The organism is Paeniglutamicibacter gangotriensis Lz1y (assembly GCF_000348945.1).
GTDB classification, from domain to species: domain Bacteria; phylum Actinomycetota; class Actinomycetes; order Actinomycetales; family Micrococcaceae; genus Paeniglutamicibacter; species Paeniglutamicibacter gangotriensis.
Window position 1 is genome coordinate 57672 of the sequence record NZ_AOCK01000002.1, and the last position, 56071, is coordinate 113742.

General features: G+C 63.7%; 56 protein-coding genes and 1 pseudogene (2 of these 57 only partly in view). 36 read left to right on the plus strand and 21 right to left on the minus strand.

The genetic code is table 11. The features are described from left to right. A protein-coding gene (locus ADIAG_RS03285; RefSeq protein WP_043473223.1) for a glycosyltransferase family 2 protein crosses the window boundary here: on the minus strand, positions 1 to 1056 show its 5' end (the start). It extends 1221 nt beyond the left edge of the window; only the first 1056 of its 2277 coding nucleotides appear in the window; its start codon is at positions 1054 to 1056; its stop codon lies off the left edge, out of view. Between the two features lie 390 nt (positions 1057 to 1446). Here ADIAG_RS03285 and ADIAG_RS03290 point away from each other — a divergent pair, with 390 nt between their 5' ends. Further along, positions 1447 to 2955, plus strand: a complete 1509-nt coding sequence (locus ADIAG_RS03290) for a chitinase (RefSeq protein ID WP_235045819.1) — start codon at positions 1447 to 1449, stop codon at positions 2953 to 2955. Here ADIAG_RS03290 and ADIAG_RS19885 read toward each other — a convergent pair. After that, positions 2930 to 3961, minus strand: a complete 1032-nt coding sequence (locus ADIAG_RS19885) for a hypothetical protein (protein WP_051059810.1) — start codon at positions 3959 to 3961, stop codon at positions 2930 to 2932. The two genes, ADIAG_RS03290 and ADIAG_RS19885, sit on opposite strands and share 26 nt — an antisense overlap. A gap of 232 nt (positions 3962 to 4193) precedes the next feature. Between ADIAG_RS19885 and ADIAG_RS03300 the strand changes: the two genes are divergently transcribed. Continuing rightward, entirely contained in the window at positions 4194 to 4409 is a 216-nt protein-coding gene (locus ADIAG_RS03300) for a hypothetical protein (RefSeq protein ID WP_007269886.1), read from the plus strand. Between the two features lie 849 nt (positions 4410 to 5258). Here ADIAG_RS03300 and ADIAG_RS03305 read toward each other — a convergent pair. Next, complete coding sequence (locus ADIAG_RS03305) at positions 5259 to 5840, minus strand: VanZ family protein (RefSeq protein WP_007269887.1); 582 nt, start codon at positions 5838 to 5840, stop codon at positions 5259 to 5261. A 633-nt stretch (positions 5841 to 6473) separates the two neighbouring features. Further along, a complete protein-coding gene (locus ADIAG_RS03315) occupies positions 6474 to 7277 on the minus strand; it encodes a DUF427 domain-containing protein (RefSeq protein WP_043473394.1) in 804 nt (267 codons plus the stop codon). Between the two features lie 313 nt (positions 7278 to 7590). Here ADIAG_RS03315 and ADIAG_RS21295 point away from each other — a divergent pair, with 313 nt between their 5' ends. Further along, a complete protein-coding gene (locus ADIAG_RS21295) occupies positions 7591 to 7827 on the plus strand; it encodes a hypothetical protein (RefSeq protein WP_152426035.1) in 237 nt (78 codons plus the stop codon). A 185-nt stretch (positions 7828 to 8012) separates the two neighbouring features. On the opposite strand, the gene ADIAG_RS03325 is transcribed toward ADIAG_RS21295, so the two are convergent. Both ADIAG_RS03325 and ADIAG_RS03330 read right to left on the minus strand, forming a co-directional pair. Then, positions 8013 to 8195: a hypothetical protein gene (locus ADIAG_RS03325; RefSeq protein WP_043473229.1), complete on the minus strand. Its 183-nt coding sequence runs from the start codon at positions 8193 to 8195 to the stop codon at positions 8013 to 8015. After that, complete coding sequence (locus ADIAG_RS03330) at positions 8192 to 8575, minus strand: hypothetical protein (protein ID WP_007269891.1); 384 nt, start codon at positions 8573 to 8575, stop codon at positions 8192 to 8194. The genes ADIAG_RS03325 and ADIAG_RS03330 overlap by 4 nt, the downstream gene beginning before the upstream one ends. A 1448-nt stretch (positions 8576 to 10023) precedes the next feature. On the opposite strand from ADIAG_RS03330, the gene ADIAG_RS03335 reads away from it, so the two are divergent. The 11 genes from ADIAG_RS03335 to ADIAG_RS21300 all read left to right on the plus strand — a co-directional run bounded on the left by ADIAG_RS03335 (position 10024) and on the right by ADIAG_RS21300 (position 24380). Next, positions 10024 to 10833, plus strand: a complete 810-nt coding sequence (locus ADIAG_RS03335; RefSeq protein WP_007269892.1) for a class I SAM-dependent methyltransferase — start codon at positions 10024 to 10026, stop codon at positions 10831 to 10833. A gap of 98 nt (positions 10834 to 10931) precedes the next feature. Continuing rightward, complete coding sequence (locus tag ADIAG_RS03340; protein WP_007269893.1) at positions 10932 to 12176, plus strand: BtrH N-terminal domain-containing protein; 1245 nt, start codon at positions 10932 to 10934, stop codon at positions 12174 to 12176. Positions 12177 to 12272: 96 nt separating this feature from the next. Further along, complete coding sequence (locus ADIAG_RS03345; RefSeq protein WP_007269894.1) at positions 12273 to 13418, plus strand: GuaB3 family IMP dehydrogenase-related protein; 1146 nt, start codon at positions 12273 to 12275, stop codon at positions 13416 to 13418. A gap of 243 nt (positions 13419 to 13661) precedes the next feature. Beyond that, positions 13662 to 14162, plus strand: a complete 501-nt coding sequence (locus ADIAG_RS03350; protein ID WP_007269895.1) for a PTS sugar transporter subunit IIA — start codon at positions 13662 to 13664, stop codon at positions 14160 to 14162. Between the two features lie 141 nt (positions 14163 to 14303). Continuing rightward, positions 14304 to 15149, plus strand: a complete 846-nt coding sequence (locus ADIAG_RS03355; protein WP_161623929.1) for an SURF1 family protein — start codon at positions 14304 to 14306, stop codon at positions 15147 to 15149. Positions 15150 to 15151: 2 nt separating this feature from the next. Beyond that, positions 15152 to 15616 carry a DUF3817 domain-containing protein gene (locus ADIAG_RS03360; RefSeq protein ID WP_007269897.1) on the plus strand — a complete coding sequence of 155 codons (465 nt, stop codon included), beginning with the start codon at positions 15152 to 15154 and terminating at the stop codon, positions 15614 to 15616. Positions 15617 to 15872: 256 nt separating this feature from the next. Next, entirely contained in the window at positions 15873 to 17639 is a 1767-nt protein-coding gene (locus tag ADIAG_RS19890; RefSeq protein WP_051059811.1) for an HNH endonuclease signature motif containing protein, read from the plus strand. A gap of 34 nt (positions 17640 to 17673) precedes the next feature. After that, entirely contained in the window at positions 17674 to 18021 is a 348-nt protein-coding gene (locus ADIAG_RS03370; protein WP_007269899.1) for a DUF6176 family protein, read from the plus strand. 94 nt (positions 18022 to 18115) lie between these two features. Beyond that, complete coding sequence (gene guaA / locus ADIAG_RS03375) at positions 18116 to 19735, plus strand: glutamine-hydrolyzing GMP synthase (RefSeq protein ID WP_007269900.1); 1620 nt, start codon at positions 18116 to 18118, stop codon at positions 19733 to 19735. Between the two features lie 356 nt (positions 19736 to 20091). Beyond that, complete coding sequence (locus ADIAG_RS03380; RefSeq protein WP_007269901.1) at positions 20092 to 23976, plus strand: putative DNA helicase; 3885 nt, start codon at positions 20092 to 20094, stop codon at positions 23974 to 23976. A gap of 2 nt (positions 23977 to 23978) precedes the next feature. After that, entirely contained in the window at positions 23979 to 24380 is a 402-nt protein-coding gene (locus ADIAG_RS21300) for a hypothetical protein (RefSeq protein WP_007269902.1), read from the plus strand. A gap of 87 nt (positions 24381 to 24467) precedes the next feature. Here ADIAG_RS21300 and cpaB read toward each other — a convergent pair whose 3' ends face one another. From cpaB to ADIAG_RS03400, 3 genes are all read right to left on the minus strand, one after another. Next, positions 24468 to 25172 (minus strand): Flp pilus assembly protein CpaB, encoded by a 705-nt coding sequence (gene cpaB, locus ADIAG_RS03390; RefSeq protein WP_007269903.1) that lies wholly within the window; start codon positions 25170 to 25172, stop codon positions 24468 to 24470. A 150-nt stretch (positions 25173 to 25322) separates the two neighbouring features. Beyond that, entirely contained in the window at positions 25323 to 25604 is a 282-nt protein-coding gene (locus tag ADIAG_RS03395) for an FmdB family zinc ribbon protein (protein WP_007269904.1), read from the minus strand. 161 nt (positions 25605 to 25765) lie between these two features. Further along, entirely contained in the window at positions 25766 to 26365 is a 600-nt protein-coding gene (locus ADIAG_RS03400; RefSeq protein ID WP_007269905.1) for a 5-formyltetrahydrofolate cyclo-ligase, read from the minus strand. A gap of 99 nt (positions 26366 to 26464) precedes the next feature. Here ADIAG_RS03400 and ADIAG_RS03405 point away from each other — a divergent pair, with 99 nt between their 5' ends. From ADIAG_RS03405 to ADIAG_RS03415, 3 genes are all read left to right on the plus strand, one after another. Continuing rightward, the gene (locus tag ADIAG_RS03405; RefSeq protein WP_007269906.1) at positions 26465 to 27085 is read left to right on the plus strand and encodes a GNAT family N-acetyltransferase; all 621 of its coding nucleotides are present in this window, start codon (positions 26465 to 26467) and stop codon (positions 27083 to 27085) included. A 268-nt stretch (positions 27086 to 27353) separates the two neighbouring features. After that, the gene (locus ADIAG_RS03410) at positions 27354 to 28139 is read left to right on the plus strand and encodes a hypothetical protein (protein ID WP_007269907.1); all 786 of its coding nucleotides are present in this window, start codon (positions 27354 to 27356) and stop codon (positions 28137 to 28139) included. 21 nt (positions 28140 to 28160) lie between these two features. Then, positions 28161 to 29615, plus strand: coding sequence for a phosphotransferase (locus tag ADIAG_RS03415; RefSeq protein ID WP_007269908.1), 1455 nt, complete (start codon positions 28161 to 28163; stop codon positions 29613 to 29615). A gap of 8 nt (positions 29616 to 29623) precedes the next feature. Here ADIAG_RS03415 and ADIAG_RS03420 read toward each other — a convergent pair whose 3' ends face one another. After that, positions 29624 to 30142 carry an Lrp/AsnC family transcriptional regulator gene (locus tag ADIAG_RS03420; RefSeq protein ID WP_007269909.1) on the minus strand — a complete coding sequence of 173 codons (519 nt, stop codon included), beginning with the start codon at positions 30140 to 30142 and terminating at the stop codon, positions 29624 to 29626. Positions 30143 to 30222: 80 nt separating this feature from the next. On the opposite strand from ADIAG_RS03420, the gene ADIAG_RS03425 reads away from it, so the two are divergent. From ADIAG_RS03425 to ADIAG_RS03440, 4 genes are all read left to right on the plus strand, one after another. After that, positions 30223 to 30702 (plus strand): NUDIX hydrolase, encoded by a 480-nt coding sequence (locus tag ADIAG_RS03425; RefSeq protein ID WP_007269910.1) that lies wholly within the window; start codon positions 30223 to 30225, stop codon positions 30700 to 30702. A gap of 13 nt (positions 30703 to 30715) precedes the next feature. Continuing rightward, positions 30716 to 31711, plus strand: coding sequence for a glycine betaine ABC transporter substrate-binding protein (locus ADIAG_RS03430; protein ID WP_007269911.1), 996 nt, complete (start codon positions 30716 to 30718; stop codon positions 31709 to 31711). Between the two features lie 91 nt (positions 31712 to 31802). After that, the gene (locus tag ADIAG_RS03435) at positions 31803 to 33032 is read left to right on the plus strand and encodes a pyridoxal phosphate-dependent aminotransferase (RefSeq protein WP_007269912.1); all 1230 of its coding nucleotides are present in this window, start codon (positions 31803 to 31805) and stop codon (positions 33030 to 33032) included. 199 nt (positions 33033 to 33231) lie between these two features. Further along, positions 33232 to 34104, plus strand: a complete 873-nt coding sequence (locus tag ADIAG_RS03440) for a PPK2 family polyphosphate kinase (RefSeq protein ID WP_152426036.1) — start codon at positions 33232 to 33234, stop codon at positions 34102 to 34104. Positions 34105 to 34154: 50 nt separating this feature from the next. On the opposite strand, the gene ADIAG_RS03445 is transcribed toward ADIAG_RS03440, so the two are convergent. The 3 genes from ADIAG_RS03445 to xseA all read right to left on the minus strand — a co-directional run bounded on the left by ADIAG_RS03445 (position 34155) and on the right by xseA (position 36951). Next, the gene (locus ADIAG_RS03445; RefSeq protein ID WP_007269914.1) at positions 34155 to 35150 is read right to left on the minus strand and encodes an arsenic resistance protein; all 996 of its coding nucleotides are present in this window, start codon (positions 35148 to 35150) and stop codon (positions 34155 to 34157) included. Positions 35151 to 35461: 311 nt separating this feature from the next. Beyond that, entirely contained in the window at positions 35462 to 35683 is a 222-nt protein-coding gene (locus ADIAG_RS03450) for an exodeoxyribonuclease VII small subunit (RefSeq protein WP_007269915.1), read from the minus strand. Continuing rightward, positions 35680 to 36951 (minus strand): exodeoxyribonuclease VII large subunit, encoded by a 1272-nt coding sequence (xseA, locus tag ADIAG_RS03455; protein ID WP_007269916.1) that lies wholly within the window; start codon positions 36949 to 36951, stop codon positions 35680 to 35682. The genes ADIAG_RS03450 and xseA overlap by 4 nt, the downstream gene beginning before the upstream one ends. Positions 36952 to 37150: 199 nt before the next feature. Between xseA and ADIAG_RS03460 the strand changes: the two genes are divergently transcribed. The 5 genes from ADIAG_RS03460 to ADIAG_RS03480 all read left to right on the plus strand — a co-directional run bounded on the left by ADIAG_RS03460 (position 37151) and on the right by ADIAG_RS03480 (position 41589). Next, positions 37151 to 38086: a hypothetical protein gene (locus ADIAG_RS03460; RefSeq protein ID WP_007269917.1), complete on the plus strand. Its 936-nt coding sequence runs from the start codon at positions 37151 to 37153 to the stop codon at positions 38084 to 38086. Positions 38087 to 38139: 53 nt separating this feature from the next. Then, positions 38140 to 39240, plus strand: coding sequence for a 4-hydroxy-3-methylbut-2-enyl diphosphate reductase (locus tag ADIAG_RS03465; protein ID WP_007269918.1), 1101 nt, complete (start codon positions 38140 to 38142; stop codon positions 39238 to 39240). Between the two features lie 336 nt (positions 39241 to 39576). Beyond that, complete coding sequence (gene ychF / locus ADIAG_RS03470; RefSeq protein ID WP_007269919.1) at positions 39577 to 40662, plus strand: redox-regulated ATPase YchF; 1086 nt, start codon at positions 39577 to 39579, stop codon at positions 40660 to 40662. Positions 40663 to 40810: 148 nt separating this feature from the next. Further along, a complete protein-coding gene (locus tag ADIAG_RS03475) occupies positions 40811 to 41254 on the plus strand; it encodes a helix-turn-helix domain-containing protein (protein ID WP_083873894.1) in 444 nt (147 codons plus the stop codon). Next, a complete protein-coding gene (locus tag ADIAG_RS03480; protein WP_007269921.1) occupies positions 41251 to 41589 on the plus strand; it encodes a HepT-like ribonuclease domain-containing protein in 339 nt (112 codons plus the stop codon). The genes ADIAG_RS03475 and ADIAG_RS03480 overlap by 4 nt, the downstream gene beginning before the upstream one ends. A 332-nt stretch (positions 41590 to 41921) precedes the next feature. On the opposite strand, the gene ADIAG_RS03485 is transcribed toward ADIAG_RS03480, so the two are convergent. The 4 genes from ADIAG_RS03485 to ADIAG_RS03500 all read right to left on the minus strand — a co-directional run bounded on the left by ADIAG_RS03485 (position 41922) and on the right by ADIAG_RS03500 (position 45366). Then, positions 41922 to 42689: an SCO1664 family protein gene (locus ADIAG_RS03485; RefSeq protein ID WP_007269922.1), complete on the minus strand. Its 768-nt coding sequence runs from the start codon at positions 42687 to 42689 to the stop codon at positions 41922 to 41924. After that, positions 42689 to 43261, minus strand: a complete 573-nt coding sequence (locus ADIAG_RS03490) for a DUF3090 domain-containing protein (RefSeq protein ID WP_007269923.1) — start codon at positions 43259 to 43261, stop codon at positions 42689 to 42691. Before ADIAG_RS03490 ends, ADIAG_RS03485 begins: the two co-directional genes overlap by 1 nt. A 24-nt stretch (positions 43262 to 43285) precedes the next feature. Beyond that, positions 43286 to 43978: a histidine phosphatase family protein gene (locus tag ADIAG_RS03495; RefSeq protein ID WP_007269924.1), complete on the minus strand. Its 693-nt coding sequence runs from the start codon at positions 43976 to 43978 to the stop codon at positions 43286 to 43288. A 296-nt stretch (positions 43979 to 44274) separates the two neighbouring features. Further along, on the minus strand, positions 44275 to 45366 hold the full coding sequence (locus tag ADIAG_RS03500) for a glycine cleavage T C-terminal barrel domain-containing protein (protein ID WP_235045821.1): 1092 nt from the start codon (positions 45364 to 45366) through the stop codon (positions 44275 to 44277). Positions 45367 to 45820: 454 nt separating this feature from the next. On the opposite strand from ADIAG_RS03500, the pseudogene ADIAG_RS22605 reads away from it, so the two are divergent. After that, positions 45821 to 45991: pseudogene (locus ADIAG_RS22605) on the plus strand (hypothetical protein); the annotation flags it as partial. Positions 45992 to 46296: 305 nt separating this feature from the next. Here the strand turns inward: ADIAG_RS22605 and ADIAG_RS19895 are convergent. Then, positions 46297 to 46518, minus strand: coding sequence for a barstar family protein (locus ADIAG_RS19895; RefSeq protein WP_007269926.1), 222 nt, complete (start codon positions 46516 to 46518; stop codon positions 46297 to 46299). Positions 46519 to 47031: 513 nt separating this feature from the next. Here ADIAG_RS19895 and ADIAG_RS03510 point away from each other — a divergent pair. From ADIAG_RS03510 to ADIAG_RS20715, 3 genes are all read left to right on the plus strand, one after another. Continuing rightward, complete coding sequence (locus ADIAG_RS03510; RefSeq protein WP_007269927.1) at positions 47032 to 47727, plus strand: hypothetical protein; 696 nt, start codon at positions 47032 to 47034, stop codon at positions 47725 to 47727. A 68-nt stretch (positions 47728 to 47795) separates the two neighbouring features. After that, the gene (locus tag ADIAG_RS21800; protein ID WP_200859370.1) at positions 47796 to 48287 is read left to right on the plus strand and encodes a hypothetical protein; all 492 of its coding nucleotides are present in this window, start codon (positions 47796 to 47798) and stop codon (positions 48285 to 48287) included. Continuing rightward, a complete protein-coding gene (locus ADIAG_RS20715; RefSeq protein WP_407636048.1) occupies positions 48184 to 48489 on the plus strand; it encodes a lysoplasmalogenase family protein in 306 nt (101 codons plus the stop codon). The genes ADIAG_RS21800 and ADIAG_RS20715 overlap by 104 nt, the downstream gene beginning before the upstream one ends. On the opposite strand, the gene ADIAG_RS22610 is transcribed toward ADIAG_RS20715, so the two are convergent. Then, the gene (locus ADIAG_RS22610; protein ID WP_007269930.1) at positions 48396 to 48926 is read right to left on the minus strand and encodes an ATP-binding cassette domain-containing protein; all 531 of its coding nucleotides are present in this window, start codon (positions 48924 to 48926) and stop codon (positions 48396 to 48398) included. The two genes, ADIAG_RS20715 and ADIAG_RS22610, sit on opposite strands and share 94 nt — an antisense overlap. Positions 48927 to 49119: 193 nt before the next feature. Between ADIAG_RS22610 and typA the strand changes: the two genes are divergently transcribed. Further along, entirely contained in the window at positions 49120 to 51030 is a 1911-nt protein-coding gene (typA, locus tag ADIAG_RS03520; protein ID WP_007269931.1) for a translational GTPase TypA, read from the plus strand. Beyond that, entirely contained in the window at positions 51011 to 51451 is a 441-nt protein-coding gene (locus ADIAG_RS03525; RefSeq protein ID WP_007269932.1) for a hypothetical protein, read from the plus strand. The genes typA and ADIAG_RS03525 overlap by 20 nt, the downstream gene beginning before the upstream one ends. A 117-nt stretch (positions 51452 to 51568) precedes the next feature. On the opposite strand, the gene ADIAG_RS03530 is transcribed toward ADIAG_RS03525, so the two are convergent. Both ADIAG_RS03530 and ADIAG_RS03535 read right to left on the minus strand, forming a co-directional pair. Further along, entirely contained in the window at positions 51569 to 52075 is a 507-nt protein-coding gene (locus ADIAG_RS03530) for a helix-turn-helix domain-containing protein (protein WP_007269933.1), read from the minus strand. Positions 52076 to 52115: 40 nt separating this feature from the next. Beyond that, positions 52116 to 52394 (minus strand): putative acetyltransferase, encoded by a 279-nt coding sequence (locus tag ADIAG_RS03535; protein WP_043473240.1) that lies wholly within the window; start codon positions 52392 to 52394, stop codon positions 52116 to 52118. 189 nt (positions 52395 to 52583) lie between these two features. Here ADIAG_RS03535 and fdxA point away from each other — a divergent pair, with 189 nt between their 5' ends. The 4 genes from fdxA to ADIAG_RS03555 form a co-directional block, all read left to right on the plus strand. Beyond that, positions 52584 to 52907 carry a ferredoxin gene (gene fdxA, locus ADIAG_RS03540; RefSeq protein ID WP_007269935.1) on the plus strand — a complete coding sequence of 108 codons (324 nt, stop codon included), beginning with the start codon at positions 52584 to 52586 and terminating at the stop codon, positions 52905 to 52907. Positions 52908 to 52918: 11 nt separating this feature from the next. Beyond that, positions 52919 to 54028, plus strand: coding sequence for a succinyldiaminopimelate transaminase (dapC, locus tag ADIAG_RS03545; RefSeq protein ID WP_007269936.1), 1110 nt, complete (start codon positions 52919 to 52921; stop codon positions 54026 to 54028). A 103-nt stretch (positions 54029 to 54131) separates the two neighbouring features. After that, positions 54132 to 55415: a citrate synthase gene (locus ADIAG_RS03550; protein ID WP_007269937.1), complete on the plus strand. Its 1284-nt coding sequence runs from the start codon at positions 54132 to 54134 to the stop codon at positions 55413 to 55415. A gap of 230 nt (positions 55416 to 55645) precedes the next feature. Further along, positions 55646 to 56071 carry the 5' portion of a hypothetical protein gene (locus ADIAG_RS03555; protein WP_007269938.1) on the plus strand. 174 nt of this gene lie beyond the right edge of the window, so only the first 426 of its 600 coding nucleotides appear in the window; it begins with the start codon at positions 55646 to 55648; its stop codon lies off the right edge, out of view.

Here is a 56071-nt window from a genome sequence, read left to right on the forward strand (position 1 = left end):
GTCCGGGATATCCAGGATCTTGACCGCTTCTGCGGTTTTTTGCGCTGGATCCAGGGCACGCAGGACCTCGATGTCCCCCCGCTGCTCAACCAGCCACTTTTGACCCATGAGGGAGATGTAGGCGTTGAGGTTCATGGCTTTGTTCACTTCTTGGGAGAGGTTCGCGTATTTCTTGCGTTCAAACGTGTGCATCTGTACGGAGAAAATGCGCACCAACCGCAGATGAAATTCTTCGAGCCGGTAGCTGTCCGGTGAATCGTTTTGTGCGGCGGCCGCTTTAAGCGCCAACAACGTCAGGCGCAGCTCACGTGCCAGGCCCATGATGACCGAATCGACGAAGAACTCGTCTACATGGTCCTCGACCTTTTCGTTGGCAGCCATGTCCTCGAGCCAGGTCGCGGCCGCCTCATAGGCAACGATCGTGGTGGCCAGCATTTGCGGGGACGAAGCTCCGGCCTCGCGTTGTTGGCTGAAGAGGGTGTGCGAGGCCTGGGCAGCGTTGAGGGCAGGCTCCAAGTCTCTTTGGATATTCGAGGCCAGATCGCGGGTTTCCTGTAGTTTTGCCAGGACCTCGGGATCTTGGGGGTAGGGATTGTCGTCCACGAGCAAAACCACATGCAGGTTCGTGAATTCCTGCAAGGCGACTGACCAGAGCGTCTTTCTGACCACTGACGGTTCCTCGGCATAGCTGGGGACCAACGTCGTGATCGACTTGTCATAGGAACGGAAGTGCCGGTCCAGCTCGCCGCGGGGCACACGGCGGTGCTGGGAAAAGCGCAGAAGCGCTCCCTGCCTGGCGATGAGGTACATCAACGCAGAGAAGGTCAGCAAGGTGACCACGGCAAGATACATGGCGGCCTCGAAACGGAACCGGAAGCCGGCATCCGGATTGTCTGCCAGTTGTCGCATGATCGTGCTGATCACGTAGCCAACCCAAGCCAGGATGGTTGTCACAATCGCAATGCGTCCCCATGCCATTTTTCGGCGCGAAGGAATCGGGTGAACTATCGATAGTGGTTCGGATCGCTTCTCAGCTCCCCATTGCCGCTTCCGCATTTCCAGGTTCCCGACCCGGCCGTCACTATCAGTTTTATTCAAGACTGTTCTGCTCCCCAGCAAGTCAACGTGCGCGCTAGGCGGTCTGATTGCCCCCAATGCACTTGTGATCCTGATCCTAGCGTATGATCCTTGCGTGATCAGTATTGTGAAATCGAAAGTTGCACTCAAGGTTTGCTCAAGTTTTGCCTAAGATTCACGCAAGTTTATTATGTAAATGAATCTATATATTAATTATTTCTATTTATTTTTATGGTAGTTTAAAATCTATATTGTGTCTTGCTGTGGGATGTGTTGGCAGGGGGCGGAAACTGATTAAGAATTGAGTTTAATGTGTCTAACTTGACCGGCGGCAGGCGCCTTTCACTGATCCGCGTCTTCATTGTTGCTGTGGTGATCGCCGGATTAGTGGGGGGCGGAATGTACCTGTGGAATACGAACCGCGATTCGGCTACAGCTGCCGACACGGGGCGCTGGTATGGCTCCTATGTGGACGCGACTTCGACGCCGTTCTATCCAATTGCGGAAAATGTCGCGCAAGGGCAAAGAGTGGTCCTGGGGTTCGCCGTGGCGGATCCCAAGGACGCATGCGTGAATTCATGGGGCGGCTACTACTCCATGGACAGTGCCAACGAGACGTTCGACCTGGATCGCAAAGTGGCTCGCGTGCGAGAACAAGGCGGGGAGATCGTCATTTCTTCCGGCGGGCTGAATAACGACGAACTCTCCACCGCCTGCACCGACGAACAGAAGATCATTGCCGGATATGAGTCGTTCCTTCAACGATACGATTCCACCACGCTCGATCTGGATGTCGAAGGAAACGACCTTGAGGATTCTGCAGCTTCCCTGCGGCGTGCCTCTGCGGTGGCTGCTCTTCAAACCCGTGCCAAGGATGCAGGGAAGCCCTTGGAAGTCTGGGTTACCCTTCCTGTCGATACCAGGGGTCTGACCGAGTCCGGCCTGGGCGAAGTCAAGCGGCTCCTTGAAGGCGGTGTGGACCTGGCGGGAGTGAACCTGATGACGATGAACTTCGGGGCTACGCGCGCCGCGGGCGACAGCATGGCAGCGGCGTCGGAGCAGGGGGCACGCAGCGCCCACGCGCAGCTCAAGGCGCTGTACGGCCAGTTGGGACGAGAGATGGGGGACCAGACACTGTGGACGAAGATCGGTCTCACTCCCATGATCGGCCAGAATGACCTGATGGGCGAGGTGTTCACGTTGGATGATGCCAAGGCCTTGAAGGATTTTGCCGTGACCACTGGCGTAGGCCGGATCTCGATGTGGTCGGCGAACAGGGATGTGGACTGCGGGCCCAACTTCCCGGATCTGCAACGGGTATCGAACAACTGCAGCGGAACCAGTCAGGAAGACGGTGCTTTCGCCAGCCTGCTCGCGGCCGACCTGGACTCCTCCGGCGTCCCGGCGAAGGCAAACCCCTCACCAGTTGAGGCCCCCGTGGAGACGGCCATCGTCGATGACCCCGCGAAGAGCCCTTACCCGGTATGGAACGCCGAAGCTGCATACCCGAAGTCGGAGCGTATCGTATGGCGCGGCAACGTTTACGAAGCAAAGTGGTGGACTCAGGGAGAATCCCCGGATCTTCCGGTCAGCGATGTGCGCGCGGCGGCTTGGAAGCTGATCGGCCCGGTGCTTCCCGGCGACAAGCCCGAGGAGCCGGTCAAGGTGCCGGCAGGAACGTATCCGGCCTGGACGGGCGGAAAGGTCTATGAGAAGGGCGATCGGATCGTGTTCGACGGCCGGATTTTTGAGGCCAAGTGGTGGAACGAGTCGCAGAATCCCGACGCCGCGGTGCAAGGCGCCGTCGATTCACCGTGGTCTCGCCTAAGCAACGAGCAGGTCAAGAACATCCTCAAGGAGACCAAGAAGACGTCGTAAGCCGAGCCGGCAACGCGTAAGTCGCGCCTTCCACTGTCTTTTTAATACGGGTGGCGTGGTCGCGTTCCCGTTCAGCCGCTTCGGTACGCCCCAAAGCGTCGAGGACCTGTGACCACAACAGGTGCACCGAGGCATCCTCCGGCGCACCACCGGCATCGGCATCAACCAGCGCCTTTTCCAACAAGGAGGAAGCCTGCTCGAGATCGCCGTTGGCCACATGCCATCGTGCCCGGGTTCCGGCCAGTCCCAGGAGCTCCACTGCGTTGCCTCCGATGATGTCGTAGGCCAGCCGGGCACGCAGAATACAGTCGTCGGTGCTCTGGTTGGCAACGCCGGCCTGCAACTGCACATCGGCGCTCGCATTGTTGAACCGCGCCCACATATGTATGTCGTTGATTTGCTGTAATTTGTCGGCCGCCCGCTGATGATAGGAAAAGCCGTCGGTCACATGGCCTTTCGCAAAGGCGAGATTGCCCAACGTCCAAAAACCCTGCCCGGCCACCAAGGTGTCCTCAACATGTTCCAAGGTGCGGGACAAAGGGTGGTGGATGGCCCAGGCCTCGTCGGTCTTGTCCGCCTCGACCAAGCACGCAATTATTCCTTGGTAGGCCTCGGCGCGGGCGTGATGGCTGTCCTGGATGGTTTCCATAACGGCCAGGGCCGTGCGTGCGGTGTCCACTGCTTCGTCGTGCCGAGACTGGTTTCGCAGGGCAGCTGCACGCAGGATCAAGACCTGGACCTTGAACAACAGGTCGCCTTGCATTCGGGGGAAGTCGAGGATTGTTTCGGCGGTTTGAAACGCGACGGCATACGCACCGGTCAGGATCTGGCTTTTTCCCATGTCGTAAAGGAAGTCGGATTCCTTGGCTTGATCACCCAGTGCCCCGTAGAGGCGGGCACACTCCGCGGCTGCTTCCAACACCTGCTGCTGATCCCCTGCGTTGCGGATACTGCGGTGGTGTGCTTCCGCTTTGGCGGCGAGGAATTGAAGTGAACGGTGGGGCATGACCTCAATTATGCTCCATGTGGCCCCGGGCGCTTCCACCGCTTCCTTTCTCCGGGAGTCGTGGAACGGACGAGATAACAGGCGACACCAAAATTTTGCTGGTGAATCCATCTCTCATAAGTGCAAGTGAGACGTATAATAGGCCCTTGGGGTTGCCGACCTGTTTGAGGGTGCGGGCATTACGGGCACCGCCCCGATCACTCGCCCGAATACCGATTGAGATGGAGAATACATGAAGAAGATCCTGGGTTCGGCCCTTGCCGCAATGCTTCTTGCCGGTGCAGTGGTCGTTGGCGGAGCCTCCGACATTGTGCAGCCCGACAGCAATTCGGCGCAGAGCGTTGGCATCGTCAAGCCCTTGGGCGGAAACAACAACTGGCCCTTGCGCGAAGTGTCGCCGGCGGGCGGCATCAGCACCATCGCGGGAAACAACAACTGGCCGCTGTAGGTTCCACACGCTTCGGTCAAGGCCGATGCTACTTCGGTTAGCTCTGATTTCTTCATGAGACGCCGGAGGACCGCTGATTCCGCGATTCTCCTGGAATCAGCGGTCCTTGCGTTTTTGGGACGTGACGGTGGCGGCCGTGTCGCCGCTCGGTGCGCCGGGTTCCACTGCCGAAATGCCTGTTCTGTCGTCTCGAACGGGCTCTGCGGCATGCCGTAGCTATGCCGCGAGGTGCCCGTGACTCCAGTGCTGGCGCGGCCGGGTGAAGACTCCATGAAGGAGGAAGAACAAGGATGGTTCGGGTGCCACTTGGGCGGCCATCATCTTCTTGCGTCGGGTGGTGCCAATGATCTTCCCGGCAATCCAAAACGGCCGGTAGTGTCAACGCGGCTAGTTCCAGGCTGCCGCCCGACGTCGGAGTTCCGGTCCTGGTGGTCCAAAGCTCCGACGATGTCGTCACCCGGAGCATGTAGGGACATATCTGGAAGCGGCCCTCCCCGACAGCACCTTGGTTCGGCTTGAGGCCATCGGGCATGTCCCGCAAAGCAGCGCGTCCGAGCAAGCTGCCTCCGCCATCTCGACCACCTCAGCCCGACATGAGCCAGAGATCCGCCGAGAACCTCCGCTTTGGACGACTCTTCGAGTAGGGGCCCGACGACGATGGTTGGACGACGGATGAAGGCGCGCTCGGGTCGTGGGGGACCACTCACCGTGCCGGAATGCAAATACTCAATGAAAAGGCAGTGCGCGCACTTGCGTCGTCGCGGGTTGTTGCAGGATCTATGCCAACCCGCTCGGGCAGACTGCCACCGAATTTCCGTGCACATGTCAGTGACACTGAAGCGGGGGCCATTAGTGCCGGTCGTCATCACGTTGGTCCATGGAACACACCTGGGGTGCGATGTCCCGGCACCGATGTCCTCGAAGGGCGCGAACCGACGAGGAGTGGGTGTGTACGGTGCTTTCGCGATCGGGTTGAGCACCTGTCCCAGGTCGGTTGCCGGAGCCCGACAGCCGTTGGTGTCGCCTGTGCGTGGCGTTCACCAGTGTAAGGATGAGCGCGCCGAGGACCGCACCCATGGTGTTGGCCAGGATGTCCAGGAGCGAGGCGACCCTATTCGGCAGTATGAGCGCCTGGCCGTGCTCGATGATGCACGACGCAGCGAAGCCCGTGGACAATGCGTGCCACCACTTCCCGGTCCACGCGGCCGCGATGTAACCGAAAGGCGTGAAAAGCAGGATGTTCGCGCCGAATTCGATGTTGTCGTAACCGATGAACGAGGGCATGCCATGTGCATGCAGCCACCCGATGACGTTGCCCAAGCTACCGCTGACCGGACGATCCACGGGGGTCGGCCAAAAAGCAATCGTCGCCAAGACCAAGAGGTAGGCAACGGCAACGATCACGGTGAAGCGGAGAGGTTGTTTGGACATTTCGCTCAGTCGGGGTGGGGAACCAAGTTGCGGCGCGGCCGAAAAAGAGTGGCGCGGCGCCATGGTCATTCTACGGCAGGACACAGCATACAAGGAGCGCTGGTATCGAATCTCTTAGCCCCTATGCGGCCCATGCCAGATGCAACATGAATGCTGCGACAAACGTAGCCGGCACGGGGGAGTCCATCCAGGGCAACGCCAAACCCAGCCCGCCGTATGGCCGGTGCCGGGTTGGGTGTTGCCCGCGACCCCATTCCCGGCACGCCGCGGCAACGATGCAGCCGAGAAACTTCGCGGTCCTGCCGACGACGCCGACGGTGACCGCGAGACAACCATCATCGACCGAATCCTGGCCCTCCGGATGGTGCCCCTTGGCCATCGAAGCTATTCCCGACCCGAAGCATGCAAGGCAAGGGGCTGGCCGCAAATCACCAGGTCCTGATGCCGGAAGCCGGGGAGACCTTCACGGCATCCAAGTCCTAGGCGACGGACGGCCCGGTGAAGGGCCGGGGCATCGGGGTGCCTCCACCCAGGGAAAGGGGCGTTGGGACCCGCCCGGAAATCTCGGGGGAACATGCAACAGGGGGAGAATGCCCACCGAACGATCCAGCGGTGTGGCCGTAGCGCGCGCCGCTAGCTGAACGGGGTCTGCGGGTGTGCCTGGCGTTGTCCGTCAATGATGAAATCCGTGCGTTCGTCGTAGAAGCAAACCAGCCCGGCGATCGCGGCCGATTCGGGCAGCGGCTCGCGGTAGCACCAGGCCACCTCCCCGCCGCCACTGGCCGGTGCCCAGTAGCTGGCCGTGCCCTTGTAGGGGCACTTGCTGGTGCGCTCGGTGGCCACCAGGGCATCCCACGCCACGTCCTGGCGCGGAAGGTAGTAGCGCGCCGGCAGGTGCGTTTCGAAGAGCATCATCGGGTGGGCCGAGTCGGCCAGATGCATGCCCTCGAGCTCCACGCGAATATGCCTGGTCGATGCCATGATGTCGACCCGGTGGAAGGGATCGCGCGGATGCGAATCGATGGGCACATCCTCTTCGAACCAATCGAAGGCACGGAAATCGACAAGCACGACGCCCGAAAGCTCCGCATCGTCAGGCCGGTAGGCCGCAGCCGGGACCGTGTGACCGGACACCTCGATATCCAGCGCCGTGCCCGCGGCGGTGTGCAGCGCAAAGTCGTCATCGGGTGTCAGTACCTTCCTCCCCGCTTCCGGCTTCGGGAGGCGGGCGGCACCGGAGACCGAGAGGTTCGCCAACAGGTCTGCCTCTGGCACGGCGTAGATGGGCACGATGCGCCCCGGCTCCCAGACGAGCAGCGCGCGTGTTGAGTCCAGCACAGGGGTGCCGTCGAGGTATGCCCGCACGCGTTTGGGCGTCGGCTCGTACCGCAGGGAGGAGAGCGACTGGTTCAAAAGTAGGGAAATTTGGGTGGCCACGGCGCCAGTATGCGCGCGCCGAACTCGGCGGTCAAGGTCCGGAATGCCGGTCAGGAACACGTTCGAGAAACTCTGAGTTCCGTCCCTACAGGTTTGCGTTCCTCAAGCCGCGGCAGGGAACCCTCTCATCTCTCCCAGCGAATCCATAGACTCAAGGAGCGGTTCACCAGACCTTGATGCCGAAGCGCCGGGACACGGTCTCCAGGGCCGGGTTATGGAGGTGGATGGGAGCGCCGTCGTTCGAGGACATCTCCTCGCCCTCCAAACCATCATCCCTGCGGCGCAGCCAGTACGCCCAGCAATGCCCGCCCCCGTGCTTGCTATTGAACCGGATCCCCAGCGGCAGGCTCCCATCTTCCAGGACCTGCTTACGGATCCAGGCGGACACCATGGCCGTCGCTGCGCGGTCTTCTCCGTGCAGGACACCCAGGGTGAGCTGCGTAAGGCCACGTTCCTCGTGCAGCTGCGCACCGATTCCGGCGCGGATCGCGGCAACGGAGTCGGGGTGCTCGACATCGACCCACCAGCCCGTGCCAGCGTGAGTTCGTAGATGCGGCGACGGTCGCGCCAATGCTTGGCAAGGGCGCCGAGACCAAGCTGGTTGCCCCATTCGGTGTCCACGGAACGCAGGTACTCCTCAAGGGCCATGCCCATGAAGTCGGCATCCTTCTGCAGGGGATGAATTGCGCCGAGTGTCAGGGCATAGCCGGAGAGGACCTCCGCGAAAGCGATCTCCTAGTCGGTGGAGATGTAGATCGTGGAACCCGGGGTGTCGTAGCGGCTCCAGCCAGCCGGGTCGTCCCCGGCCAGGCGTTCGGGTGGATCCAGCGGACCGCGGTGGGTGGTGGCGATCCGACATCCGGTCCGGAAGTCATCGACGACCCAGAGGCCCGTTGTCTCGCACCGGTGCCCATTCAAAGGTCCTGCCTGTCCTCGAGGAACGCGGTGAGGGCCTGAGTGACTTCCTTGTGCCGGTCCTCGCGGATGGCGGTCAGGGGCGTGTCCTCCTCCAGAAAGGGGTTGCCACCCACGAACCAGGCACGGGCAATGGCATCGGTCTCGGCGTCGGCGATGGCGATCCATACGCGGTGTGCCAACAGCAGTCGCTTCTGGAAAGCCGGTCCGGGAATCGAACCGGCGGGCTTCGCCCAGCGGTGGGGGGCCTTGGGGTCCTTGCTGCCGGCCAACGTGGCCACCAGAAGCGGGCCTAGGTGGGAGTTCAGGCGGCGTACAACCTCGTGGATATCCAGTCGTGCCGTCTCGGCATGGCCAGCGATGATCGTGGTGGATGTGCTCATGACACCATGATAACACCTAAATAACACCCTGAATACACCGAAGTATCGTCTACGTGATATAGGCCGTCTTACTTGCAATCCTCATCGTCGCCTTATTTCTTGGTGGAAATGCCGTAGGACCACTCCATGCAAGATTGAAAGACTCACAAAAATCCGGGGCTGCCCCTACCCAGTAGACGACCCGTTCCCAGGGTGGCTCGTGAAAAAGTGAAATACCTGACGTTATTTGTTGTGGGAGCTAGGTTGTGAGCGCATTATTAGGCAAGGACCTACGAAACGGGGACACCATGTCTGATACTGAATCGGAGCAGCGTGCTTGGGAGGTAGCTAGCGTTGTATTTGGCGTCAGTGTGGGCGGGGTGGCAACTTTTTTCGCTCGGCAGAACTGCCCTCCTCTTCAGAAGATTCCTTCCTCGAAACAGTGGATATGTACCTTGGGTGATGTAAATGACACTTTGCTGTCTTTGTTCGTGGCCCTTGTTGTCGGTCTGATTGTCCTCGCATTTTGGGAAGGCCATTTCGCATGGAAGCGTATGTCTCGACCATCGAGCTGACTAGAGCACTCTTGATGTGACGAAGTGCCGTACAACCACGGACTTGGGGACCAGCGGTACAGCGGATGGCGCTGGGAACTCAATCATGGTTGTCTAACGCGGGAAATCATGATTGTGCGGGGTATCGTCGGAAAAATCTCGATCACTGGTGGGGCGGATATTGTCAGTCGGGCCCGTGGCATTTCTGACTGATGAACAGGCCAACGCATCTGGAAGGTTAGCCAAGGATCCAACGTGGACCGAGTTGGATCGCTTATTCTTCCTCGACAACGACAACGACAACGACAACAACGACGACCGGACTTCGATCGCAAACTAGCGCGGTGTCCACCATCAATTGGGCCCTGCATATATGTACGGTCCGCTACCTCGAACTGTTCCTGGAAGATCCCTTGGCTGCGCTGCGGCTGGCCGGTTACACGCATACCTGTGCTTATCGTCAGCCGCTGTACCGAGGGTCTCCAAAGCCGATACCACCGGCGCTCGCCGGCCTCCGGGACAGCGGGTCCTCACCGGAGAGACTGGTTCTGCTGGCCCTGCTGGTGCCCGGAGCCTTCACGTGGTGGCCTTCCCCGGAAACCCGCGACGGCACGTGGGCCACGCCGTGCTGTACGGCGACCGTCTGGAACTGGTCGACTCCTACTGTTGCCCGGGCTGAAGCTATCTCCGGTGGGAAGGCCGGCTGGTGCGGTAGGCGGCTGGCCGACACTGAGCAGCTGACGCGTCCGGGCCGCGGGGCCCCGGGTGCCGTCTCCGGCGCATCCGTCCGGAAAGCGGGTATGGACCACCGGTGACTACGTGTATCCCGCGGCTTATCATGGGTTCAAACGATGGGCATGACCATGCCGTGGCCGGCGGGATGGGTGGCCCAACGCAGGCCCAAGGAGCCCGACGATGTCCGACACCGAGCAGTCCATCGGCAGGTACACCAGCGGGGATCTGCGCGAGCGGCTGCACGCTGCATTGCGGGCCGCGGGCAAGGAACCGGCGGTGTTGCTGCCCGGGGACTTGGGGGAGGCCGACCATTTCCACACCGGCGGTCAGGCGGCCACGGCCGCGGTGGCCACGGCGCTGGACATCGGGCTGGGGACCCGGGTACTGGATGTCGGGGCCGGACTCGGCGGCCCGGCCCGCTTCTTCGCCTCACTCGGTGCGGTGGTCACCGGCGTGGATGTGACCGAAGAATTGGTGAAACTGGCCAGGGAACTGAATACTGCCAGTGCGAAGTCCGGATCGGTAGCCATGCTCGTGGCCCCGGGGCAGAGAACCAACCTGGCCACCGGGTCCTTCGACACCGCGGTGATGCTGCATGTGGGGATGAACCTTCAGAACAAGGCAGCGGTATTCGCCGAGGTCCACCGACTGCTGCGCCCGGGCGGAAACTTCGGGATCTTCGATTTGATGGGGACCAACGCCTTGGAGTACCCGATGCCGTGGGCCGATGCCCCGGCGGCGTCCTACGTCGAGGCGGCCTCGGCGTACGAGCGCTACCTGCGCACGTGCGGATTCGCCATCAGACAGGATGTGCCGGGCGGGACAAAGATGCCCGCGGCGCTGCCGCCGACCGGGCAGGGCAGCGGGGCCGCAGGACTCGAGGTCCCCATCCTGCTGGGCGCCGACGCCCATCAGCGGATCCGCAACGTGTCGGCGGCGCTGAAATCCGGATCGCTGACCGCCCGGTTGTTGGTGGCGCTGCGCCCCTAGCCTCCTTGAGTAGAATGTGTGTTTGGCGCCGTCCGAATCCCCGGCGCGCGGGAAGCATCCCGTTTGTCACCCCTGCGCGCACTACAAGGAGTACCCCCGTGGCCCAGCCGAAGAACCTGAAGAAACTCACCCGAACCCGCATGGAACGCACGGGGGAGAGCTACACCACCGCACGCAAGGCCATCCTGGACGCGAAGCCCCACCGCCCGGCCAGCGCCGCCGATGCTGAAGAAGCCGCAGCCGCGGCGCAGGAAGCGGAGCTGCCCGAATACCCGGCACCCGAAAACGTGATGCAGTACGACGCCGGGCTCTGGCACCGGGTGCTCACCCAGGCCGGTATCAAACACCCGCTCACCGGCGAACCACTGTCCGAGGCACTGCTGGCGGGGTTGGCCGGCGGCATCGGCTTCATGGCCTTCACCTTCGTTTACGAACAAGCCACCACCGCCACCGTAGTCACTCGCTCACACCCCGAGCCCTACACCGCCAACCTCCTGGCCCGCTGCGGCGCCAAGGTCACCGAGCGCACTACCGGAAGCGCCCGGTTGGCCGCCGACTACCTGGATGCCGGGCTTGATGCCGGCCGCGCCGTGGTGGTCCGCGTCTCGGTCGGCGCGCTGCCGTGGATCGACTCAGACGCGGTGGAAGACTCCGACTCCATCGACCTGGTGGTGGTGGGCGAGCACGGCGAGGATTTGCTGGTCGACGACGGCTCGGGCTCGCTGACTCCGATCAGCCCCGAAGACCTCGCCGCGGCACGTTCCCGGCGCAAAAAGGATAAGCACTGGCTGGCCTGGATCCCGGAAAGCAGCTCACTCGATGCACAAACCTTGGCGGCTAACGTACGCGAGGCCATCGCACAGATGACCGGGCGGCTGCTGGGCACCAGTGAGCTGGAAGGGATCCCGACGCACTTCGCCAAGAACTTCGGCATCGCCGGCATGAACAACTGGGCCGAGAAGCTGCGCGACACCACCACGGCCAAGGGCTGGAGCAGGATCTTCGCCGAGCCGGCGCGCCTGGAATCGGGCCTCACCCAGATCCTGGGTTTCCTTACCGACACCCGCTTCGGCGGAACCGGCGGATTACGCGGCCAGTACGCCGACTTCCTCACCGAGGCCGCCACCCTGCCCGGGCTCGAGGCCCTGGGAGCCCACGCGGCAGACTACGCCCACCTGGCCCAGGACTGGATGGTGTTCACCGATCTTGTTGACCCGGCCGTGGAGGCGGAAAGCCGCGGCGCGTACTTCGCGACGCTGGCCGACCAGCTCGAGGTCATCGCCGCGGCCGAAGAGCGGGCGGCCACCGCGCTCGCCGACACGCTGGGGACCCTGGGCGACTAAGCAACAGCTAAGCCGGTGAGGGGCGCGTCCCTTCACCGGCTTAGCGGGCTTGACTCCGAAGCGGCGCCCCGCCGGCTTCGCTGATAGGGTGGTGCGGTGACTTACGAGATTGAAATCGGCCGTTCCAAGCGCGCAGCCCAGGCGTACTCCCTTGACGATGTGGCGATTGTTCCCAACCGCCGTACCCGCGACCCGCACGATGTTTCGGTTACCTGGCAGATCGACGCCTACAAATTCGAGACCCCCATCATCGGGGCCCCCATGGACTCGGTGATGTCCCCGGCCACAGCCATCGCGCTGGGCAAGCTTGGCGGCCTGGGGGTGCTGAACCTCGAGGGACTGTGGACCCGCTACGAGGACCCCACCAAGGTGCTTCAGGAAATCGCCGCGCTGAAGTCCGCCAACGGCGGGCACTTCGACCCGGCCATCACCGCGCGCCTGCAGGAACTGTACTCGGCCCCGATTCTCCCGGAGCTGATCACCGCCCGGCTGGCCGAGATCCGCGAATCAGGGGTGACGGTTGCCGGCTCGCTGACCCCGCAGCGCACCCAGGAGCACTATGAGACGGTGATTGCCGCCGGCGTTGACCTGTTTGTGATCCGCGGCACCACGGTCTCGGCCGAGCACGTCTCCAAGACCCACGAGCCACTGAACCTCAAGGCCTTCATCTACGAGCTTGACGTCCCGGTGATCGTCGGGGGAGCCGCAGGCTATACCCCGGCCCTGCACCTGATGCGCACCGGCGCCGCCGGCGTGCTGGTCGGCTTCGGCGGAGGTGCCTCGGGCACCACCCGCCGCGCGCTGGGCATCCACGCGCCGATGGCCACCGCCATCTCCAACGTGGCAGCCGCGCGCCGCGACTACCTGGACGAGTCCGGTGGACGCTACGTGCACGTGATTGCCGATGGCGGCCTGGGCACCAGCGGTGACATCGTCAAGGCCATCGCCATGGGCGCCGACGCCGTGATGCTCGGCACCGCCCTGGCCCGCGCCGAAGAAGCCCCGGGAGCCGGCTGGCACTGGGGCATGGAGGCCACGCACGAGAACAACCCGCGCGGGGACCGGGTCAAGGTCGGCACCGTGGCACGGCTGGAGCAGTTGCTCTACGGCCCCTCGCACCACACCAACGGCACCTCCAACCTCATCGGTGCGCTGCGCCGGTCGATGGCCACCACCGGGTATTCGGACCTGAAGGAATTCCAGCGCGTCGACGTCGTGGTTTCCCCCTACGAGGCCGACTAACACCTAGACGCTGCGCGTCAACCACGAGACGGACAGGGGGCTGCTTCCTTCGCCCACCACGGTGGTGGAAAGAAGCGCCCCCTCGCTTTTCCGCCGTGGTCTCACGGCGCCGTGGGCCCCGTGGCCCCTGGGGGATCCCGGTGTACGCTGAAAATCCCCGTGCGCCGCACGTGCCTGCCAGGTGCACAGGCGCCGCACCTGCAAGCCTTCCTTGTCCACCACGCCGAACTGCGAATCGATGCCATGAACTCCACCACGCCGCTGAGCGCCCGCATTGAACCTCCCGAGCTGACCACCGCGCAGATGGTGGCGCTTCAAATGGTGACGCCCACGCGCGATTCGACGGTGGCGGCGCTGGCCGGTCTGCTGCAGGACGCCGGTCGACTCTCGGATTTGCCCGGCTTCCTGGCCGATGTGCACCGCCACGAACACCAGCTGGCCACGGGCCTGCCCGGCGGCATCGGCCTGGCCCACGCCCGCAGCGACTTCGTCTCGGCACCCAGCATCGCCGTGGGCGTCATGGCCTACGGGCAATCCCTGGACTTCGGGGCCACGGACGGGCCCGCCCACGTGGTGCTGCTGCTGGCCACCCCCGCCTCGAGCTACTCCGAGCACCTGATGATGCTGGCGGCCCTGGCCCGCTCGCTGGCCAAGGACTCCTTCCGCGAATCCTTGCGCCGCGCCAACGATGCAGGGGTCATCGCCGGCCTGGTCGGTTCCACCATCGACTTTTCCACCCTCTGAGCAAGCCCAAACACGTCAGGGTACGAAGGTGATTCCCGCCACTCGGGCGTGGTGCAGAACCCGCTGGGTGCTGCGGGAACGAACCGGAGTCCGGGTTGGTTCCATTGGCTCTTGTGCTCCACTTCGACGTACGGTAGTAGTGTGCTGAAAACTGCCCTTAAACCCCGCTGGATCCTTGCCTTGGTTGGCGCCCTCGTTGTTGCCACCGGCTTTGTCCTGCTGAGCCAGTGGCAGTTCAACCGCTCGCAGACCGAGGCCCCGCCACCGCCGAGCACCACCGAACGCGTGGTCCCCCTGGTGGATCACCTCGAACCCGGTGTTGATCTGATGGCAGTCGACGCCGACCAGATGGTCTCGGCCACCGGCAGCTTCCTGCCCGGCAAACAGATCCTGGTCAAGAACCGCGTCGAAGACTCGAAGACCGGCTACTGGGTGGTGGCCGCTTTCAAGGTCGATGGGGCACCGGGCGGCAACACCATCCCGGTGGTGCGCGGCTGGCAGGGAAATGACGCAACCCCCGCGCCGGCACCGACCGGCACCGTCGAACTCACCGGCCGCCTGCTGCCCACCGAGGCGCCCATCGCCCAGGACGCCGGGCAGCGCGCCTACGCCTCGCTCTCCGTGGCCGAGCTGATCAACGTCTGGGACGTCCCGGCCTACAGTGGCTTCATCACCGCCACCACCGTGACCGGGGCCGGTGGCACCGACTTATCCGCCGCCGCGAGCAACCTGGTGCCGGTCGATGTTGACCCGCAGCCGCAGGAACGCCAGATCAACTGGCTGAACATCTTCTACGGTATCGAGTGGGTGGTGTTCGCCGGATTCGCCGTGTTCCTCTGGTACCGGCTGGTCGCCGACGAATTCCGCAAGAGCCAGGAAGATATCGCCGACGCCGCCGCGCTGGCCGCCGGGCTTGACCCCGCCATCGTGTATCAACGCCAGATCAACCTCGAGAACCCCACCCTCGAGCCCGAACCCAAGGACTAGTTGTGACAGAGCAAAACCCCGCCCCGAAAGTACGCCGCTTCGCCGGAACCCCCGCCCAGATCCGCTCCGCTTCGAACTTCTACAAGGTCGCCTCCTACATCACCGGTGTGATGCTGCTGCTGCTCTGCGCGGAAATGATCGTCAAGTACTTCTGGCACCTGGAACTGTTCATCGGTGGCACGCTGCTCGACGGCAGCTCCAACACTGTGGGCCTGGTCAACCGCGGTGACATCACCGAAGGCGTAAACATCTCGTTGGCCATCCTGATTGCCCACGGCTGGCTGTACGTGCTCTACCTGCTGGCCGACTTCCGCCTGTGGTCCCTGATGCGCTGGCCTTTCAGCCGCTTCATCACCATCGCCTTGGGCGGAGTGGTCCCGCTGTTGTCCTTCTTCATGGAGAAAAAGGTCCACGGCGAGGTCGAGACCGAGCTGGCCTCCCACCCGCAGGCAGCCAAGCGGTACTGACGCACCTACCCGGCGGCACCATCGAGCCGGGTTGCCACCTCCTGAACGGGGCGGTCCTCGCATGCGCACCAGCGCGGCGCAGGGCCGCCCTTTGTGCATAATTCGGCATCCCACCGGATTTCCCTGTACTGCTACGAACGGGAAGAAGTCGAGGGGCACCGTATCCGCACGTTTTGGAGGCTTCTAGGTTTCACTTCCCCCCACATTCACTCATTAGTGCCGCACGATGGGTACCGATCGGTGCATCATGGGGCTCATGGACACACCCAGCTTGACGGCCAGCCCCACGAAGCAGGCCGCCACCGACACCGCGGTCCGGCATCTTGCCACCGCGGTGCTTCAGCTGCGTGCCGCCGGTGCTGATCTAGAATCCTTGGATCTGGATGTGGCATCGGCCGCAGTGGTTTTGGGCCTGCTCGAGCAGGGGAACCGGGCGATTGCCTACCGCCAGCTGCAGACCGTATTTGTTGCCGACGCGAACCAGATACACCGGCTGGATCCACAAACCGCCACCGACATCGATGCGCTGGCTGCTGACCCGCAGGCCCTGGCCGAAGGCACCGCCAGGGTTCCGGTGGAGCGGATGTGTTCGGGAATGAGTCCCCACCGCAACACCGCCTCGTGGATGCAGGCCCACCTGCATATTTCCGCTACGGAGGCTCGCCGCCGGCTCAATGGTTCTCGGCTATTGGTTGCTCCGGCCCCCACATCCACGCCCACTCAGGTTCTCGCAGCCGACACCGCCACCGGTACCGACACCCCTGATCCGATGGCCCCACGGTTCCCGGTGTTGGCGAAGGCCGCCGCCGATGGAACAGCGGACGTGGGAACTCTGGCTTCGCTGGCCGGAGGATTGGAAGCGATGGGTCCGCGTCTTGCCGATCGCCCCGATGCCTCGAAACTCTCTGCGGTCATCGAAGAAGACCTCGCCCATGAGGCGCAGACCCGGGAGCCTAAGGATTCTCGTAAGGCCCTAACCGACTGGGGCACGTATCTGGCCGAAAACGGGGCACCACTGACCGATGAGCAGATCATCGCCAAGCGCGGCATGTTCTTCCGGGGACACCGCGACGGATTTGATGAGTATCTGATGCGTTGCGACCCGATCGATTCAGAAACGCTCCAAGCTTTCGGCGAGGCCTGGACCAATCCTCGTTCCACGAAGCTTCCACCAACGTCTGCCTCCACCACCAGCAGTAAAAGCAACGGGAACGGGACTGCCGGTGAGGCTGGTCAGGCTGAGGATGCTGGGGGTTCCTTCGTCGGGGCTCCGGCCCCTGCGTGGGCGGTGGCCCCGGGTACCGATCCGGCCGATGTACCGCGCAGCGAATGGGTCGGTGGGGTTCCCGCCACTACCGTCAACGGCGCAACCACCAACCATGCTGGCGCGACCGCAACATGGTCGGATACCCGAGATCCACGCACTAGCCCGCAATTACTCTTAGATGGGGTCATCGCGGCAGTCAACGGGACGTTGAATGGCACAGGTGTCCCCGAATCCGGAGGCATGCGAGTGCGGATCGGGGTGTTAATCGATTACCGGGCACTGTTGGGACAATGCGAAGACGCTGGGATCACCGATCACGGGCTCCCGATTTCGGCGACGAACATTCGCCGACTGGCGTGCAACGGAGATCTACTTCCGGTGGTGCTCGGTGGTGCGGGGGAGATTTTGGATCTGGGCCGAGAGGCCAGGAGTTTCTCCTCGGCTCAGCGCAAGGCCATCGCGATTCGTGATCGTGGTTGCGTGGTTCCGGGTTGTCGACGGCCGGCATCCACCAATGAGGCCCATCATGTGAAGCCCTGGCTGGAAGGCGGTCTGACTAGTGTTAATAATGGTTCTAGTGTTTGTGCTCATCATCATGCGATGGTGCATGCCGGGTTGATCACGCTGAAAATGATCAATGGGATCCCGTTTGTGATCGGGCAGGCGGGTCAGCCTCGGGGAGATCCGGAGCGGAATCTTTATTGGCATCCGGAATTGCGTACTTCCGGCTACACCCCACCCCTCTTCACCGACTGACGAGCCTAGTGCTACTGCCGGTAGGATCCGTGGCGTGGATATCGAACTGAGCAGGTTCCGTGTGCGCTGGGGAAGGATGGCGGTCGTTGAGCAGTGGCTGGAGTTCCTGAACGGGAACATGCCGGCGGTTCTGCAAACCCTCGAGGGGGAGAACATGCTCGTCGAGACCATCTTTCATGAGCACCTGGACGGAGCCGACTTTCTGTACTGGTTCAGTATCCAGGGCCAGGGAGGAATCGACGTGCAGGAATCTGAGCACTGGGTAGACAAGAAACATTTGGAGTACTGGCGCGAATGCATTGACCGTGAGTACCCTAGCGTCGACCTCAAGCCCCGGGCGGCTATGATCACGGAGGCCATCCGCAATCAGTTGGAGTCATAATTTCGCCCGCAGGCCAAAGACGCGTGAGCGCCTGCTGAGGCCTGCATGACGACCAGGCGCGTAGCGTGCGTCACCCTTGGCCCGTTGAAGGTGCATGTGTGTGCTGGCTGCGGCTAAGCTTAGCCGGGTGACCAATACTCCCAGCACCCCAGAGCAACAGCCGGTTCTGGTCGTCGATTACGGGGCCCAGTACGCACAGCTGATTGCTCGGCGTGTACGCGAAGCCAACGTGTATTCGGAGATCGTCCCGCATACCTTCACCACCGAACAGATTCTCGCCAAGAACCCGGCGGCAATCATCCTCTCCGGAGGCCCCTCGAGCGTTTACGCCGACGGTGCCCCGAGTGTCGGTGCCGACCTTTTTGAGGCAGGTGTGCCGGTCTTGGGCATCTGTTACGGATTCCAGGCCATGGCAAACGCCCTTGGCGGAGTCGTCGCCGAAACCGGATTGCGCGAATACGGTGCAACCCATGCAACCTCGTCCGGGGCCGCACGCTCCATCTTGGCGGGCATGCCCGAAACCCAGAACGTCTGGATGAGCCACGGAGATTCGGTCTCCAAGGCCCCAGAGGGCTTCGAGGTTTTGGCCACCACCGCCGGTGCGCCGGTTGCAGCCTTCGCCAACGAGGCCAAGCGCCTCTACGGTGTGCAGTGGCACCCAGAGGTCAAGCACTCGGCCCACGGCCAGCAGGTCTTGGAAAACTTCCTGTATCACGGCGCCGGCCTGTCCGGCTCGTGGACCGCAGCGAACATCCTGGACGAGCAGGTCGAAAAGATCCGCGAGCAGGTCGGCAACGGCCGTGCCATTTGCGGTCTGTCCGGCGGCGTTGACTCCGCCGTGGCCGCCGCACTGGTGCAGCGCGCCATTGGCGACCAGCTCACCTGCGTGTTCGTGAACCACGGACTGCTGCGCGAGGGCGAAGCCGAACAGGTGGAGACCGACTTCGTCGCCGCCACCGGCGCCAAGCTCTACATCGCCGATGAACGCGAACGTTTCCTCACCGCCCTGGACGGCGTCACCGATCCGGAAACCAAGCGCAAGATCATCGGCCGCGAATTCATCCGCGCCTTCGAGGCTGCCGAAACCGCGATCCTCGCCGATGCTGCCGACTCCGGCCAGCCGGTGAAGTTCCTGGTCCAAGGCACCTTGTACCCGGACGTCGTCGAATCAGGTGGAGGCGAAGGCGCCTCGAACATCAAGAGCCACCACAATGTGGGAGGGCTGCCCGAGGACCTGGACTTCGAGCTTGTCGAACCGCTGCGCGCCCTGTTCAAGGACGAGGTCCGTGCCGTGGGCAAGCAGCTTGGCCTGCCGGCCGAGATCGTCATGCGCCAGCCTTTCCCGGGCCCGGGCCTCGGCATCCGCATCATTGGTGCTGTCAACGAGGAACGCCTGGAACTGCTGCGCAAGGCCGACGCCATTGCGCGTGCCGAGCTGACCGCCGCCGGACTGGACGAGGAAGTCTGGCAGATGCCCGTCGTCCTGCTGGCCGACGTGCGCTCCGTGGGCGTCCAGGGCGATGGCCGCACCTACGGTCACCCGATCGTGCTGCGTCCGGTGTCTAGTGAGGACGCCATGACCGCAGACTGGTCGCGGTTGCCTTACGACTTGCTGGCGAAGATCTCGAACCGGATCACCAACGAAGTCGACGGGGTCAACCGCGTGGTGCTGGATGTCACCTCCAAGCCGCCGGGAACCATCGAATGGGAGTAATTCCGGGCCTTTGATCGGGCAGGAATCTCGGGGTCCGGGGAGGAAGCCATAACGGCGTCCTCCCCGGGCCTTTTTCATGCCGCCAAACAAACGCCACGCCAAGGCCCACTTCAATGCCGGACCACCGGGAAGCCGGGCGTTGGAGGGTCTCGTTCGCGCGGCAGCGTGATGACAGGTGGGCACGGCGGACCAGCGGCGCACGTGGTGGCGCCGATGGTGGCAAGGGCTCGCGCCCGAACGTGTTTTGGTTCGGCACCGCGGTCCGGTTTTGCACTAGATTGGTAAGGGCTGAATGTATCCGCGCGGCAACGCGCTGCGCGGTAGTGGCCGCATTCAGGCAGAGGTGAAGGGACGGTATGGTGACAGAGCACCAGCAGCACAGCGATGAGATGGTCTCCACATGGGTGGATTCCTTGGGCCCCGGGGTGGGGACCGATACGCTGCTGCGCTTCGCCCCCTCGGTCTCGAACAGCATCGACATCACCCATGCCCATCCCTCGGGATTGGCACAATTCTTAGCCGGACGACGCACGCGGCTCTCCACGCTGCTGCGCGACTCAGACGCCTACGATTCGGCACGACGCACGGCCGATGCCCTGCGCTCCAAAATTCGCGAGCTCTGGGACGAACGCGGCATCGACGTCGGCTACCTCTCCGCAGGCCTGGCCAACTGGCGTGCGGTCCACGAAGGCCGCAGCGAGCAGTTCAACGCCCCCATCATGCTCGGGCGTATTGTGCTCTCGGTCCGTGATGACCAGGACGACTTCGAGATCCAGCTGATGGGCCGTGCCGAGTTCTCCCCGGCACTGCTGCGCTACTTCAAGCGCCAGCATCGCCTCGAGATCGACACCGAAGCGATCAACTCCGCCGCCTACTCGATCGCCCGCTTCGACCCGACCCGTGCCATGGATGCGCTGCGTTCCCAGGTCGCCGAGGTCTCCGGGATGGTCGTGGCACACCGACTGCTCATCTCCACCTTCGCTGACCTCGCAGATCCCGCTGACCCGGGCTCCATCGACCTGAGCCACCCGGTGCTGGGCACACTCTTCGAAAAAGAACTTAATCGCGAGTCCGCTGACTCCGCCGACTCGACGGCCCCCGGCGCAACACCCTCGGGAACCTCAAACACCACAGCAGCCAAGCCCGCGGCAACTATCGACACCGAACCGCGGATCGGTACCGGCACACGCCGGAAGTCCGCCGCCACGCACCCCCGCCGCACCAGCGATGACCGCGACCCGGCCGATGAGCTGCTGCTGCTGGATGCCGATGAATCCCAGCAGGCGGCCCTTGACCTCATCGAGGCCGGCGAATCGGTGGCCATCAGCGCACCGGCCGGCAGCGGGCAGACCCAGACGGCGCTGAACGCCGCAGCGGTGCTGGCCGCCAAGGGCAAGCGCGTGTTGGTGGTGGCCGAGCGCCGCTCCACCGCCGAAGAATTTGTTGCACGCTTCGACGAACTTGAGCTGGCCGGCACGGCTCTGCTGCTCTCCCCGGAAGATGACCCGGACGAGCTGCGTAAGCTGCTGACCCGGGCGATCCTACGCAACGAGCGCGCCACCGAACCGTCCTTGGGCAAGCTGCATGCTGCCCTGCGCGATCACCGCCACGCCCTGCTGGAACACGTGCACTCGCTGCACTCGACCCGCGCGCGCTGGGGCTGCTCGCCGTATCAGGCGATGCAGGAACTGGCCCGGCTCACGTCGCTGACCCCTGCCCCGGCCACCACCGTGCGGCTCAAGCGCTCGGTACTGGATTCAATCACCAACCGTGCCACCACCGCGGCGAAGCTCAAGCGCGCCGCCGAGCTGGGCGCATTCATCAAGGCCTCCGAATCCAGCCCCTGGTACGGGGCCCGGCTGCGCAACAAGCGCGACACCGACACCGCACTGGATTTGGTCAGCGGGTTGCAACGCGACCTGCCGATCCTGCGTGATCACATGCTCAAGGTTGCCGCGCACTCCGAGATCCGCCTGGCCGACTCCTACAACAAGTGGGGCGAACAGCTGGACCTGCTGGTCGCGGTGCGTTCCTCACTGGACAAGTTCGAGTCAGACATCTTCGACAAGTCCGTCGAAGACCTGATCTCCGCCACCGCATCCTCGTCCTGGCGCCGGGAGCGAGGCATCGAGATGAGCTCGATGACCCGCTCACGGCTGCGCAAAGTCGCCAAGGATTATGTGCGCCCCGGGGTGCACGTCGCGGACCTGCAGACGGCCCTGGAAGCAGTGCAGGAACAACACCTGTCCTGGCACCACCACGCCACCTCCCAGCGCCACCCGATGGTCCCGGCGGGGTTGCTGGATGTTAACGCCGGCTACCAGGACGCCGGTTCGCGGCTGGATAAGCTGGCCATGTTGCTGCCGGCAGCCGCCGGTGAGCGATTGCGCGACGAACCGATCGCGCAGCTGCTGGCCACCATGAGCGCACTGCTGGAGAACAAGGGCGAGCTGGACCAGCTGCCCGAGCGCACACTGATCACCGAACAGCTTGCCGAGCATGGCTTGAGCGAGCTGATTGACGACTTCCGGGCACGGAACATCGCCCCGGATGCAGTGGGCTCCGAGCTCGACCTGGCCTGGTGGCAGTCCGCCCTGGAAGCCATGATCTCGGGCGACGACTTCCTGGCGATGAACGACGGGGAGAAGCTGCGCAAGCTGGAAGCGGAGTACCGGCTGGCCGATTCCGCGCACGTGTCCTCGGGTGCCTCGCGCCTGCGCTGGGCCTTGGCCAAGGGTTGGAAGGCGGCACTGGCCGACCATCGGGCTGCTTCGCGCGAGCTTCGCGCACTGCTCAAGGACGGGGAACCGGCGGTCGCCGACCTGATGAGCCTGGGTGATTCGCTGCTGAACTCGCTGTGCCCGATCTGGGTCGGGTCCCCGCTGCTGATTCCCGCCATCGTCCCGGCCGATCTGGACTTCGATGCTGTCATCCTGCTCGATGCCGACTCGTTGTCGCTACGCTCGGTGCTCGGCTCGATCTCCCGCTCCAAGCAGGTCATCGCCTTCGGCGACACCATGATGGGTGCCCCGCACCGCTTTGAGGTTTCCGTGGACCCGACGGCGCACACGCGCGTGGAACCCGCCCCGATTTCCGCCATGGAGTCGCTGGCCGGGGTTTTGCCGTTGTTGCGGTTCTCCACCGCCTACCGGGGCATCGACGAGGGCCTCACCGAGTCCCTCTCGCACGATTTCTATGCCGGGTCACTCTCCCGGTTGCCCGCAGCCCGCTCCCTGGGCGCCGGTCAACCGGCGCTGAAGGCCGAGTATGTTCCCGACGGCACCGGGTCCCTGGGCCTGGATGGGCAATCGGTGCAGACCACTGTCGCCGAGGTCCAGCGGGTCGTGGATCTGGTCTTCGCCCACCTGGCTCGGAGAGGTGAGAAGACCCTGGCCGTGGTGGCCGGGAACCGTACCCACGCGTCGGCCATCGCCGAAGGCATCCGCGTGCAGCTGCCCAACCACCCGTGGGCAGCGAAATACTTCCGCACCGCCTCCGAGCGTTTTGTGGTCACCAGCATCGACAAGCTGGCCGGGATGCAGCGCGATGCGATCATCCTCTCGCTGGGCTACGGACGCACGACGCACGGCAAGATCGTGCACGACTTCGGTGCGCTCTCGGCTCCCGGCGGCGACGAGCTCTTCGTCAATGCGGTGACCCGGGCCCGCGAATCGATGGTGCTGGTCTCCGCGTTGCGCCCGCAGGACATGGACCTGGCGCGCCTGCGCCACGGCGCCCACCGCTTTTTGGAACTCGTGGGTCGGGTACTAGGCGGGGATTCGGGCATGTCGGCGACCACCACGCCGCTGCAGGACCCACTGGTCACCGATTTGATGACCCGGCTGGCCGATCGCGGGGCCATCGTCACCCAGCACTACCGCGGGGTTCTTGATATCGCCGCGCACGCACTGGATGTCACCGGCAACGGCACCGCCGCACCGCTGGCCGTGGTGTACGACGGAACCCAGGGGTACCGGAAGCTGACGGTGCGTGAGCGCAGCCGCCTGCGTCCGCAGCTCTTCGAGGCCCTGGGCTGGCGCTACGTGCCGTTGTGGACCATCGACGTGTTCTCCGACCCGGATCGGGTGGCCAATATGCTCGCAGGCTTCCTGGGACTCGACGGCTCCACCCAGGAGTCGGCCGATGCAGTTGCCTCCGGGCAAGACAAGAACGCCCGCCAGAGCAAGGAAGGCCACGTGTCGGACGGCGACTCGCGCTCCCCGAACCTCGCGGACGCCTAAGCATGCCAGACCCAGACCCAGACCAAGCCCAGTATCAAGACCAGGATCAAGCCCAGGTCCAGGACCCTGCGCCGCGGCGCAAGAAACCACGACGCTTCACCGCCGAACCCCAACGGGTCAGCGAATCGTCCCTGGTCGGCGTCTTTGAGTTGCCCCATGGTGCATCTCGCCCGGCCGCGGGCGTGCCGGGGGATCCTGCCACCACCTCCGATGGTGGCAAAGAATCCCAGGGTGAGCAGGGCAGCGCCACGGGGCACGGCCGCGCAGCCACGGAACCTGTGGCAGCGCACGTCGATGCGCTGCTTGAACAACGCGCCGCGGCAGACAGCCCGCGTGCCTGGGGAGATAGCGAAGACGACCTGGGCGAATGGATGAAATCCCAGCGTCCGCCACACTGGGATTAAAGGCGCCTGGCTGGTTGCTCAGCTGGTCGGGGCGCTGGAAAACACCGCAGCAAGCCACCCGGTGTCTCCTTCGACTCCGGTCGGCCTTTAGGGAATGACCAGCACTACCGAAACCTTCCCTCGCTGGGCCGCGGTGGACAGCGCCTGCGCGCTGGCCGCCCCCGAGCCGACCACGATCAACCCGCCCTGCCCGGAACCCGAAGCGGCACTCCAAGGCGTCTGCCCCGCCTCCTGCCCCTGCGTCGCGGTCCACAGGATCGGCACCGCACGGGCCAACACCTTGGAAGTGATCGGCTTCTCGTAGCCGTTTCCCTCGGTGAGCACCACATCGACCATTTGCCCGGCACGCACCAGGGTGGCGGTCTGCTCATCGTCAAGACGCAACGGCACAGCAACGGATCCGGAACCAAGGCCCGCCAGCAGCCCCGGCCCAATCACCATCGTGTCAAACACCGGGGTGCCGGCCAATACCGGGATGGCCAGCCGTGAGCCATCCACCGGAGGAGAGCCGGCGTAGCTTCCCTCGGGGACCAGGGAGCGCGGCACCGAGCGGGTAGCGAAGTCATCGGCTCGCAGCAGCGTCCCCACCGGCAGATCCCGCTTGGCAACCAGCACCTCGATGCGTTCGACGGTATCGGGGGCCAGCACCGCCAGACAGAGGGCCAACGAGAGCATCGCCAGGGCCGCGGCCAGGTGCCTGCGGTACTTGGCCAGCAGTTCGGGCCAAGTGCGTCGGGGCACCGTGGCGGTGCGGGAGGAACGGGGGAGTGCACGTCGGCTGAAAAGAGGCATGGCTTAAGCAACTCATGGGCCCCACTCTAGGAGCGTAGGGCCCATGACGAGACGGTGATATGCGCAGGTGCAGGCTCCGCAGCGGCGGCTGGTTGTGCGGAGAAGCCGCGGGTCTGGATGCGGATCCGCCGGTGGGCGGGGTCGGCTAGCTTATGCCGAGGTCGATTCCTTGGCCGGCGCAGCTGCGGGAGCCGGTGTTGCGGCCTTCTCAGCGGGCTTGGAGTCGGAGGTAGCAGGGGTGCTGGAGCTGGTGGTGGCCCGCGAATCGTTGCGGTAGAAACCCGAGCCCTTGAAGACGACTCCGACGCTGTTGAACTTCTTGCGCAAGTTGCCCTGGCACTCGGGGCAGATGGTCAGTGCCTCGTCGGTGAACGACTGGACGACCTCAAGGCCGTGGCCACAGTCCTTGCAGGCGTAAACGTAGGTAGGCATGGTGTTCCTTTCGCACGGGGCGTGGTGTGTGCCTGGCCGGTCGATGACCTGCGCCGTGGATGCGGCACTGACCAACACCCGCGGCAAGCGAGCGTTGAATGGGGGATGCGGGACCGGCAAAGCGGCACCGCTTGCTTCAATTCTAGCGCACCGCCCGGGGACTACTTCGTGAGCTCGAGCACCCCGGAGGGAAGCACCACTGCCTCGACGCGCTCATCGAAGGGTTCGACGGGAATCTTCCCGGCCTCGAGGAACTCGTGTTCAAAGACGATGCTGAGCAGCTTCGGCCGTGTCGCGCGCGGCAGTGAGGCAATGAAACGGTCGTAATATCCGCCGCCCTGACCCAGTCGATCCCCATTGACATCCACTGCCTGCGCCGGCACCAGGATCACGTCGAGCTCTTCCATCAGCTGGGCGGAAAAGCGTTCCCCGACCGGCTCGTCAATGGGTCCCACTAAGCTGCGGGCCATGGCCACCCCCGGGTACCAGCGCGTCCAGGACAGTTGCCGCTCAGGTTCGCACACCGGGACGTAGAGGGTGAATCCGGCCTCGTGCAGGCGCGCCAGCAGATCCGCGGTGGGCGGTTCGGCGCCGTAGGACAGGAAGCAAGTCACGGCCTTGCGTGGTGCATGGGCCTGAAGCCAGGGCAGCAGGTGCCCGGTCACCAATTGCATCTGGGCCTCACGAGCCTCGGCACCCAGTGCACGGCGTTGGGCGCGGAACCGGTTCCGGATCTCATCCTTGGTCTTGTTCTCAGTCACGAACCACAGTCTAGGTCCCGGGCCCGGGAGACGCCACGGAGTCGACGCGACGAGGCGCAGGTGCCAAACCAGCCCGTGCCGCTGGCTAGGATTGAGAGCATGTCCGACTACGAACGAAACTGGCCCGTGACGGTCCACGGCCCGCGGCTCGTATTGCGACCGTTGCGGCGCCGTGACAAGGCCGAATGGATGCATTTGCGCCGTACCAACGAACAGTGGCTCACCCCCTGGGACGCGACTCTTCCCGCGGGTACCGGCTACCCGGCGGGCTTCGGGGCGATGGTCTTGGCGCAGAACCGCTCCGCGCGTCTGGGACAGACGCTGCCCTGGGTCATCACCCTGCCCTCGTTGCACAGCAGGCACGCCCCGATTGTTGGCCAGTTGACGGTCTCCTCCATCATGTGGGGTGCCGCGCGCAGCGGCTCCATCGGCTATTGGGTCGATGTGGCCCACGCCGGGAACGGGATTGCGCCCGAGGCGGTGGCCATGGCGACGGATCACTGCTTTACCGCCCTGGGCCTGCACCGCATCGAGATAAACATTCGACCGGAAAACGGTCCGAGCCTGCGCGTGGTGCAAAAACTCGGTTTCCGCGACGAGGGGCTGCGCAAGGACTTCTTGCACATCAATGGTGCCTGGGCGGATCACCGAAGCTTCGCGCTGACCGCTCCGGAGGTCCCCGATGGCTTGCTCCTGCGACTACGCGATACGACGCATTAGCGAGATCTGTGCGGCAAAAGGGTCAATATAACCAATTTACCGGTGGTATTGCCGGACACACCGGGTTGAATGCGGCATCCCGTGCAGATACACGCTTAATGTGGTTGACGTGGATGTTTCACATGGGCCCAAAAACCGGCGACAGTCTCACCGACCCGTCGCCGAGGCGGAACCTGTGAACCCGCCAGACGGAGTGATCCGGCCACTTGGGAACCAAGGCCGGACGGATCCGCTGATGAAGTCAGTCGCCGGACGACGAAGGAGCAACATGGCACCGGTAGCATCCAACGCTTCAGCCGCGTCAGCACGGCCGGAGCAGGCACCCCTGCGGATCTTCTACGACCGTGTTGCCATTGCGCTGCTCGGATGCCTAGCCGTGCTGAGCGTTGTCATCGGCGGAGTGCTGGCCCTGTTCTCGGTAGTTTCCGGTTTCCTCCCGCTCGTGGGCCTGCTGGTGGCCATGGGAAGCTTCTCTGCGTTGCGCGGCCTGGCCGTGCGCGATCGCCGCACGAAACTGCTCGCCCGCCTTGAAACCACCCGCACCCGCGCCATGGAAAAAGAACAGACCGAGGTTGCCGCACCCGAGCGCAAGAGCGCCACGGTCTTTGACGCGCAGCCGGGCTCCAACAAGCGCGCCCCGCAGCTGACCGTGCAGGAACTACGTGCCGAGGCTCTGCGCATGGCCAACCACGGTGCAGCCATCCAGCGCCCCGAGGGCTGGGAACTGACTGAGATCCCGCTGCCACAATATGTTGTGGCCAACGCCGCCAAGCGTCCGGCACCTGCAGCGATCGAGACCGCCGAGGCACCGGCAGCCTCCTCCGGCATTTCGCTGCGCGCCTCGGAGGCCGCTGCCCGCCTGGCCGAAGCCACCACATTGCCCGGCGCACCGGCAGCCGATGCCTCGATCGCCGCGACTCCTGCCCCGGCAGCGACACCGGCCGCGTCCGCCGACGAGAAGCTCTCCGCCGCGAAGACCGCCCGTGCCCCGCGCGGCGAAGCCTCCGGGGAGAGGATCAACCTCGACGACGTCATGCAGCGTCGTCGCGCCTAACCGCGTGCAGCGCCTGTTGACATGACCTCCGGCGTCCCGGACCCGATTGGTCCGCCACCCAGCAGCGAGCCAGGGCAGCAAACCGCGCCGATCGATGCCACCGGCGGTCAAGAGGGCCTCAAGGATTCGGCAGCGCAGCGCGCCGAAAGCGAACGCGCGGACCAAGAACACCTAGAGGCCCTCCCCGAGGCCATCGGCGAACTCGTGCGGCGGCTCGGTGGCCAGATTCCCCCGGGCAATTGGGACTACCGCGATCACCGGATACGCATCCAGCACCGCCCCGGGGCAGGCATCAGTGCCATGTACCGGATGCCGGCGGGCACCGGCTTCAGCGAGCTGGGTCTGAGCACCGAGACCATCGAACCCGGCCTGGCCGGTGTCGCCAGCACCCGCGTCTTTGCCACGCACCGCCGCGAAGGCGTCACGGTCAGCGGCTGGATCCACCCACACGACCCGCGACTTCCAGGCCTGCACCTGGCCTCCAACCGCGCACTCGTCCGCGAGATATGGGGCGAAGGCGAACTGCTGATCGGATTGCGGACGATCGCCTACCGGCCGCTGCGCCGCGCGGTGCTCAGCGCCACCTTTGCCACGCTCGGGCCGCTGCGCATTAAACGCACCATCTACCTCAAGGTGGGAAAGCCGAAGGCGATCGCTGCGCTGCGTGCCCGTCACCTGCTGCTGGCCGACACCACTGTCCCTGTCCCTGGCATCATCTCCCGCCGCGCCCTGGGCACACCCACCTCGGACGGGAGCACCTCGAGCACACGCATGGGTGAGCCCGAGGATGCCGCGGGCGTGCTGGCGTTGGAGTCCGGCAGCGGTGTTCCGCTCTCCGCGGCCATCCGCCCCCATGCCGGAGCGGATCTCGACCCTGACGAGTTCATTGCGTTGCTTGATTCACTGCCGGGAAGTGTGATGGGCCTGGAACCCAAGGCCGCGTGGAGCGATTCGTTGCGACGCTACCTACAGGCAGCAACCCTGACCCTGCCGCACCGTGCGGAGTCGCTCGGGGACCTGGTCACCCGGATCGAAGAGCACCTGGCTGTTTCCGAACGTGGTCCGTTGGTACCGGCGCACGGGGACTTCTACGATGCGAATATCCTGCTGCAAAATTCGCGGATCAGCGCCTTGCTAGATCTTGATTCACTGGGCCCCGGCCACCGCATCGATGATCTGGCGTGCCTACTGGGACACCTAGCGGTGCTGCCCACGCTGGGGGAGAAGAACGCCGGGGCCGTGGCCGCATTGGAGCGTTTCGGGGAGGTGTTCCAGGGCCACGTGGACCCGCGGGGGTTGTGGGCCAGGGCCGCGGCGGTGGCCCTGACCCTGATCGCCGGTTCGCGGTCGCTAGGTGCAGAGCGCGGCGACGCGGTCGCCGAGGCCCGGCTGCAGGCGGTGGAAGCCCTGGTCTGCCGCGCCGATGCGTTCATCGGGGAAGAGTCGAGTCAAGGGCCATCCGCGGAAGAACCGTGAGCGGGTCTCTAGTGCCCGTCACCCGGTGCGGGAAGTTCGGTGGGGATCGGTCCGCCGAGTCCCTTGTGGTGGCCGAAGACCAACGTGGTCTCGGTGTGCCCCACGGATTCGTCGGTGGCCAGATAGTCAAGCACCCAGTCGCGTAGCGCCTCGGTGGAGCTGACGGCAATGTGCAGCAGATAGTCGGTGACCCCGGAGGTGTGGAACATCGAGAGCACCTCGGGAAGCTGAGGCATCTTCTGCGTGAACTTGTCGATCTCCACGCGGTCGTGCACCCGCAGCCGCACCGAGATCAGCGCCTGCACGCTGCGTCCCACCGCCGGCAGGCTCACCTCGGCGTGATATCCGGTGAGCACCCCACGGTCAATCAGGCTGCGGGTGCGCAGCAGCGCGGTGGAGGGAGCAATGCCCGATCGCTGCGCGAGCATCGCGTTGCTTATACGCGCATCGTTGACCAATTCCTGAATAATCCGTCGGTCAACGGCGTCAAGTTCAACCGGTTGTTGCGGAAAAGATGAAGGTGCCATGCTGATATTCCATCACAGTTGGTGACACTTCGGGAGCTGCGGTAGGCCGGAAAGCACCCGTCACACTCTAAAATGGGTAAATGACTACCTCCGTACCCGTTTCCAGCCGCGGATTCGACACCCGGCTGGCCGCCTATGCGCTGATCGTGCGCGATGGCTCCATCCTGCTGGCACTGTGGGACATGCGCGGCAGGGACGCAAGCTTCGTCCCGCGCTGGACGCTGCCCGGCGGGGGAGTGGAACTGGGTGAGGAGATCGAGAACGGCGCCGTGCGCGAGGTCGAGGAAGAAACCGGCTACCAGATACAAATCGATGCGCTGCTGTCCGTGGACTCTGGGACGATCCCGGCGCACCAGCGCTACAGCGGTACCCACCAACCCATGCAGACCGTCGCGGTGTTGTACTCCGCCACCATCACCGGCGGTGAGCTGCGCGACGAGACCGGCGGCACCACCAGTGCCGCCGCCTGGTTCCCGCTGGCCGATGTTCCATCGCTTAATCGTGTGGACCGGGTCGATGCCGCCATCGCGCACCACCAGCGCCACCAGCACCTTGCCTGAAGGAGAGTACTAAATGATTCGCTCCACCGGCCCGCTGGGCCTCACGGCCATCGGCGCACTGCTGCTGTCGCTGACCGCCTGCACCGCAGGATCCGAGGTCGACACCTCGCAGCCGACCACCACCCGCGAACTGGTGATCGTGCAGGGGCCCGATGCGCAGGACCAGGCCCTGGGCCACGCGTACCGTCAGATGCTCGATGACGCGGGCATCGAAGCCTCGCTGGCCAAAGCCGCCGATGACCCCGTCGCGGCGGTGCTGGCAGGCCACGCGGATGTGACGGTGGCCGGCTCCGGGGAACTGCTCGCTGCCCTGGAGAAGCTGCCTTCTTCGGCCGCGGAATCTTCCCCTGCCGCAGACTCCCCGGCAGGCACCTCGGAAGACTTGGGCCGGCCGGAGTCCACCTCCGGCGCAACAGCTCTGGACGCGGCACAGACCAAAAACACCCTGCATGCCCTTCAGCTGAGCGACTTCGCGGTCCTGGATTCGGCCGAGGCGCAAAGCACCGGCACCCTGGTCGTCACCGCCGCCACCAGCGCCGGGGAACAGCTGACCAACGTGCAGCAGCTGAGCACGCTGTGCTCCGAGCTGGAATTCGGCATCGTCGCCGACGAGGCCGCGCAACTGACCGACGAGCTGGCCACAATCCTGGACTGCGTGCCGGCAAAGGTCATCGAGCTCACCGCCCCCAACGCCCGCGGGGTGCTGCCGGTGATCACCGACGCCGTACAGGTCCAGGCCACCACGGTGGACAACGCAGGGATCGCCGACAACGCACTGGTGGTGCTCGAAGGCGCCGACGTGCTCTTCGCCCCGCAGACCATTACCCCGCTAATAACCACCCGCGAGGTAGGCCAAGACGCGGTCAAGGCGCTGAACAAGCTCTCCGGTGCGCTGAAGCAGGAAGACCTGCTGGAACTGGACCGGATGGTCACCGGCCGTGACGCCGTTCAACCGGCGCGCGCAGCAAGCGATTGGCTCGCCGAGAAGGACATGCTCGACGCCGGCTGATGACGCAACGGCGTCATACCCCGCATATGGTCCCGAGTTGTCTTGCTCACATTGGTCGCCCGCCCGTTACCCCGAATGAGAAAGTAGTCTCATGCCAGATTTTAAGCAGTCCACGAAACTCCACAACGTGCTTTACGACATTCGCGGGCCGCTGTTGGAGCACGCCCAGCGGATGGAGGCCGAGGGCCAGCGCATCCTGAAGCTGAACATCGGCAACCCGGCGCCCTTCGGTTTCGAGGCTCCCGACGCGATCCTCGTGGACATGATGCGCAACCTGCCCCACGCGCAGGGTTACTCGGACTCCCGCGGGATCTTCTCCGCGCGCACCGCGGTCTCGCAGTACTACCAGACCCGCGGCATCCAAACCATCGGCGTTGACGATGTCTACCTGGGCAACGGAGTCTCCGAGCTGATCACCCTGTCGCTGAACGCGCTGCTGAACAACGGCGACGAGGTGCTGATCCCGGCCCCCGACTACCCGCTGTGGACCGCCTCGGTCTCGCTGACCGGCGGCACCCCGGTGCACTACCTCAACACCGAGGAAGAGGGCTGGCTGCCGGATCTTGAAGACATGGAAGCGAAGATCACCGCCCGCACCAAGGGCATCGTGATCATCAACCCCAACAACCCCACCGGCGCGGTGTACCCCAAGGAAACCCTCGAGGGGATCCTGGAGCTGGCCCGCAAGCACCAACTGATCGTGTTCTCCGATGAGATCTACGAGAAGATCCTCTACGACGACGCGGTACACATCAACACCGCGTCATTGGCCGACGATGTGTTGGTGCTGACCTTCTCCGGGCTCTCCAAGGCCTACCGGGTCTGCGGCTTCCGCGCCGGCTGGATGGCCATCTCCGGGCCCAAGCACCTGGCTCACGACTACATCGAGGGCATCAACCTGCTCACCAACATGCGCCTGTGCGCCAACGTGCCCGGCCAGCACGCGATCCAGACGGCCTTGGGCGGCTACCAGTCGATCAACGACCTGATCCTGCCCGGCGGCCGGCTCAAAGAGCAGCGCGACATCGCCTACAAGATGCTTAACGAGATCCCCGGGGTCTCCGTACAGCAGGCCAAGGGCGCCATGTACCTGTTCCCGAAGCTTGACCGCGAGGTCTATCCGATCCATGACGATGCCGCCTTCGCCCTGGAACTGCTCAAGGCGCAGAAGATGCTCATCACCCAGGGCACCGCGTTCAACTGGGTCGCCCCGGACCACTTCCGTCTGGTGACCCTCCCTGCGGTGCGCGATCTCGAGGACGCCATCGGCCGCATTGCCGAGTTCCTCGAGGACCTGCGCGAGGGCAAGATCAACGTGTAGTTCCGGCGCCCAAGAATCATGCTGACGCGCAGCAGCGCGGCAGCGGGCGCGTCTGCCCCCTAAGATCCCCGAACAACCACGGGATCGGGAGGGCGGACGCGCCCATTTTTGTGCCAGGAAGTGGGCGCGGGAACCCCCAAGGTCAAGGCCCATGCCGTACGCTGGCAAACACCAGGCGGACGAGTGGAAAGTTGCAACCATGAGCAAGAAACACCAAGCCAAGCCCGCAAAACCCTTTGGCGAGGTGGCACAGCAGGTGCTGGCTGCCTCCGGGGAGTTCAACTTGGCGGAGATTGACCCCTCATCGACCCCCGGTTACGTGGGCGACAAGAAATCCGGTGTACGGGACCTTGCTGCCGTGGGGCTGGAGCTGAGCGAACTACAGGAACGCTTTTTTGCCGCATCGCGTTTCGGGGCTAAACACAAGATCCTGCTGGTCTTGCAGGGCATGGACACCTCGGGCAAGGGCGGCATCGTGCGCCACGTCATCGGTGCCGTGGACCCCCAGGGCGTCACCCACCACGCTTTCAAGGCCCCCACCGCGGCCGAGGCCAAGCGCGACTTCCTCTGGCGGATCACCAAGCAGCTGCCAGGCGCCGGCTACATCGGGGTCTTCGACCGCTCACACTACGAGGACGTGCTGATCCACAAGGTGCGGGGCCTCTCGGATCCGCAGGAGATCGAGCGCCGCTATTCGGCGATCAACGACTTCGAGGCGTCCCTGGCGGAAAAGCACACCACCGTCATCAAGGTGATGCTGCATATCTCCAACGAGGAGCAGCGCGATCGCCTGGCCGAACGTCTTCAGCGCGAAGACAAGTACTGGAAGTTCAACCCGTCCGACATCGACGAGCGCGAAGTCTGGGACGGCTACATGGAGGCCTACGAAACCGCGATCCGGCGCACCCACACCCCTGCCGCTCCGTGGTTCATCATCCCCGCCGACCGCAAGTGGTATGCCCGGCTGGCCGTGGCGACCCTGCTGGCCCAGGCGCTGAAGGACATCGACCCGCAGTGGCCGGCGGCGGACTTTGATATCGAAGAGCAACAACGACGTCTGGCCGCCTCCTGAGCCACCTCATCGTGATCCCCCTGATCCCCTGAAGCCAGGAACCAGCGGTCTCAGGCCGCTTCGGGCAGGGGAGGGGTGCGAATGATCCGGGGCAGGAACCTGACGAAGAGGACCATACCGATGAGTTCGATCAGTGTCTGGGTGAGAACGACCAGCGCGGCAAGGGCCAACGGTTCGGGCAGCGCCAGCGCCAGTGGAAGCACCACCAATGAATTGCGGGTGGCGCCGCTGAACACCGCTGCACGCGTTGCCGCGACGTCCAAGCGTGCAGGTTTGGCCACCAACATCCCCAACGGCACCATCACCAGCAGGAACGCGGCATAGATCGGCACCAGCACCAGCAGCGAGCCCAGCTCCCGAGCGACACCGCTGATCTGCGAACCAACCACCACCGCCAGGGTCGCCATCATCAGCGGAACCATCAACCCCTGCATGAGAGCCATGAGGCCCCGGCCCGCCGCTGCCTTGCGCGCCAATGCCTGCGTCAGTGCCGCCGCGGCCAGCGGAATGAGGATCAGCACCACCAAGGCCCGGATAAAAGGTTCAGGGTCGATGGCCGAGACCACCTCGGGGCCGATGAAAAGCAACAAATACACGGGCAGCAGCAGCATCTGCAGCAGCATCAGCACCGGTGCTGCGGCCAATAATCGCTCACTGGCCCCACCTGCCAGCCCGGTGAACACAATCACATAGTCGATGCACGGGGTCAGTAGCACCAGCAGGACGCCCAGGAGCAGGGCCTGATCCCCGGCGATGAATCGCGTCAGGCCAAAAACCACTAAGGGAACAACCACGAAGTTCAGCACCAGGATGGTGCCCATGAACTTCAGGTCCTTGGCGGCAGTGCCGATGGAGGCAAAAGGAATACCCAGGAACGTGGCGAAAAGCAACAGGCCCAGCACCGGATTGATCGAGTGTTCCAGTGCTCCAGCGGAACCCGGGGCCAAGAATCCGAGGATCCCACCGAACAGGATCGCCACGAGGTACAGACCGATCTGATGGTGTTCCATCCGTGCCATGAGGTTCTGGGGTTTCACCCTGCCCATGCTAGGTCAGCGCATCGGGCAGCCCGCAATTGCTCGCGGACCTGCTGGAGGCGGGACGAGCCATCGGGCAGCCGGACAACAACCGTTGGCGCGATCCTGTGGGCCATCACCGGCACATGCGGCAATCACCGAAGGAATGAGCCAACGCTTCCCCTGGCCGCCCCGAAGAAACGCAGAGTGTCCTCGAGAGAAATGAATCCGCCACGCAGTCGCGCCAGGGCCTTGCGCGGGGCCAAGGGCCCTGCACGGGTCCATGGGAGAGAGCACTAACAATCTGTACGCCACCGGAAGCGGTGGTGCCTTTCTGGCAGCTACTGCTCCTCGGGCCCGCGTGCGGCATCAAGCCGCGCCGTGGCACCCTGCAGCCAGGCCTCGCAGCGGGCGGCAAGCGACTCGCCACGCTCCCACAGCGCCAGGGACTGCTCCAGGGTTGCGGCCCCGGCCTCAAGCTGAGCGACCACCGCCACCAGTTCCTCACGGGCCTGCTCGTAGCTCAACTGCGCAATGTCGGTGTTTGCTGCTTCGGTGTTCATGGGGTGGTTCCTTCTTCCGGGGTATGGCTGGAGGTGACGGTGGCATCGAGCCGGCCGTGGGCCAGCCGCACGGCCAACAAGCTGCCGACCGGTGCCTCGTCGGCGGAACGAATGATTGAACCGTCGGCGTGCTGGATGACCGAGTAGCCGCGGTCCAGGGTCTGCTGCGGGGAGAGCGCGCGGACCTGGGCCCGCAGATGCGCGATCGAGTCGTGTCCGCGGACCAAGGATCCGCGCATCGCCAAGGTGCTGCGTTGGCCCAGGCGCACAACGTCCTCGCGGCGCGCCTGGACCATAGTCTGCGGGAACGCCAGCACCGGGCGGGCACGCACCGAGGCGATGCGCTGTCTCTCGCGTTCCACGTTGGCCCGCACCGCGCGGTCCAACCGGTTCCGTGCCTGGGCCAGATTCGCCAGTTCATCGGCGAGGTCGGGGACCACACGCTTGGCCGCATCTGTGGGGGTGGAAGCACGCACATCGGCGACGTCGTCGAGGATCGGGCGGTCAGCCTCGTGGCCGATCGCCGAGATCACCGGGGTGGTGCAGGCCGATACCGCGCGCACCAGCTCCTCGGAGCTAAACGGCAGCAGGTCCTCCAGCGCACCACCGCCGCGGGCAATGATGATCACCTCGACCTCGTCATTTGCATCAAGCTCGCGCAGCGCGGCGATGACCTCGGCGACGGCATTAACCCCTTGCACCGCGGTGTTGCGGATGTCGAAGGCCACCGCCGGCCAGCGCAGCGACGCATTGCGGATCACGTCCTTTTCCGCATCCGAGTCCCGCCCGGTGATCAGTCCGATGCGCCCGGGCAGCAGGGGAAGTGGTTGTTTGCGCGCCGGGTCGAAGAGCCCCTCGTCGAAGAGCGCACGGCGGAGCTTTTCCAGCCGGGCCAGCAGATCGCCCAGGCCCACCGGGCGCAGGTCAAACGCGTTGAGCGATAACCGCCCGGTCTTGGCGTAGAAGCTGGGCTTCACCCGTGCCACCACCCGCGAGCCGACCTCCGGTGCGGTATCCAGCGAGCGCATCACCGAGGCCCAGACCGTGACGGAAAACGATTGGTCGGCGTCCACATCGCGCAGCACCAGATAGGCGTGCCCGTTGCGGATATTGGCTTCCAGCAGCTGGCCCTCCACCCACACCTGGGGGGAGTTCTCGATGTGAATTTTCAGCTTGTCGCTGAGCACCCGCAGCGGCCAAGGGTTCTCCACCGTCGTCTGCGCCGCGGTGCTCGGCAGCGAACTGCTTCTTTTCTGTGCTTGCTCCACGTGGCTGCGGGCCTTCCTGGGGTGCTGGTGCGGCTGCCCGTACGGGCAAGAGGGGTGGGGGTTCAACGGTGCCACCGGGTTTCGAAACTATATCAACACCCATTTCTACCAGTAACGTGGGACAAAACGCCCCAAGGCGGGAGCATCCGTGAGCGCACGGACAGCTCGCGCGGGCGAAAGACGAAGGAGCACCGGGGACATGGACGCAATGATCCGCAACACCCTTGCCGCTGTGCTGGTGGTCCTCGCGGTGCTGGGCGGCGGGGCAGCGATGCTCGGCGCCCACGCGGCGGCCCTGGTTGATACCCCCGGCCCGCTGCAACGCATCCTCGGTCCGCTGGCCACCGACCCGGAGCTGGCCCAGCTGCTGCCCGAGCGTCTGGGGGAGGAACTTTCCCAGCAGATCACGGCCCAGAGCGCCGTCCCGCAATTGGCTGCGGGCCCCCTTCGCCGCGCCGTGACCACCAGCGTCGGGGCACTGCTGGATGAGCCGGGCTTCGGCACCGCGTGGGAGGACACCATCGAAGCATCCCGCGCGGACTTCACTTCCAGGCTTGACGTCGCCGCCGGCCCGGGCGCCGAACAGGTCACCGTGCGCCTGGACATCGCCCCGCTGCTGGGGTCTGGCTACGACGCCCTGCTGGCTTCGCTACAGGGCTCGGCCCTGGGCAACCTGCTGCCAGCAGAAATCCAGGGCCCGCCGGTGCTCCTGGACACCGGGTGGCCACAGGCAGATCAGCTGGCCACGCGTACGTTGAATTCCTGGCTGACGGTGGCTCGCGGCTGGGGATGGCTGGCGGCAGGGGCCGTGCTGGCCGCCGTGGCGGGGATGCTGCTTGGCACCCGGGCCGGGCGCCCCTGGCTGATGCTCGCCGGCGGCGGCACCGCGCTGGTGCTCGGGGCTGCGGCACGGGCCTGGTTCACCTCGCTGGGCGCTTCGGGGGCTCAAACCTCGGTCACGGAGCTGGAGAGTTTGGTCACCCATCGGCTGCTGGAATCGTTGGCCGGTGAATTCGGTTCCGTCACCACAACCCTGCTTGGTTGCGGCATCGCGGCGCTGCTGCTTGGCGCCGGCTGGGCCTGGTGGCACACACGAGCCCCGGCTGACCGTCAGGAACCTGACGCGGGAGCCTAGGCCGGTGGCGGAACCCGTCCACCGATTTTGCCCACCCCAGTAGACTTGGGTCCATGGCTACCAGTTCCACCGTTCAGGTTTCCCTTCCGATGCCCAAGATCCCGCGTGCCCGTCGCTCGCCGGCCGACATCGCCGCTGCGGCGCCCGTGACCGGCGAACGCCACGTGCTGCTGGCCGCCCCGCGCGGCTACTGCGCCGGCGTCGATCGTGCAGTGATCGCCGTCGAGAAAGCGTTGGAGCACTACGGTGCCCCGGTCTACGTGCGCAAGCAGATCGTGCACAATCTCCATGTGGTCTCCACTCTCGAGGCGCGCGGCGCGATCTTCGTGGAGGAAAACGACGAGGTGCCCGAGGGCGCACTGGTGGTCTTCTCCGCCCACGGTGTCTCCCCGGCGGTCGTCGCCTCGGCCGCGGACCGCAATCTGCGCACCATCGATGCCACCTGCCCGCTGGTGACCAAGGTTCACAAGGAAGCGGTGCGTTTCGCCCGTGAAGACTACGAGATCCTGCTGATCGGGCACGAAGGCCACGAAGAGGTTGAGGGGACCTTCGGCGAGGCGCCGGATCACACGCAGATCGTGAACAACCCCGATGAGGCAGACATCATCGAGGTCTCCAACCCCGACAAGCTCATCTGGCTCTCGCAGACCACCCTGAGTGTGGACGAGACCATGGAGACGGTCCGCCGCCTGCGCGCCCGCTTCCCCAAGTTGCAAGATCCGCCCAGCGATGACATCTGCTACGCCACGACCAACCGCCAAGACGCGATCAAGGCCATCTCCCCGAAGAGTGACCTGGTCATCGTCGTTGGTTCGGCGAACTCCTCGAACTCGGTGCGTCTGGTGGAGGTAGCCCTGGAATACGGGGCGAAGGCCGCCTACCGTGTGGACTACGCCTCGGAGGTTGATGAGGCCTGGTTCGAGGGCGTGGCGACCGTCGGGGTGACCTCCGGCGCCTCGGTTCCCGAGGTGTTGGTCCGCGACGTGCTGGCACTGCTGGCCGACTACGGCTACGGCAGCGTCGAGGAAGTCACCACTGCCCAGGAAGACATCCTCTTCTCGCTGCCCAAGGAAATCCGCGCGAAGCTCAAGGAAGCCGGCGATGATTCCCGCGGACCTGGCGGTCGCATCACCAAGTCAGACATCAGCAGCTGACTCTTCGCGCACCCCACATAGGTGGAGTGCCGAGTGCTTCGCCGGTGGCGTGGCGGACCCCACGGGGTTTCCGCCACGCCACCGGTGTTTAACCACCGACGTGCCGTGAGCCTTGGAGCTCCATTGCGGCGCCACGGGATCGGGCCAAGCATTGGGGGCCGCCACCGCTGCGGCGCGCGCGCTGGCCACCGTGATCCGATCGGCCCGACCCCGCGTGGCAGCACCCGGAATGATCCCGCTCACCGGCGTGCAAAAAGCCGTGAAGCGGTACCTGGAATACACATCACAGGCCCTGCCCGCACCACGGGTGGGTTTTGAGCGGTAGACTCTACTCCCGTGGCACTTACAATCGGAATCGTCGGACTGCCCAATGTCGGCAAGTCAACCATGTTCAATGCACTTACCCGCGCGCAGGTACTCGCGGCCAACTATCCTTTCGCGACCATCGAACCCAATGTGGGTGTCGTACCGCTGCCGGATGCACGCCTGAAGGTGCTCGCGTCGATCTTCGGCTCCGAGCGCATCCTGCCGGCGACGGTGTCCTTCGTGGACATCGCCGGCATCGTCAAGGGCGCCTCGGAAGGTGAAGGACTGGGAAATAAGTTCCTGGCCAACATCCGCGAAGCCGAAGCGATCTGCCAGGTGACGCGCGCGTTCTCTGACCCCGACGTGATCCACGTCGATGGCAAGGTGGACCCTGCCTCGGATATCGAGACGATCGCCACCGAGCTGATCCTCGCGGATATGCAGACCATCGAGAACCAGCTGCCCCGCCTCGAAAAGGAACTGCGCGCCAAAAAGATCGAGGCCTCTTTCCTCGAGACGGTCAAGGCAGCGCAGAAGGTACTGGAAGAGGGCAAGACGCTCTACGCCGCAGGCAAGGCCGCGGGAATCGACATCGATGAGCTGGGTCCGCTGCAGCTGATGACCACCAAGCCGTTCATCTACGTCTTCAACACCGACGAAGAGGGCCTGGCGAACACCGCCATGCAGGAGGAACTCTCCGCCCTTGTCGCCCCGGCCGAAGCCATCTTCCTGGACGCGCAGTTCGAGTCCGAGCTAGCCGAGCTGGAAGAAGACGAAGCAGCCGAGATGATGGAAGATGCGGGCATCGTCGAGTCCGGGCTGGGCAAGCTGGCACGCGTCGGCTTCGACACCCTTGGCCTGCAGACCTACCTGACCGCAGGCCCGAAGGAAACACGCGCCTGGACCGTTCCCAAGGGAGCCACCGCTCCCGAGGCTGCCGGAGTCATCCACACCGACTTCCAGCGCGGCTTCATCAAGGCCGAGGTCTTCGGCTTCGACGAATTGGTCGAGGCCGGTTCGGTCGCTGCGGCCAAGGCTGCCGGCAAGGCCCGCATTGAGGGCAAGGAATACATCATGAAGGACGGCGACGTCGTGGAGTTCCGCTTCAACGTGTAAAGCGCCTAGAAAACGCTCTTCGGATCTCTGTCCGAGGAGCGTTTTCTGGTGTCTCTGGTGATGCTGCCGCCTTTGCTGGCGGTCGCCCCAGACACTCTCGAAATATGGTGGCTGTCCCTAGATTGATATCACGCGATATAATTGGACCATGGTGAATCCAGTTCGATCGCTTCGAGAGGCTGCCGGCTTGAGCCAAGCAGAGCTCGCCCGGCGGTCCGGGGTTGCTCAGCCGAATATTGCCTCCTATGAAGCTGGGCGGCGCAGCGTCTCAGCCATGATGCTTGAACGCCTGCGGATGGCCGCGCGGCCATTGCCTCGTGATGCGCTCGTTGCGCGCCGTGCCGAACTTGTGAGCCTTGCTGGCCGGTATGGCTTCGACAACGTCCGCGTATTTGGCTCGGCGGCCCGCGGTACAGATGGCCCTGGTAGTGATCTGGACATCTTGGTCACCCGATCGCCCGGCACCGGGTTGCTCACGATCGCGGCGTTCGCTGCTGACGCGAGCGATTTGCTCGGAGTCGAGGTCGATGTGGTGACCGACGGCGGCTTGAGTGCCGGTCATGAGATCTTGGCGACGGCGCTCCCAGTATGAACATGCGTGATGATGCGGCTCTCACGGAGATCGTCCGGTTGTGCGGTGTCGGAGCAAATCTGGTGGCACGCGGTGACGAGTGGTACCTCGGGGACCCTGACAACGTTCCGGGTCTCGCGGCAGAGTCGCTGATCATCAAGATTGGTGAGAATGTGGCTCGGCTGAGCGACGCCACGACCGCCCGGCATCCCGAAGTTCCGTGGTCCTTGATCAAGCGGATGCGGGACCGCCTGGCGCATCATTGTGAGGGCACCGACTATGGTGCGCTCTGGGATACGCTGATCGTCGACCTGCCGGTGATCAGTGGATACATCCAGTCGCTCTCAGCAGAGTGAAGCCGCTAGGCCATTCGAAGGAAAGGTTGCTACGTACCGGAACTCGGTGGATTCCCGCTTCAACGTGTAGGTCCTGACCTCCAAGAAACTTTTGCGATGGCCGCCAAGAACACCTGTTCTTGGCGGCCATCGCTTTTTCGCGCGGTTGCCACCTCCAGGGAGCCAGCACTTTTTCTGCGTATCGATCCAGTGCTCAAACTCGTGGCCGCAATCAAAGTCCGCCAAAGAACTTCAGGCAACGATCTTTCTTGAAGTTCGGTACCCGCCGCTGACGCGTCTGCAGAGGCCGAATTAGTATGTCACGGACGGCGATGCCAGTAGCTGGAATTCTTTTAGAACAGCGGCCAGGGCACCGCAGGCATGTCACCGCTCGGAGCCGGAAACTGCCCGGCCGAGCGTAACCGCGCGCACCGCGCAGCTAGCGATACGATTTCGTCTGCGTCGAGCAAGCTTTCCAGGGCTCGGCCCAACTCACCATGCAACCCCTCGCTGACACGATCTATGCCGTTCTCTTCGTCCTCGGTTAGTGCGTCTCCACGCCATCCCCACAGCACCGTGCGCAGCTTGTGATCCTGGTGAAAGGTGAGCCCGTGGTCCACCCCGTGTCGGTGCCCGTCAGCCATAGCTAGGATGTGGTCGCCTTTGCGGTCGGCGTTGTTGACGATGTCATCGAACACTGCCATGTGTCTGAGTGCTGGCGAGTCTTCGTGAACGAGCGCGAGAATCCGTCCGTCCTGATCTTGTCCCTGAAGAACGTGTTTCCAACCCGTTTCCGGCATCTGGTCCGCCGCGATCAGGTTCACGGGTTTTTGGGCTGGATCTTGCTCTTGCCAAAGCTGCACCATGCCTTCGCCCAGCGGACCATCGCGCAGCCAGGTCTGGGGCACGATGCCCCAGCCGAGGGTCTGTGAGACCAGGTAGGCAGCCACCTCGCGGTGGGCCAGTTTGCCGTGGGGGAAATCCCAGAGCGGACTTTCGCCGGCTATCGGTTTATAGACAACCTCCACGTCACCGATGTTGCCAAGAAATGTGGCGTTTGAAGCCGTCGTGATGCGGCCGGTGAGAGTCAGCTCGTCGGTTAAAAGGTCCGGCGTTGCCATTAGGCCTCGGGAAGGGTGCAGATGTGTCCGTCAGCGTCTACGGGGTAACCGCAGAGGGGGCATGCCGGACGCCCGGCACCCACGATCTCGCGGGTGCGCTTGGCGAATGCGCGGGCGGTGCCGACGGGCATTCGCACGCGCAGCATTTCGGTCTCGTTAGCCCCGTCCTCATGAAGCGATTCGTCGTCGTCATCATCATCATCATCATCTTCGGAGTCGTCATCGGTGATCGGGTGCGCCTCAATGACGATTTGGGCCGTGGTGGGGTCCCACCCCAAGCTCATGGCCCCGGTGCGAAACTGCTCTTGGACGGCCTCGAGCGGATCATTGTCGACGAGTTCAACCGGAGTGCCCATGGGAATGCTGAAGGGGTTGCCTTCGACGGTGATGAGCTGGTCGAGAATTTCGTCGATCTTCTCCGCGAGCAGAGCCGACTGCTGCTTCTCCATGGCAATACTCACGATTTGCTTGCCTTCGCGCACCTGCAGGTAGAACGTGCGCGACCCCGGAAGGCCTATGACGCCAATGACGACCCGATCAGGCCAGGAAAACTCGTGAACTTGTGTACGCATGTCAGTATTCTAGGCTCATGAGCTTCACGGCGCCTTTAGACCCGCGCCGCCACCCACCGGGGCGTCGCCAGAATGGATGCCGTTCGACAACCACGACAGATCACCGGCATCGGTGTTGGTCGCGTAGACACTTGGCCGACCAGCACCGTAGCGCACAATCGATATGGAAGCGGGGCCCACGTTAATTCGCTGGAACAGGTCAAGGTGCATGCCGAGCGCGTCAGCGAGAATTGACTTGATGATGTCACCGTGACTCACTGCCGCCCACACGGCCCCTGGCCCGTGCTCGGATTCGAATGCTGAATCGTGGCGTCGAATTGCTGCCACGGACCTAGCCTGCATTGCGGCCAGGGATTCACCGCCCGGAAAGACGACGGCGGATGGTTGCGACTGGACAACCGGCCACAGTTCCTCGGTCATGAGATCGCTGAGCATGCGGCCCTGCCACTGGCCGTAATCGCACTCGGTGAGATCGAGGTCAACGGGAGCGTACGGCGAGCCAGCCTGACGATCGAGGATGAACTGAGCGGTCTGCTGACAACGCTCAAGAGGGCTCGACACCACTCCGACCAAAGGCACGGGCGCGAGCCGTTCTCCGGTCAGAGCCGCCTGGTCCCGCCCGATCGTATCCAGACTGACGCCGACAGCCCGACCGGCCAACAGCCCCGTGGCATTAGCTGTGGAGCGGCCGTGCCGCACGAGAATAACTGTTGCCATGCACCCAGCCTAACCACCCGCCCTCAATGAACCCAGCCCAGAAGCCGAGTGTCGCCAGCCCGAGGGCCACTTGGAGCTGATCGAGGCCGCTGCGGGAAGCCCGCTCGTGTTGCTGCAAGACAAGGAGCTGGGAGATTTCCAGAAGCTGTACGAAACTCCGCATGGCGCTTTGGTGTTGCGGCGGGACCAAGCGCCCCTGTCGCTCCGGGGCCAGACGCGGCGCGCTTACTCCACGTCCGGCTCCGGGGCGACCATGCGCTGCCTGTCCGCGTCGAGGTGCTCGAAGCGTTGCATCCTCAGACTGCGGCGTCCATCCCGCGGACCTTCAACCGCTCGCGCTGGTTCGGGTTGACCGAATCGCGGAACGGCATCTCGACCACGTTGGCGCTGACCGGCCGCCCGGGCTCTGATGCGTAGGAGTCGGGAAGGTGTATCCACAACTGTGTGCCGAGCGCAGCGAGAGCCACTGGAACCATTCCCATGGCAATGTTGGATTCCAATTCCGGGGAGTACCAGGGCGAGGTGACGTAGCCGATCGGATCGTCGTCCTGCGCGGCGCTGATCAGCCAGAAGTCGGGCGCATAGTCATTGATTGGCCGACCACCGAGCTTCAGGCCCACCAGTGTGTGGGTGTAGGGAGGTGATCCTGCTTCCACTGCGTTGCGAGCCGTCTCCAAGGCTGCTTTTCCGATGTAGTCCGTGTTCTTCTGCCGAGGTATCTGATAGCCCAGATTCACCTGGAACGGCAACGTCTCGGCATCCATGTCCTGGCCCCAGGACAGAATCCCTGCTGCGATCCGCCGGTGGTGTGCCGGAGCAACCACCATGAGGTTGTGACGTTTACCTGCTTCCAGAACGGCATTCCAGAGTTTTTCCGCGTGCAAGGTGGCGTCGAGGAGATAAATTTCGTACCCCTTCTCGCCGGTGAAGCCAGTCTGCGAAACGATGACCTCACACCCCTCAACCGACGCGGAGAGCAGCCCATAGGAGGGAATATCCGCAGCCGCATCTCCAATCAGGTCCACCATGAGGTCAACGGATTTCGGTCCCTGAATCTGCACGGGTGAAACGTCGATTTCCTCGATGGCTACATCGAATCGCTTGCCGACATTGACACCTTGAAGCCACAGCCATAGGTCTGAGTCGGAAATGCTGAACCAGAACTCGTCCTCGGCCACGCGAAGCAATACCGGGTCGTTGAGGATTCCGCCGGCTTCGTTGCACAGGATTACGTACCGCGCCCTCATCGGGGGAATCTTTGTGGCATCGCGCGTAATAACGAAGTCCACAAAGGCCTCGGCATCCGGGCCCTTGACCTGGATCTGCCGTTCCACGGCAACATTCCACATGGTGACGTGTTTGACCAGGGCCTCGTACTCGGCCATCATTCCGCCGTCTTCGGGCCGAATGTAGCCTCTCGGGTGGTAAATCCGGTTGTAAACCTGCGCACGCCAGCAGCCTGCTTCATGGGAAAGTTGCCAGTACGGTGATTTGCGGACCCGCGTATCGATCTGCATCTCCACCGGCGTTGGGCCGGATTGGCGGAGATTGATCGGAACGGTTCGGTCACGTTGGTCAACTGATGGAACATTGTCATGCATTGTGAACTCCCAATCGACTAGTTCAGGGGAATTGCAGACCGAAGCCGTCGGCCCAGTCTCATAAGGTGGAAGCCAAGCCCCTTAAGGCGAGTGTATGGTGCCGCCGATGTGGCAAGCAAGGGTAGTTATTGAACGCATCTCTGGCCACGCTCTCATCGCATGGCACACCTTCAACAGCTGGAACCCTGACTTGCGAAGTACGTCCCTGGGGAACTGCCTCACCTAGGCGGCCTGGGGCCGCAGCTATGCGACAGCGACAGCACATGTCCTTACCGAGCGGTCGTTCGAGACAATCGACCTCAACCGGGTGCAGCCTGAGCCTGGCACGCGCAACGTTGCATCGGTTCGTGTTCTCGAGAGGCTGGTTTTTACGTGCGGGGATCATGCGCGAGGACTGCATCGTCAAGGGTGAGGTGTCCGATTCCTGGGTGTACGGCTTATTGCGCAATGATGCGGGTATGCCGAACCGCGCGGGCAGCACATGGCTCCAACAAACCTCGGCGCGGTGATGGAATTCGGTGCAACGTCCTGGCGGCGGGAAGTGTCGTTTCAGCCTAAGTGGAGCTCGATCAGTGGGTGATCCGCGAAGATTTCGAGTATTAGCTCGAAGTACGACTTCCCGATTCCGTTCTGCAGATCCTCAAGATCAGACTGGATACCTTGCTGATTGAAGGAAGCCGGTTGAGACAACTCGTTGTGCAGCCACCGCTGTGTCTCTTAGAATCCGAGCGCATCACGGCTGTGGGCATGGTCGATCCAGACGAATGTATCGGGTGCGCCCTCGCGGATCTCGCCCTCAACGCGGTAGAGAACGTCGTTGAGCCCGTCTAGACTCGAGCCGAGGTGCCAGCCCCGGTCTGCCATCAGCTCCCGGTTGAACTGATCGTAGAGGTCGGAGATTCCGTGCACCGCGGCACCGTCGATTCGGTACTTTTTCATAGCTCGTCATCCTGCCCTAGCCTGTTTAATGCCAACAAACCACGAGACGCACTCCAGTCTCCAGTCGTTCGGAAACGCCAAGCCGCCTTGAACGCCTTTGCACGCAGTTCCGGGCTGCCTGCGAGAAGTGGTCATCGGGATCGATCGATGTGGCGCACGCGTGAGGGGTGCTGCGCCTTGTGGCGAAGCTACTGCGCCGATCCTGGACGCGCAGCGAGCTCCATCTCACCGGCGTAGGTCGTCGTGTTGTCGGTCAAACCAGTGGCAGGCTGCACTCCGTGCCCACCTCCTCAGCAGGGCACGGCGCGAGAAGCACACTGCCGGGAGTTTTCTCCGCGGCCCAGCGCCATATTTTGAAGGTGTTCAGGCTCCTGCTTCGTTGAATGGGGCCGCCAGGGTCAGCTGGTTCGGTGACCCGGCACAATCGCCGGGTGGCGCAGCCCTCTGCCATTTGACGTAGCCGCGCCGGCGCTGTGAGGATCAGCAGATGAAGAATCTACGCATGGCGGCACATTGAGCTTTTTTTCGTTCCACCTGGCGCACATGCCGCTGCTCACGGCAGCCGGTGGGCTCCTGCGGGCACCGAAGGCCGCTGGTCTGCGTCACATCGAGGTGCTCGCCGGGATGCAGCTGGGGGCGGCGGTGATCTCGCCGCGCCGGATGCAATTGCGGCGACTCGTGGTGTTCGCGGAGTGGGAAACTGAAGACGCCCTCGTCGACTTCCTTGCCAGGCACCCCTTGGGCCGGAAACTGAATGAGGGCTGGCACGTGCGGCTCGAATTCGTGCGTCGTTGGGGTGAAGTGCGCCAGTTCGAGAACTTGCAGGATGCGGAAGTGCCCTTGGGACTGGATGAGCCAGTGGTTGCCGTGACATTGGCCCGCATGCGTCTGCCCGAACTGCCCCGCTTTATCCACTGGGGGCGGCCCGTTGAGCGTCAGATCCGTGACCATCTTCAAGCAACACTCGCCATGGCTGCCATCCGTTTGCCGCGGACGGTTTCAACGTTCTCGATCTGGACCAGTACCCGTGCGATGACGGGGATGGTGTTTGGCCGTGATGATGGAGCATCTGCCGCTCGTCATACTGAAGCGATGACCGAACGCGAACGCCGGGATTTTCACCACGAGTTTACGACGCTTCGCTTCCGGCCCCTGTCGGAGCACGGCTCATGGGAAGGTCGGGAGCGCTACATTCCGTGGTCCGTTTAATTCTTCGTTCTCCGGGTCGCCGGGACTTGGGATGCACTGCACAGGTGGCCAAATCTTCGGCGATGCAGATGGCTGATGCGCCGCCCGGATCACTAGGGCGTTTCGGCATCATGGCGGCGCGCCTGCTGAACTTTCCTGAAGTCACCAACATCCTGAACCAGATTCTGGCGCTGGGTGGAAACGTGCTTTTAGGCGGACTGCTCATTGCTGCAGGTTTCCTGAGAGCCAACATCATGGTCTCCATCGTTGGTGCCGGAACGGCAGCCATCGTGATCTGTTGGGCGAGCATCGTGCTCTTCATCGCCATGGGCCTGAAGTACATGGGTCTGGTCGATTCCATCATCATCACGGCCTTCGGTGCAGTGGTGTACATCGCGGCCCTCTGGCCGTTGCGCCGCAGCTCGGTGGCGACCAGGGGGCTGCCTTGCTTGCCCTATCTCGCCGCTTTTGGCCGCATTGGTCTTCGCCTGTGGGCCAGGTGCCGGAGCACTGCTGATCCCGGTGGTGATCTATGGGCTGGCATTGGTGCTCATGGCCATGCTGTCCACCGGGCTCGGTGAACTCGCCGGGGTGGGCGGGGCGATCTTCCTGATCTCCGACGGGCTCATCGCGCTGCGCTCCTTCACCACGATGGAGCTGCCCGGAGCCTCATTCTGGATCATGCTCAGCTATGTGGTGGGCCAGGGCCTGATTGCCATGGAGGTCATACAGCGCACCGGCCGGGAGCATGGGGCACCCGCCCCCCGCCGCAGCCGCCCGTAGTCCTGAGTGGCCAACGGGAGAGCCCGGGGGACAGGGTTGCAGGTCAGGTCGCGTGCATGCATCTGGCCCCGCGCAGGGCGGCCGACATCAGCCGCTGCGTCATCGGGTGCTGTGGGGGGGTGCAACACCTGTGAGGTGGGCCCGAGTTCGACGACCGCGCCGTCGGCCATCACCATGACCCTGTCGCAACTCTGGGCGGCGACGGCGAGGTCGTGGGTGATGTGCAGGATCGCAGTGCCGTGCTGCCGGGCGAGATTCCCCATCAGCGCAGAGGCCTCGGAGCGCAGCGTGGCATCTAGCATGGCGGTGGGCTCATCGGCGAGGATCGCCGCGGGGCAGGTCGCTACGGCCCGGGCAAAGGCAACACGCTGGCGTTCATCACCGGAGAGCTCATGCGGGAACCGGCGCCCATAGCGCTCGGGGTCCAATTCCACCACTACAGGGGGACGCTATCTGGACCCTCATCGAGGCCGTCGGGGCGAGTGACAGGCATTCAAAACCCGATTTTTTTGCGTGAGATAAGGCACGTTTACCACCAGAATTCGCATTGGGACTAGAATGGTTAATTGGGTCAGTCGTGGCCCCGATCCCCGAGACCCAAAATTCTCTAGAAGAAGTGAGCCTTTTCGCATGTCAGATACCACCATCATTCGTCGCGAAGACCTGCGCAACGTCGCTATCGTTGCGCACGTTGACCACGGCAAGACCACTATGGTCAACGCAATGCTGCAGCACACCGGTGCATTCGACAGCCACGGTGAAACCGAAGATCGTGTGATGGACTCTGGCGAGCTTGAACGCGAAAAGGGCATCACCATCCTGGCCAAGAACACCACGGTGTTCTACGACGGCCCGGCCGCCAACGGCCACAACATGACCATGAACATCATTGACACCCCGGGTCACGCCGACTTCGGTGGCGAGGTCGAGCGCGGCCTGTCGATGGTCGACGGTGTCGTATTGCTCGTTGACGCTTCCGAAGGTCCGCTGCCGCAGACCCGCTTCGTGCTGCGCAAGGCCCTGGTTGCCAACCTCCCGGTCATCATCGTGGTCAACAAGACCGACCGCCCCGATGCCCGCATCGACGGAGTCGTCTCCGATTCCATGGATCTGCTGCTGGGCTTGGCCTCCGACTTGGCCGACGAGGCCCCGGACCTGGACCTGGACAAGATCCTGAACGTCCCGATCGTCTTCGCCTCGGGCAAGGCCGGACGCGCGTCGAACAACCAGCCCGCCGACGGCACCCTGCCGGACTGCGAGGACCTCGAGCCGTTGTTCGAGACCATCATCAAGCACGTACCGTCACCGACGTACACCGAAGGCGAAGTCCTTCAGGCACACGTCACCAACCTTGACGCTTCCCCGTTCCTGGGTCGTCTGGCACTGCTGCGCATCTTCAACGGCACCCTGCGCAAGGGCCAGCAGGTTGCTTGGGCCCGCCAGGACGGCACGATCAAGACCGTAAAGATCACCGAACTGTTGGCCACCAAGGGCCTGACCCGTGTTCCTGCCGAGGAAGCTGGACCGGGCGAGATCGTCGCCGTTGCAGGTATCGAAGACATCATGATCGGTGAAACCCTCACCGACCTGGAAAACCCGAAGCCACTGCCGTTGATCACCGTCGACCCGCCGGCCATCTCGATGACCATCGGTATCAACACCTCGCCGCTGGCCGGCAAGGTCAAGGGCGCCAAGGTCACCGCGCGACAGGTCAAGGATCGTCTGGACCGCGAGCTGATCGGTAACGTTTCGCTGAACATCCTGCCGACCGAGCGTCCGGACGCCTGGGAAGTTCAGGGTCGTGGCGAACTCGCTCTGGCCATCCTCGTGGAGCAGATGCGCCGCGAAGGCTTCGAACTGACCGTTGGCAAGCCACAGGTTGTCACCAAGGACATCGACGGCAAGGTCCACGAGCCGATGGAACTCATGACCATCGACGTGCCCGAGGAATACCTCGGCAACGTGACCCAGTTGCTGGCAGCCCGCAAGGGCCGCATGACCAATATGGCCAACCACGGCACCGGCTGGGTCCGCATGGAGTTCGTTGTTCCGGCACGTGGCCTGATCGGCTTCCGTACCCGCTTCATGACTGACACCCGCGGTGCAGGCATTGCCGCTTCGCTGGCCGAGGGCTACGAGCCGTGGCACGGTCCGATCGAATACCGCACCAACGGTTCGATCGTGGCTGACCGCTCCGGCGTCGTCACCCCGTTCGCGATGATCAACCTTCAGGAGCGCATGACCTTCTTCGTGCAGCCGACCTCCGAGGTCTACGAAGGCATGATCGTTGGCGAGAACTCACGCTCCGACGACATGGACGTGAATATCACCAAGGAAAAGAAGCTCACCAACATGCGTGCTGCTTCCTCGGACACCTTCGAGAACATGACCCCGCCGCGCCAGCTGACGCTGGAGGAATCCCTCGAATTCGCCCGTGAGGACGAATGCGTTGAGGTCACCCCGGACGCAGTGCGCATCCGCAAGCTCATCCTGAACGCCGGCGACCGCGCCAAGGCCAACCGTGCCCGGGCCAAGGCCTAACAAGGCCCCGGGTTCCGGCCCCGCGATCCTGCTCAACGTCCTGGCCGCCCTCGTGGCCGGGGCGTTGGCGGCCGTGGTCGGAACAATTTTGCATGCCTCGGTTGCCTACGTGGGGGAAACCCCGATCCCGTGGGGTGCAACCTTGGCGCTGTTGTTGACCGGCACTCTGGTCTACTGGGTGGGGCTGTTGCGCGGCAAGCTGTGGGTGAGCGCGTTAGCGGGCCTGGCGACGTACGTGTTCGTCGCGCTGATCTCTCTGGATCAAAACAACCAGATGATCGTCTCGACACAGTTTTATTCCGTTTTGCCCGGTCCGGCGTTGGCCGGCGGCATCTGGGTTTACGGCATCATCGTGCCTGTCATTGTGGCGATTTTGCTGGCTTCCAAACAACTGCGCCTCGCGGCACAGCCTGCACGCTGATCGCTTCCCCGTACGGGGATGAGCATCAGTAGTGCTCACCGCTACCGAATAAACAGCCCGGTCGTTTCCAATGTTTTGGAAACGACCGGGCTGTTTTTTGCCTTTGGAGGGGCCTGTCTACACCCGTTGCTTTGCCGAGTTCAAGTCCAAGTGGTGCGCCAGGAAGAGCGAGGTGGCAACCCCGTCGGGTTCGGCATCGCGCATGGCATAGTCCTCGATGACCGCCCGAATGCGCGACATCATTTCCTGTTGCGTGTCTTCGCTGAGCTTCAAACCCACACGCAGGACCTGGATTTCCTGCGGTGCCAGACCATCGATCTCCTGCAGGAAGGTATCGACAAGCAAGGGAGCAGCATCGGGCAGCTTAGTGCCCCAGGAGAGCTTGGTGCTGCGATATGGCACTTCCTTGGCGCCTCGATTTCCCCTGCGGGTTTCCTCGGCAACCAGAAAACCATTCGACAGCAACGTGCGCACGTGGTGCAACGATGTCGCCGGATTGATCTCCAGTAAGTCCGCTATTTCCTTGTTCGTCCGTGACTCGTGCAAGCACAGTCGCAGGATGCGAAGACGGAGTGGGGAGCTAAGCGCCCGAGCACGGGCCTGTACCTCTTCATCTGTGGCCATGGTTTCAGCATACGGGAATTTGCCCCACTGATTGAAACTTTCAAATCACATCGTGTGGCGATGACGGTGACCGAACCCCGCCTCGAGGTCTGCGCGGAGGAGGGGGTGGGACGGTCTTGGCATGGGTGATGGCGGATCGTTCGATGGCAACGATGCCGCCGCGGGTTTCAACTTCGGCATGCGTGTCTCCAATCACGAGCAGGTATCCCAGCGCATCACTGAATTGCTCGCCGTGGGTGCCGAGCTCATCGGGTTCCAGCCGATAACGAATGACCACGCGTGTCCCGATGACGGGCAGTGGAAAGAATTCCGGTTCCATGCCTCGAGTCTAGGCCTGCGCATCCGAGGGCCCGCCGAGTGTGTGGGCGATGACACATTCGGGTCGTGGGGACCTGCGCGGGCGGGCAAAGGGGGCCCAACGGTACTAAGCTGGTGGGGAGCATGCGTAAAGGCATGCGCCATGAGTCAACTGATCATGAATTCGTAGTGAAGAAAGGCCCCGGGTACTGTGACCTACATCATCGCCCAGCCGTGTGTCGACGTCAAAGACAAGGCATGCATCGAGGAATGCCCCGTGGATTGCATCTACGAGGGTGAACGCATGCTCTACATCCACCCCGACGAATGTGTCGACTGCGGTGCCTGCGAACCGGTGTGCCCGGTGGAGGCCATCTATTACGAAGACGACACCCCCGAACAATGGTCCGAGTACTACAAGGCCAACGTCGAGTTCTTCGACGAGGTCGGTTCCCCGGGCGGAGCCGCAAAGCTCGGAAACATGGGCATCGACCATCCGATCATCATCGCGCTTCCCCCGCAGGCCCAGGACTGATTCCCGAGATTATGCTGACGCTCCCTGATTACCCGTGGAACGCTCTTGCCCCCTATTTGGCGCGCGCCGCAGAACATCCCGACGGGGCCGTGAACCTGTCGATCGGCACGCCGGTTGATCCCACACCCGAGATCATCATGCAGGCGCTGCGCGAAGGCGCCAACGCCCCCGGGTACCCCACCACGCATGGCACCAGTGAGGTTCGCGAAGCCATCGCGCACTGGTACGAGCGCCGCCGCGACGTTCGCGGGCTGGACGCCCGAGACGTCATGCCCACCGTTGGGTCCAAGGAGCTGGTGGCGTGGCTGCCACTGTTGCTGGGCCTGGGTGCAGGTGACCTGGTGGTCCGCCCCACGGTCGCCTACCCGACCTATGGCATCGGCGCTCAATTGGCCGGAGCCGACTCGGTGGCAGCCGACTCGCTGGTGGAGCTCAGCGAAGCCGACCGGGCACGCGTGAAACTCGTCTGGGTTAACTCCCCGGGGAACCCCACCGGGATCATCCGCGGTGCTACGGAGCTCAAGGCCCTGGTTGACGATGCCCGGTCGCTGGGCGCCGTGGTGGCTTCGGACGAATGCTATGCGGAGCTCGGCTGGGGACAGCACGAGTCGGACGTGCCAAGCGTCCTTCACGCATCTGTCAGCGGTGGCAACCTGGATGATCTGTTGTCCGTGTATTCGCTGTCCAAGCAGTCGAACCTCGCCGGCTACCGGGCCGCCTTCGTCGCCGGTGCGCCCAACCTAATGCCCTCCTTGATCAACAACCGCAAGCACGCCGGGATGATCGTCCCGGCCCCCGTGCAATCGGCCATGGTCGCAGCCCTGGGCGACGACGAGCACGTAAAGGCGCAGAAAGACACCTACCGGGCACGCCGAGAGGCACTAGTCCCGGCGATCAACGCCTTCGGGCTGCGCATCGAAGACTCGGTCGGTGGGCTGTACCTGTGGTGCACCGCAGACGAAGACTGCTGGGTGACCATGGGCCGTTTGGCCGAGCTGGGCATCGTGGCCGGACCCGGCGCGTTTTATGGAATCGCAGGGGAAGAATTTGTGCGCATTGCGCTGACAGCCAGCGACGAACGGATAGCCAGCGCCGTCCAACGGTTGAATGCGGCAGCCTGAAAGATAAGCGTGACCCACCAATTAGTGTCAAGAGCCTACTAAACGGTAGCGTGACAGTGATTACTGACCATCGGATTCATCTGTATTCCGGTTAGGAGAGACAATGACGGATAACAATTCTGCTCAGCTCAGCTTCGGCGGCAACAACATCGAGCTTCCTGTTGTGCCCGCAGTAGAAGGCAATGACGGCTTTAACATCGCTCCCCTGTTGAAGGCGACGGGCGGTGTGACGTACGACCCCGGTTTCATGAATACCGCGGCGACCAAGTCCGCGATCACCTACATCGATGGCGACGCGGGTATCTTGCGCTACCGCGGCTACCCGATTGAACAGCTCGCCCAGAAGTCCAGCTTCCTGGAAACCAGCTACCTGCTGATCTACGGAAACCTTCCCTCTGCCACCGAGCTGGACGCCTTCGACCAGAAGATTCGGCGCCACACGCTGCTCCACGAGGAGCTCAAGGGCTTCTTCGGCGGATTCCCGCGCGAAGCACACCCGATGCCGGTGCTCTCCTCGGCCGTGACGGCCCTGTCGACCTGGTATCAGGATTCGCTGGATCCCTTTGACGAAGAGCAGGTGGAGCTCTCCACGATCCGCCTGCTGGCCAAAATGCCGGTACTTGCCGCCTACGCGCACAAGAAGTCCATTGGCCAGGCACTGCTCTACCCGGACAACTCGATGAACCTGGTCGAGAACTTCATGCGCCTGAGCTTCGGCCTGGCCGCTGAGCCGTACGACATGGATCCGGTCATCGTCAAGGCCCTGGACCAGCTGCTGATCCTGCATGCCGACCACGAGCAGAACTGCTCAACCGCCACCGTGCGCTTGGTCGGATCCTCGAACGCGAACATGTTCGCCTCGGTTTCCGCCGGCATTAATGCACTCTCGGGCCCCGCCCACGGCGGCGCCAACGAGGCCGTGTTGAAGATGCTGCGGCAGATCCAGAACGACGGCCTGAAGCCGGCCGACTTCATGGAGAAGGTCAAAAACAAGGAAGACGGCGTCCGCCTCATGGGCTTCGGACACCGCGTCTACAAGAACTACGACCCGCGGGCCAAGATCATCAAGTCCACGGCCCACGAGATCCTCTCGAAGCTCGGCGGCAACGACGAGCTGCTGGACATTGCGATGTCCCTGGAAGAGCGCGCACTGAGCGATGACTACTTCATCTCGCGCAAGCTCTACCCGAACGTGGACTTCTACACCGGGTTGATCTACAAGGCCATGGGGTTCCCGGAGAAGATGTTCACCGTGCTCTTCGCCATCGGCCGTCTGCCGGGCTGGATTGCCCAGTACCGCGAAATGCTGCAGGACCCGGAAATGAAGATCGGGCGCCCGCGCCAGCTCTACACCGGTGAACGCGAGCGCAACTACCCGAACCGCTAAACCGCGTTCGTGCCCTAGGGGCCGGCAGCAGGTGGAAGGAAGAATTTTCCTCACACCCGCTGCCGGCCCCTTTTGCTGCCCCCACGAATGCCGGCGCCCGAGAGCCTCCGGTGCGCTCGATGCGTGCCAGATCCCGGCCCGAAGCCCGTACCGCCAAAACCCGGCAACAGGGGCGTTATCGGGCGTATCCTTGGATCAGGCGAGGGTTCGGAAGGAAGCGGTGTGCCCAGATGGTGCAGGATTCTGGTTCGGGTTGGAAGGTTTCGGCCGATACCCACAAAGAAATGTTGCTGGCGCTGTACATTCGCGATCTGGCTGCCATCGAACCGCTGGGAGCCCCTTCCCTGGCCCCGCTGAGTCCTCGGGTCAAGCCCTCCGCAGCGCGAGAGCTCAACGGTGCCTCGGCCGGGGAACTGCGCCAGGAATGGCACAGCTGGTGGGAGAGCATCATCGCCGACACCCACCCGGACATCGACATCGAGCGGGAACCGGACTTCGCAGACTTCTCCGATTCCCCGAGCCTGCAGCACCTCTTGCGCGCGCACTACGGCAACGCCTACACCTGGACGCAACGCCGGCTGGGGGAGTATCAGGAGTACGCGCTGGATCACACCACGGAGCAGCTCGCACTTCTCGGCCAGCTCTTCGCCGAACGG

What these genes read in the sequence shown, in the direction of transcription:
- ADIAG_RS03480 (WP_007269921.1), top strand. Translation starts at nt 41,251, where the DNA reads ATGAACATGCGTGATGATGCGGCTCTCACGGAGATCGTCCGGTTGTGC.
- ADIAG_RS03475 (WP_083873894.1), top strand. Translation starts at nt 40,811, where the DNA reads ATGGTGAATCCAGTTCGATCGCTTCGAGAGGCTGCCGGCTTGAGCCAA.
- ADIAG_RS03435 (WP_007269912.1), top strand. Translation starts at nt 31,803, where the DNA reads ATGCCAGATTTTAAGCAGTCCACGAAACTCCACAACGTGCTTTACGAC.
- ADIAG_RS03430 (WP_007269911.1), top strand. Translation starts at nt 30,716, where the DNA reads ATGATTCGCTCCACCGGCCCGCTGGGCCTCACGGCCATCGGCGCACTG.
- ADIAG_RS03535 (WP_043473240.1), bottom strand. Translation starts at nt 52,394, where the DNA reads ATGGAACCGGAATTCTTTCCACTGCCCGTCATCGGGACACGCGTGGTC.
- dapC (WP_007269936.1), top strand. Translation starts at nt 52,919, where the DNA reads ATGCTGACGCTCCCTGATTACCCGTGGAACGCTCTTGCCCCCTATTTG.
- ADIAG_RS03420 (WP_007269909.1), bottom strand. Translation starts at nt 30,142, where the DNA reads ATGGCACCTTCATCTTTTCCGCAACAACCGGTTGAACTTGACGCCGTT.
- ADIAG_RS03550 (WP_007269937.1), top strand. Translation starts at nt 54,132, where the DNA reads ATGACGGATAACAATTCTGCTCAGCTCAGCTTCGGCGGCAACAACATC.
- ADIAG_RS03440 (WP_152426036.1), top strand. Translation starts at nt 33,232, where the DNA reads ATGAGCAAGAAACACCAAGCCAAGCCCGCAAAACCCTTTGGCGAGGTG.
- ADIAG_RS03405 (WP_007269906.1), top strand. Translation starts at nt 26,465, where the DNA reads ATGTCCGACTACGAACGAAACTGGCCCGTGACGGTCCACGGCCCGCGG.
- ADIAG_RS03490 (WP_007269923.1), bottom strand. Translation starts at nt 43,261, where the DNA reads ATGCGTACACAAGTTCACGAGTTTTCCTGGCCTGATCGGGTCGTCATT.
- ADIAG_RS03395 (WP_007269904.1), bottom strand. Translation starts at nt 25,604, where the DNA reads ATGCCTACCTACGTTTACGCCTGCAAGGACTGTGGCCACGGCCTTGAG.
- ADIAG_RS03465 (WP_007269918.1), top strand. Translation starts at nt 38,140, where the DNA reads ATGGCTACCAGTTCCACCGTTCAGGTTTCCCTTCCGATGCCCAAGATC.
- ADIAG_RS03445 (WP_007269914.1), bottom strand. Translation starts at nt 35,150, where the DNA reads ATGGGCAGGGTGAAACCCCAGAACCTCATGGCACGGATGGAACACCAT.
- ADIAG_RS21300 (WP_007269902.1), top strand. Translation starts at nt 23,979, where the DNA reads ATGCCAGACCCAGACCCAGACCAAGCCCAGTATCAAGACCAGGATCAA.
- ADIAG_RS03330 (WP_007269891.1), bottom strand. Translation starts at nt 8,575, where the DNA reads ATGAGCACATCCACCACGATCATCGCTGGCCATGCCGAGACGGCACGA.
- ADIAG_RS19895 (WP_007269926.1), bottom strand. Translation starts at nt 46,518, where the DNA reads ATGAAAAAGTACCGAATCGACGGTGCCGCGGTGCACGGAATCTCCGAC.
- ADIAG_RS03500 (WP_235045821.1), bottom strand. Translation starts at nt 45,366, where the DNA reads ATGATGGCCGAGTACGAGGCCCTGGTCAAACACGTCACCATGTGGAAT.
- ADIAG_RS21800 (WP_200859370.1), top strand. Translation starts at nt 47,796, where the DNA reads ATGGCTGATGCGCCGCCCGGATCACTAGGGCGTTTCGGCATCATGGCG.
- ADIAG_RS19890 (WP_051059811.1), top strand. Translation starts at nt 15,873, where the DNA reads ATGGACACACCCAGCTTGACGGCCAGCCCCACGAAGCAGGCCGCCACC.
- ADIAG_RS03450 (WP_007269915.1), bottom strand. Translation starts at nt 35,683, where the DNA reads ATGAACACCGAAGCAGCAAACACCGACATTGCGCAGTTGAGCTACGAG.
- ADIAG_RS19885 (WP_051059810.1), bottom strand. Translation starts at nt 3,961, where the DNA reads ATGCCCCACCGTTCACTTCAATTCCTCGCCGCCAAAGCGGAAGCACAC.
- ADIAG_RS03335 (WP_007269892.1), top strand. Translation starts at nt 10,024, where the DNA reads ATGTCCGACACCGAGCAGTCCATCGGCAGGTACACCAGCGGGGATCTG.
- typA (WP_007269931.1), top strand. Translation starts at nt 49,120, where the DNA reads ATGTCAGATACCACCATCATTCGTCGCGAAGACCTGCGCAACGTCGCT.
- ADIAG_RS03380 (WP_007269901.1), top strand. Translation starts at nt 20,092, where the DNA reads ATGGTGACAGAGCACCAGCAGCACAGCGATGAGATGGTCTCCACATGG.
- guaA (WP_007269900.1), top strand. Translation starts at nt 18,116, where the DNA reads ATGTGTGTGCTGGCTGCGGCTAAGCTTAGCCGGGTGACCAATACTCCC.
- ADIAG_RS03410 (WP_007269907.1), top strand. Translation starts at nt 27,354, where the DNA reads ATGGCACCGGTAGCATCCAACGCTTCAGCCGCGTCAGCACGGCCGGAG.
- ADIAG_RS03495 (WP_007269924.1), bottom strand. Translation starts at nt 43,978, where the DNA reads ATGGCAACAGTTATTCTCGTGCGGCACGGCCGCTCCACAGCTAATGCC.
- ADIAG_RS03305 (WP_007269887.1), bottom strand. Translation starts at nt 5,840, where the DNA reads ATGTCCAAACAACCTCTCCGCTTCACCGTGATCGTTGCCGTTGCCTAC.
- ADIAG_RS03530 (WP_007269933.1), bottom strand. Translation starts at nt 52,075, where the DNA reads ATGGCCACAGATGAAGAGGTACAGGCCCGTGCTCGGGCGCTTAGCTCC.
- ADIAG_RS03300 (WP_007269886.1), top strand. Translation starts at nt 4,194, where the DNA reads ATGAAGAAGATCCTGGGTTCGGCCCTTGCCGCAATGCTTCTTGCCGGT.
- ADIAG_RS03425 (WP_007269910.1), top strand. Translation starts at nt 30,223, where the DNA reads ATGACTACCTCCGTACCCGTTTCCAGCCGCGGATTCGACACCCGGCTG.
- ADIAG_RS03415 (WP_007269908.1), top strand. Translation starts at nt 28,161, where the DNA reads ATGACCTCCGGCGTCCCGGACCCGATTGGTCCGCCACCCAGCAGCGAG.
- ADIAG_RS03350 (WP_007269895.1), top strand. Translation starts at nt 13,662, where the DNA reads ATGAACTCCACCACGCCGCTGAGCGCCCGCATTGAACCTCCCGAGCTG.
- ADIAG_RS03485 (WP_007269922.1), bottom strand. Translation starts at nt 42,689, where the DNA reads ATGGCAACGCCGGACCTTTTAACCGACGAGCTGACTCTCACCGGCCGC.
- ADIAG_RS03460 (WP_007269917.1), top strand. Translation starts at nt 37,151, where the DNA reads ATGGACGCAATGATCCGCAACACCCTTGCCGCTGTGCTGGTGGTCCTC.
- cpaB (WP_007269903.1), bottom strand. Translation starts at nt 25,172, where the DNA reads ATGCCTCTTTTCAGCCGACGTGCACTCCCCCGTTCCTCCCGCACCGCC.